Origin of the sequence: Spiroplasma endosymbiont of Dilophus febrilis (assembly GCF_964030685.1) — a bacterium.
In the GTDB taxonomy this organism is placed as follows: domain Bacteria; phylum Bacillota_I; class Bacilli_A; order Mycoplasmatales; family Nriv7; genus Nriv7.
Genome location: NZ_OZ034912.1, coordinates 230,686 through 288,356, shown reverse-complemented (window position 1 = coordinate 288,356; position 57,671 = coordinate 230,686). Strand labels below are relative to the sequence as shown.

At 25.9% G+C, this 57,671-nt stretch carries 58 protein-coding genes, 1 tRNA gene and 1 pseudogene (2 of these 60 only partly in view); 12 read left to right on the top strand and 48 right to left on the bottom strand.

Annotated elements, in window-relative coordinates; translation table 4 throughout:
* The 5 genes from AAHF53_RS01365 to AAHF53_RS01345 form a co-directional block, all read right to left on the bottom strand.
* Positions 1-61 carry the 5' portion of a hypothetical protein gene (locus AAHF53_RS01365; protein ID WP_342189981.1) on the bottom strand. Its footprint begins 167 nt before the window's first position, so only the first 61 of its 228 coding nucleotides appear in the window; the start codon lies at positions 59-61; its stop codon lies beyond the left edge, outside the window.
* A gap of 160 nt (positions 62-221) precedes the next feature.
* Positions 222-1,376 carry an EamA family transporter gene (locus AAHF53_RS01360; RefSeq protein WP_342189980.1) on the bottom strand — a complete coding sequence of 385 codons (1,155 nt, stop codon included), beginning with the start codon at positions 1,374-1,376 and terminating at the stop codon, positions 222-224.
* 15 nt (positions 1,377-1,391) lie between these two features.
* The gene (locus AAHF53_RS01355; protein WP_338967424.1) at positions 1,392-3,269 is read right to left on the bottom strand and encodes a hypothetical protein; all 1,878 of its coding nucleotides are present in this window, start codon (positions 3,267-3,269) and stop codon (positions 1,392-1,394) included.
* A gap of 39 nt (positions 3,270-3,308) precedes the next feature.
* Positions 3,309-4,223 carry an RluA family pseudouridine synthase gene (locus AAHF53_RS01350; RefSeq protein WP_342189979.1) on the bottom strand — a complete coding sequence of 305 codons (915 nt, stop codon included), beginning with the start codon at positions 4,221-4,223 and terminating at the stop codon, positions 3,309-3,311.
* A 1-nt stretch (position 4,224) separates the two neighbouring features.
* Positions 4,225-5,214, bottom strand: a complete 990-nt coding sequence (locus AAHF53_RS01345; RefSeq protein ID WP_342189978.1) for a CPBP family glutamic-type intramembrane protease — start codon at positions 5,212-5,214, stop codon at positions 4,225-4,227.
* Positions 5,215-5,312: 98 nt separating this feature from the next.
* Between AAHF53_RS01345 and AAHF53_RS01340 the strand changes: the two genes are divergently transcribed.
* On the top strand, positions 5,313-5,936 hold the full coding sequence (locus tag AAHF53_RS01340; protein ID WP_342189977.1) for a superoxide dismutase: 624 nt from the start codon (positions 5,313-5,315) through the stop codon (positions 5,934-5,936).
* A gap of 56 nt (positions 5,937-5,992) precedes the next feature.
* Here the strand turns inward: AAHF53_RS01340 and AAHF53_RS01335 are convergent, their stop codons facing one another.
* The 10 genes from AAHF53_RS01335 to AAHF53_RS01290 all read right to left on the bottom strand — a co-directional run bounded on the left by AAHF53_RS01335 (position 5,993) and on the right by AAHF53_RS01290 (position 18,899).
* Positions 5,993-6,478 carry a PTS glucose transporter subunit IIA gene (locus tag AAHF53_RS01335; RefSeq protein WP_342189976.1) on the bottom strand — a complete coding sequence of 162 codons (486 nt, stop codon included), beginning with the start codon at positions 6,476-6,478 and terminating at the stop codon, positions 5,993-5,995.
* 107 nt (positions 6,479-6,585) lie between these two features.
* Positions 6,586-7,155: a hypothetical protein gene (locus tag AAHF53_RS01330; protein ID WP_342189975.1), complete on the bottom strand. Its 570-nt coding sequence runs from the start codon at positions 7,153-7,155 to the stop codon at positions 6,586-6,588.
* Between the two features lie 131 nt (positions 7,156-7,286).
* A complete protein-coding gene (locus tag AAHF53_RS01325; protein WP_342189974.1) occupies positions 7,287-9,269 on the bottom strand; it encodes a PTS transporter subunit EIIC in 1,983 nt (660 codons plus the stop codon).
* 144 nt (positions 9,270-9,413) lie between these two features.
* Complete coding sequence (locus AAHF53_RS01320) at positions 9,414-10,118, bottom strand: NTP transferase domain-containing protein (RefSeq protein WP_338967483.1); 705 nt, start codon at positions 10,116-10,118, stop codon at positions 9,414-9,416.
* Positions 10,111-12,558 (bottom strand): leucine--tRNA ligase, encoded by a 2,448-nt coding sequence (gene leuS, locus AAHF53_RS01315; protein ID WP_342189973.1) that lies wholly within the window; start codon positions 12,556-12,558, stop codon positions 10,111-10,113. The genes AAHF53_RS01320 and leuS overlap by 8 nt, the downstream gene beginning before the upstream one ends.
* A gap of 281 nt (positions 12,559-12,839) precedes the next feature.
* The gene (gene ptsP / locus AAHF53_RS01310) at positions 12,840-14,564 is read right to left on the bottom strand and encodes a phosphoenolpyruvate--protein phosphotransferase (protein ID WP_342189972.1); all 1,725 of its coding nucleotides are present in this window, start codon (positions 14,562-14,564) and stop codon (positions 12,840-12,842) included.
* A 130-nt stretch (positions 14,565-14,694) separates the two neighbouring features.
* Positions 14,695-14,958, bottom strand: a complete 264-nt coding sequence (locus AAHF53_RS01305) for an HPr family phosphocarrier protein (protein ID WP_338968560.1) — start codon at positions 14,956-14,958, stop codon at positions 14,695-14,697.
* Between the two features lie 91 nt (positions 14,959-15,049).
* Positions 15,050-17,191 (bottom strand): ATP-dependent helicase, encoded by a 2,142-nt coding sequence (locus AAHF53_RS01300; RefSeq protein ID WP_342189971.1) that lies wholly within the window; start codon positions 17,189-17,191, stop codon positions 15,050-15,052.
* Between the two features lie 32 nt (positions 17,192-17,223).
* On the bottom strand, positions 17,224-17,955 hold the full coding sequence (locus AAHF53_RS01295; protein WP_342189970.1) for an RDD family protein: 732 nt from the start codon (positions 17,953-17,955) through the stop codon (positions 17,224-17,226).
* Positions 17,955-18,899 (bottom strand): glycosyltransferase family 2 protein, encoded by a 945-nt coding sequence (locus AAHF53_RS01290; RefSeq protein WP_342189969.1) that lies wholly within the window; start codon positions 18,897-18,899, stop codon positions 17,955-17,957. The genes AAHF53_RS01295 and AAHF53_RS01290 overlap by 1 nt, the downstream gene beginning before the upstream one ends.
* Before the next feature lie 263 nt (positions 18,900-19,162).
* Between AAHF53_RS01290 and AAHF53_RS01285 the strand changes: the two genes are divergently transcribed.
* Together AAHF53_RS01285 and AAHF53_RS01280 are read left to right on the top strand one after the other, a co-directional pair.
* Positions 19,163-19,969 carry an alpha/beta hydrolase gene (locus AAHF53_RS01285; RefSeq protein ID WP_342189968.1) on the top strand — a complete coding sequence of 269 codons (807 nt, stop codon included), beginning with the start codon at positions 19,163-19,165 and terminating at the stop codon, positions 19,967-19,969.
* Positions 19,970-20,232: 263 nt separating this feature from the next.
* Complete coding sequence (locus tag AAHF53_RS01280; RefSeq protein ID WP_342189967.1) at positions 20,233-20,424, top strand: hypothetical protein; 192 nt, start codon at positions 20,233-20,235, stop codon at positions 20,422-20,424.
* Between the two features lie 32 nt (positions 20,425-20,456).
* Here the strand turns inward: AAHF53_RS01280 and asnS are convergent, their stop codons facing one another.
* From asnS to AAHF53_RS01220, 12 genes are all read right to left on the bottom strand, one after another.
* Positions 20,457-21,812 carry an asparagine--tRNA ligase gene (asnS, locus tag AAHF53_RS01275; protein WP_342189966.1) on the bottom strand — a complete coding sequence of 452 codons (1,356 nt, stop codon included), beginning with the start codon at positions 21,810-21,812 and terminating at the stop codon, positions 20,457-20,459.
* Positions 21,813-22,417: 605 nt separating this feature from the next.
* Positions 22,418-22,927, bottom strand: coding sequence for a hypothetical protein (locus AAHF53_RS01270; protein ID WP_342189516.1), 510 nt, complete (start codon positions 22,925-22,927; stop codon positions 22,418-22,420).
* A gap of 51 nt (positions 22,928-22,978) precedes the next feature.
* On the bottom strand, positions 22,979-24,862 hold the full coding sequence (locus AAHF53_RS01265; protein WP_342189965.1) for a hypothetical protein: 1,884 nt from the start codon (positions 24,860-24,862) through the stop codon (positions 22,979-22,981).
* 265 nt (positions 24,863-25,127) lie between these two features.
* Complete coding sequence (locus AAHF53_RS01260) at positions 25,128-25,520, bottom strand: hypothetical protein (protein WP_342189964.1); 393 nt, start codon at positions 25,518-25,520, stop codon at positions 25,128-25,130.
* A gap of 21 nt (positions 25,521-25,541) precedes the next feature.
* On the bottom strand, positions 25,542-25,790 hold the full coding sequence (locus AAHF53_RS01255; protein ID WP_215826579.1) for a hypothetical protein: 249 nt from the start codon (positions 25,788-25,790) through the stop codon (positions 25,542-25,544).
* A gap of 2 nt (positions 25,791-25,792) precedes the next feature.
* The gene (locus AAHF53_RS01250; RefSeq protein ID WP_342189513.1) at positions 25,793-26,077 is read right to left on the bottom strand and encodes a hypothetical protein; all 285 of its coding nucleotides are present in this window, start codon (positions 26,075-26,077) and stop codon (positions 25,793-25,795) included.
* 6 nt (positions 26,078-26,083) lie between these two features.
* The gene (locus AAHF53_RS01245; protein ID WP_342189963.1) at positions 26,084-27,067 is read right to left on the bottom strand and encodes a hypothetical protein; all 984 of its coding nucleotides are present in this window, start codon (positions 27,065-27,067) and stop codon (positions 26,084-26,086) included.
* Positions 27,068-27,090: 23 nt separating this feature from the next.
* The gene (locus tag AAHF53_RS01240) at positions 27,091-27,327 is read right to left on the bottom strand and encodes a hypothetical protein (protein ID WP_342189962.1); all 237 of its coding nucleotides are present in this window, start codon (positions 27,325-27,327) and stop codon (positions 27,091-27,093) included.
* A 48-nt stretch (positions 27,328-27,375) separates the two neighbouring features.
* A complete protein-coding gene (locus AAHF53_RS01235) occupies positions 27,376-27,606 on the bottom strand; it encodes a hypothetical protein (RefSeq protein WP_342189961.1) in 231 nt (76 codons plus the stop codon).
* A gap of 3 nt (positions 27,607-27,609) precedes the next feature.
* Complete coding sequence (locus AAHF53_RS01230) at positions 27,610-27,771, bottom strand: hypothetical protein (protein ID WP_342189960.1); 162 nt, start codon at positions 27,769-27,771, stop codon at positions 27,610-27,612.
* Positions 27,771-27,992, bottom strand: a complete 222-nt coding sequence (locus AAHF53_RS01225; RefSeq protein ID WP_342189959.1) for a hypothetical protein — start codon at positions 27,990-27,992, stop codon at positions 27,771-27,773. Before AAHF53_RS01225 ends, AAHF53_RS01230 begins: the two co-directional genes overlap by 1 nt.
* A gap of 2 nt (positions 27,993-27,994) precedes the next feature.
* A complete protein-coding gene (locus AAHF53_RS01220; RefSeq protein ID WP_342189958.1) occupies positions 27,995-28,321 on the bottom strand; it encodes a hypothetical protein in 327 nt (108 codons plus the stop codon).
* Between the two features lie 257 nt (positions 28,322-28,578).
* Between AAHF53_RS01220 and AAHF53_RS01215 the strand changes: the two genes are divergently transcribed.
* Both AAHF53_RS01215 and tsaD read left to right on the top strand, forming a co-directional pair.
* A complete protein-coding gene (locus AAHF53_RS01215) occupies positions 28,579-29,136 on the top strand; it encodes a hypothetical protein (protein WP_342189957.1) in 558 nt (185 codons plus the stop codon).
* A gap of 10 nt (positions 29,137-29,146) precedes the next feature.
* Positions 29,147-30,115: a tRNA (adenosine(37)-N6)-threonylcarbamoyltransferase complex transferase subunit TsaD gene (gene tsaD, locus AAHF53_RS01210; RefSeq protein WP_342189956.1), complete on the top strand. Its 969-nt coding sequence runs from the start codon at positions 29,147-29,149 to the stop codon at positions 30,113-30,115.
* Positions 30,116-30,151: 36 nt separating this feature from the next.
* Here tsaD and AAHF53_RS01205 read toward each other — a convergent pair whose 3' ends face one another.
* Entirely contained in the window at positions 30,152-30,976 is an 825-nt protein-coding gene (locus AAHF53_RS01205; RefSeq protein WP_338968843.1) for a hypothetical protein, read from the bottom strand.
* A 41-nt stretch (positions 30,977-31,017) separates the two neighbouring features.
* On the bottom strand, positions 31,018-31,743 hold the full coding sequence (deoD, locus tag AAHF53_RS01200) for a purine-nucleoside phosphorylase (protein WP_342189955.1): 726 nt from the start codon (positions 31,741-31,743) through the stop codon (positions 31,018-31,020).
* Between the two features lie 311 nt (positions 31,744-32,054).
* Between deoD and AAHF53_RS01195 the strand changes: the two genes are divergently transcribed.
* The 7 genes and pseudogenes from AAHF53_RS01195 to AAHF53_RS01170 all read left to right on the top strand — a co-directional run bounded on the left by AAHF53_RS01195 (position 32,055) and on the right by AAHF53_RS01170 (position 39,683).
* Positions 32,055-32,444, top strand: a complete 390-nt coding sequence (locus AAHF53_RS01195; protein ID WP_342189954.1) for a helix-turn-helix transcriptional regulator — start codon at positions 32,055-32,057, stop codon at positions 32,442-32,444.
* Between the two features lie 128 nt (positions 32,445-32,572).
* Entirely contained in the window at positions 32,573-33,856 is a 1,284-nt protein-coding gene (locus tag AAHF53_RS01190; protein WP_342189953.1) for a hypothetical protein, read from the top strand.
* Positions 33,857-33,874: 18 nt separating this feature from the next.
* A pseudogene (locus AAHF53_RS05645) lies at positions 33,875-34,234 on the top strand (ATP-binding cassette domain-containing protein); the annotation flags it as partial.
* Positions 34,235-34,519: 285 nt separating this feature from the next.
* Positions 34,520-36,016 carry an ABC transporter ATP-binding protein gene (locus tag AAHF53_RS01185; protein ID WP_425289524.1) on the top strand — a complete coding sequence of 499 codons (1,497 nt, stop codon included), beginning with the start codon at positions 34,520-34,522 and terminating at the stop codon, positions 36,014-36,016.
* The gene (locus AAHF53_RS01180; protein ID WP_342189951.1) at positions 36,009-37,694 is read left to right on the top strand and encodes an ABC transporter permease; all 1,686 of its coding nucleotides are present in this window, start codon (positions 36,009-36,011) and stop codon (positions 37,692-37,694) included. Before AAHF53_RS01185 ends, AAHF53_RS01180 begins: the two co-directional genes overlap by 8 nt.
* Positions 37,687-38,619 carry an ABC transporter permease gene (locus AAHF53_RS01175; RefSeq protein ID WP_342189950.1) on the top strand — a complete coding sequence of 311 codons (933 nt, stop codon included), beginning with the start codon at positions 37,687-37,689 and terminating at the stop codon, positions 38,617-38,619. The genes AAHF53_RS01180 and AAHF53_RS01175 overlap by 8 nt, the downstream gene beginning before the upstream one ends.
* 530 nt (positions 38,620-39,149) lie before the next feature.
* Positions 39,150-39,683 carry a DUF402 domain-containing protein gene (locus tag AAHF53_RS01170; protein WP_338966767.1) on the top strand — a complete coding sequence of 178 codons (534 nt, stop codon included), beginning with the start codon at positions 39,150-39,152 and terminating at the stop codon, positions 39,681-39,683.
* A gap of 475 nt (positions 39,684-40,158) precedes the next feature.
* Here AAHF53_RS01170 and AAHF53_RS01165 read toward each other — a convergent pair whose 3' ends face one another.
* The 19 genes from AAHF53_RS01165 to AAHF53_RS01075 form a co-directional block, all read right to left on the bottom strand.
* Positions 40,159-42,135 (bottom strand): hypothetical protein, encoded by a 1,977-nt coding sequence (locus tag AAHF53_RS01165; protein WP_342189949.1) that lies wholly within the window; start codon positions 42,133-42,135, stop codon positions 40,159-40,161.
* 76 nt (positions 42,136-42,211) lie between these two features.
* Positions 42,212-42,466 carry a hypothetical protein gene (locus AAHF53_RS01160; protein WP_342189948.1) on the bottom strand — a complete coding sequence of 85 codons (255 nt, stop codon included), beginning with the start codon at positions 42,464-42,466 and terminating at the stop codon, positions 42,212-42,214.
* Positions 42,467-42,730: 264 nt separating this feature from the next.
* A complete protein-coding gene (locus AAHF53_RS01155) occupies positions 42,731-43,012 on the bottom strand; it encodes a hypothetical protein (RefSeq protein ID WP_342189947.1) in 282 nt (93 codons plus the stop codon).
* Entirely contained in the window at positions 42,960-43,952 is a 993-nt protein-coding gene (locus tag AAHF53_RS01150) for a hypothetical protein (protein WP_342189946.1), read from the bottom strand. The genes AAHF53_RS01155 and AAHF53_RS01150 overlap by 53 nt, the downstream gene beginning before the upstream one ends.
* Before the next feature lie 12 nt (positions 43,953-43,964).
* On the bottom strand, positions 43,965-44,597 hold the full coding sequence (locus AAHF53_RS01145; RefSeq protein ID WP_342189945.1) for a PTS transporter subunit EIIC: 633 nt from the start codon (positions 44,595-44,597) through the stop codon (positions 43,965-43,967).
* A gap of 72 nt (positions 44,598-44,669) precedes the next feature.
* Complete coding sequence (locus AAHF53_RS01140; RefSeq protein WP_342189944.1) at positions 44,670-47,345, bottom strand: Mbov_0397 family ICE element conjugal transfer ATPase; 2,676 nt, start codon at positions 47,343-47,345, stop codon at positions 44,670-44,672.
* A 112-nt stretch (positions 47,346-47,457) separates the two neighbouring features.
* Positions 47,458-49,641: a P-loop NTPase fold protein gene (locus AAHF53_RS01135; protein ID WP_342189943.1), complete on the bottom strand. Its 2,184-nt coding sequence runs from the start codon at positions 49,639-49,641 to the stop codon at positions 47,458-47,460.
* A gap of 234 nt (positions 49,642-49,875) precedes the next feature.
* A complete protein-coding gene (locus AAHF53_RS01130) occupies positions 49,876-50,289 on the bottom strand; it encodes a P-loop NTPase fold protein (RefSeq protein ID WP_342189942.1) in 414 nt (137 codons plus the stop codon).
* 116 nt (positions 50,290-50,405) lie between these two features.
* Positions 50,406-50,843 (bottom strand): hypothetical protein, encoded by a 438-nt coding sequence (locus AAHF53_RS01125; RefSeq protein WP_342189941.1) that lies wholly within the window; start codon positions 50,841-50,843, stop codon positions 50,406-50,408.
* Positions 50,844-50,889: 46 nt separating this feature from the next.
* Complete coding sequence (locus AAHF53_RS01120; protein WP_342189940.1) at positions 50,890-51,984, bottom strand: P-loop NTPase fold protein; 1,095 nt, start codon at positions 51,982-51,984, stop codon at positions 50,890-50,892.
* 122 nt (positions 51,985-52,106) lie between these two features.
* Complete coding sequence (locus AAHF53_RS01115) at positions 52,107-52,346, bottom strand: hypothetical protein (RefSeq protein ID WP_342189939.1); 240 nt, start codon at positions 52,344-52,346, stop codon at positions 52,107-52,109.
* A gap of 25 nt (positions 52,347-52,371) precedes the next feature.
* Positions 52,372-52,587: a hypothetical protein gene (locus AAHF53_RS01110; protein ID WP_342189938.1), complete on the bottom strand. Its 216-nt coding sequence runs from the start codon at positions 52,585-52,587 to the stop codon at positions 52,372-52,374.
* Between the two features lie 175 nt (positions 52,588-52,762).
* Entirely contained in the window at positions 52,763-53,134 is a 372-nt protein-coding gene (locus AAHF53_RS01105; RefSeq protein ID WP_342189937.1) for a hypothetical protein, read from the bottom strand.
* A 66-nt stretch (positions 53,135-53,200) separates the two neighbouring features.
* Positions 53,201-53,785 (bottom strand): hypothetical protein, encoded by a 585-nt coding sequence (locus AAHF53_RS01100; protein ID WP_342189936.1) that lies wholly within the window; start codon positions 53,783-53,785, stop codon positions 53,201-53,203.
* Between the two features lie 24 nt (positions 53,786-53,809).
* Entirely contained in the window at positions 53,810-54,943 is a 1,134-nt protein-coding gene (locus AAHF53_RS01095) for an Mbov_0396 family ICE element transmembrane protein (RefSeq protein WP_342189935.1), read from the bottom strand.
* A 356-nt stretch (positions 54,944-55,299) separates the two neighbouring features.
* Entirely contained in the window at positions 55,300-55,641 is a 342-nt protein-coding gene (locus tag AAHF53_RS01090) for an Mbov_0395 family pilin-like conjugal transfer protein (RefSeq protein ID WP_342189934.1), read from the bottom strand.
* A 35-nt stretch (positions 55,642-55,676) separates the two neighbouring features.
* A complete protein-coding gene (locus AAHF53_RS01085) occupies positions 55,677-55,982 on the bottom strand; it encodes a hypothetical protein (RefSeq protein ID WP_342189933.1) in 306 nt (101 codons plus the stop codon).
* 327 nt (positions 55,983-56,309) lie between these two features.
* Positions 56,310-56,385: transfer RNA gene (locus tag AAHF53_RS01080), tRNA-His, on the bottom strand.
* A 711-nt stretch (positions 56,386-57,096) separates the two neighbouring features.
* Positions 57,097-57,671 carry the 3' portion of a 2-oxo acid dehydrogenase subunit E2 gene (locus AAHF53_RS01075; RefSeq protein ID WP_342189932.1) on the bottom strand. It continues 1,489 nt past the right edge of the window, so only the last 575 of its 2,064 coding nucleotides appear in the window; its start codon lies off the right edge, out of view; its stop codon occupies positions 57,097-57,099.

The window sequence follows — 57,671 nt, the reverse complement described above, 5'->3', positions numbered from 1 at the left end:
CTTTAACTGCTTTTTTACGCTTTACAAGTAAACGATCAAGACTTCATATCACCACAAACACTAATTCTATTCCTAAGAAAATCATCGCAATAAAACCGATAATACCTCAAGCACCTAATAAATCCATATTATATATCTCCCTTTTTATATAAGTAAATACGCAACAATATTTAATAACAACAAAAACATATAAAAAAGTAAAACTTTGAACTAATTATATATTATTTCAACTCCATAGGAGGTGTTCAAACATCCTTATCTTTTTTTAAAAATTTTTCATTAAACAGCAACAATATTAACCCAATAAGCACTGGAACTAAAAAGAGATAATATTCTCATTGCGTCGCGCCCAAATACAAATCTTTAATTTGCATATCTAAAATATTAGATTGAATAATACCAAAATCACAATTAGTAACTTTATATAAACCAAAAATTGCTAAAGAAAGCAATGGCGTTCATAACAACATCGCCAATTGAGCAGCAATTCCATAAGAACCATTTAAAATTTTAATACTGCGAAAAAATAAAATTCGCCCAATTGCAATCGCAAAACTAGAAATGATAATAAATAAAAATGTTAACCCCTTCAATTCACCAAAAATTCTAAATTGAACTCAGCCTTCATAACCATAACCGCCACCTATTACCGAAACTATTGGTAAAACAAAAATTAACATTATCCACGATGAACTAAACGCTTTTAAAATTAATGCATCCTTCTCATTAATTTTATTTTTAGACTTACTCATTGCAAAATGAAGAATCGTTGATTCAATAGCATATAAAATCGCCGTTAACAATGACAAAATTATTGCCCAAGTAGCTTTTACTCACGGTTGAATATCACTAGGGTCAGGACTTAATATTGTTTTATTAAACTCAGTAATAATTTGTCAAATAACCAAACCAATAACCGCTAAAGATGTTAAAAGTAACCCAGCCCAAGCAATAAAAGATAATCTTTCTTCTAATAATAACCTTGATAATAAAGCCGTAAAAATTGGAGCAATATTTACTAACACTGTTGCCGTAGCACTCATTTGCGCTGCCAATTGAATTGATAAAATATACAATACTTGCGCAATCGGACCACCAAAAATACCAGCAATAATTACAATCATTCCTAACATACTTTTAGTATTTTTCCAAATTTGTTTTAAAAACTTTAATGGTTTATTAGTAAGACAAACAACTAAAATTCAAGAAACAAATTCTTGCACTGTTGCTAAAATAAAACTATTTAATGCTCGCGTATCTAAAAAAATAATTAATAATGGTGCTAATGAATACATAAAAGCTGAAATAACACCAATTCCTGTACCCGTGAGTAACTCTTGCTTCGTAAAATGAACATTAAGTTTTTGTAAACTCATTTTTTTCTCCTTAAATTAATTTTTACCTGTTAATGTATAAACTGCTTGTTGCTCATTTTTACTATTTGTTCGCTGATTATCTTTTCATTTATCTTCGGCTTCAATACTATGAACTTTAATTTTATTGGGATCATTAAAAGCGATCAATTCATCTTTTGTATAAAAATCATCTTTATTTTTCAATTGTTTTTTTAAACGAACAATAATCCAATTAGTTAATGAACTTCGTGATAATATCGCCATTAACTGCAAAGGTTCAGTAATCGCTGCTAATAACATAATCCCCGGAACAGAAATAACAAGAATTAACATAAATAATTTTATGATTCCTTTAATTCCCAATTGTGACGATAATTGTTCATAGTTAGCAAATTGATAATAAGGATTAGAAAAAATTAATTTATAAGCAATAACAATTGAAAAAATCATTGGAATAACAATAATTGCCAAATTCTTTCATCAAAACCGAGCATTACTATTATATGTTAAATACTTCCAAGTATAACTACTACTATAAATTCAACGATAAAATAACCCAAAAGTTGTTGATAATACTAAAGCATAAATTGTTAACTGTGCATCTTTTAAATAATATGTAAAAACTGACCCTAAAATTAAACTAATAATCAAACTAATAACCACTTGTATATAAGCATGCTTCGTAGTTTCACGATGTCTTCCCGCACCATAAATTAAAATACTCGCCGGTTCACTTATCATTAATAATGCTGAATTAATAGCAAAAATTAACGATAAATGTGGGGTATCAAAAATCGTCTTAATCGCAATATTCTCAAACTCTGGATTACTAGAACTTCTAACAGTTGCTAGCATTTGAACCTTCAATTCACCATATAAGCCATTAACAAAATATGGTGACATAATAAATTGCACAACAAACATAAAAGCAGCCACCATATAAGCAAACAATTCAAATTTAACAAATGTATTCCAACGAATTCTTCCTTGATAAGAAATTCATGTACCAAAAAAGTCTTTAAACGAAGTAATAAATAATAACATAATTACTCTCATATTTATCGCCACCGTCATATATATGGAATACGCCGACGCTGTACGAAAACCAATAAATAAAGCAATTAAAACAAAATCAATATTATTAAAAATTGCTACCGCATAACTTTTAACCGCAACATAGTTACTCTCTTGCAATAATTTATCATTTTTAGTTCACTCTTTAGTTTGCAATCATGGATATTTTAATTTCACATAAATATAAATTAAAATTGACTTAATAATTCCATGAAAAATATAAACTAAAAATGGTAAATAAGCATTGGGATTACCATTTCTAGCACTAATCCACATTCACAAAATAACACCTGTAAAAACTAATAAATCACAAGTTAAATGCACAATCCGATTAAAATAATTACCATTATCAGCTTGAATTAAATTTTCATAAGCACCAACAATGAAAAATGAAATTAAATTTTTTAATGATAACGATATGATAATAATTCATAATTGTCAAAATGGCATCACTTGAATAACATCATCAGTAATAGTTTCACTAACATTATTTCAATAAGCATATAAAGAAAACCCTAAACCTAAAAAAATAACTAATGATAAATAAATTATCCCCGTTTTAATATAATTATTTTTAATCGTACCCACAATATCATTAACAGTAATTCAATCTTTCTTTGCTAAGGGATGATACAAATAAAAAATTCCCATAATTCCTAAACTACTCTCAGCCAAACCAATAGTAAATGAAATTGCCATAATAGTTCGTACTAATCCATTCATTTTCGCCCCATAATATTTAATTATTAAATAAATAAGAACAAACTGAAAAACTGAACCTAAAAATGTTCCAATAATTCCTAACAGTGTATTAAAAAAACTTTTGCTTGTTGAATACATTGGCCATTCCCCTTCAATTTAAATCATTTTATCACAAACTTAATTAATTTTTCTGCTATTTATTTCTAATATCTTATCAATATCTGATAAAACAAATTGTTTATTATTTAAATAATCCAAAGGAACCGGTAAATTTTTAAACTCTAACTTATAAGCAAAAAGCATAATGCGATCATTTAAATTATATTTAGAACCATATTTAATGTCACCCACAATCGGTGTTTTTAAATACTCACAAGATGCTCTAATTTGATGTTTTCTTCCCGTAATCAGTTGGATCTCGTATCAACTAAACTTTAATACTTTTTTAAACATTTTAAACTTCGTTACTGCTACTTTACAATTTGGCAATTCTAATTTAGGACTAAATACCATTTTTCCTTGCATAATATCTTGAAATATATAACCTTTAACAACTAATGGTAATTCCTTATTAGTAGCTAATAATGCTAAATATTTTTTAGTAATATTATTTTGATTTCAAAATTGATGAAAAATATTTAAAGCAATTTTCTTTTTCGCATAAATTACTAAGCCTCTTGTTAACTTATCTAAACGATGTACATGACTAATAGTAAAAGAATAACTGTTATTAATTTGCAAATACTTACGAACTGCTAAATCTAAACAATCACCCACGGGATGATGAATTAAAACATTATGGGGTTTATCAACAATTAAAATATATTCGTCTTCATAAATAATTGTCAAAACAATTTGACTAGCAAATTGTTTTTCTACTTCATCTTTAAAAGTTAAATTATCTAAAACAATAATCGTATCATTAGGTTTTAAATAATACTTTAAATCACTAATAACTTCACCATTTAATTTTATCTTTTTTAAACGAAATAACTTATAAATTAGTCGTAAAGGAACAGTATTAAAAGTTTTACGCATAAATTTAATAATTGTTTGATGAGCATCATTTTCTTCAATAACAAATTGTACCATCCTAAGTCGCAACCAAAACTGTATAACTAATCAAGTTATTTATTAAATGAATTACAAATGAATATGTTACATTCTCACGACTAAAAATAAATAGTAATGACAACAACAAAGAAAAACCTAAATAACTAAAAATATTTTGAATATCGCCAGCCAAGCGGACATGCATTCAAGCAAAGTAAAAAGAAGAAATAAAAAATCCCAATCAACGATATCTTGATAGCATAAAAATACTATGCCTAGTTGCTAATTCTTCCAATAATGGTGCTGTAATAACAACCATAATAAATAAACCAATCTTGCCACTAATAGTACTTAAAGATTTTTCAATTTCAGTTTGATTAGCAGATTTCTTAGTACCAATAGCATCATTAATAAACTTAAAAACAGTAGTAACTTGAAAAATAATTAACAAAGAAATAATAATCACAATAGCAACTAATAGCACATTATAAAGTAATGTATTACCAATCTTACTTGCTAACTGCTTACTAAAAAACAAAATTATAAAAATTGTTACTAATCCAGTAATGCTTTGTATAAAAGAACTAAGAGCATAACCAGCATTCGTAAGTTCAATTTTATTACCAACTTGCTCATAAAATAATGGCGATGTTTTAATAAAAATAGCAAATAAAATCGTACTAACTGTTTGGGAAGCTACAAATAAATAAATTGCTCAAGCACCACTATTAATAAATTTTTTTGCATCTTCAACCATTAATCATCCAAAACTAAAACCATACGAAACTAAATTAAGAATTAAAAATAAAAAAATATAGTTATTATTATTTAAAACATAAATCCGAAGTAAATCAAAAATTATTGGAAGAGCAAAAACTGTTATGAGAAATAAACAAGTACTAACTTTAGAAAACAGTTTATAATTATAAACCTGTAAATCATCAACAAAAGTTTTTGGAATTTGATACTGTGGACGATATCATTTGCACGACTTTAATTGTTGGGAATGCGAAAAACTTTCAGAACTCATCTTTAAACCTTACTCCATTTTTACTTTCTTATACAATTATTATACATTTATATAGTATATGTGTATATAATTAATTTATTAAAAGGAGGAAATTATAAATGTTTCAAAGAAAAGAACTAAATTATTCGTTAGGTGCTCTAGAACCAATTATATCTAAAGAAACCATGGATTATCATTACAACAAACATCACAAAGCATATGAAGATGGTTTAAATAATACTCTTGCAAAATTAGAAAATAACAATCAACCTACCGATCTAAATCAATTAATGCGCGACTATTTAACCTTACCAAATGAATGCCATGTTGGTATTCGCCAATTTGGTGGCGGATTAATTAACCACAATTTCTTTTTTAGTATCCTAGCCAAAGACAAACCAATTAGTAATGGTAAATTAAAAACTCTTATTGAAGAAACCTACGGGTCAATGGAAAAATGACAAGAAAAAATGCGTGACGCCGCCTTACAAGTCTTTGGTAGTGGTTGAACATGATTATTAATTGATCGTAATGGCAAATTAAAAATTTTTAACACCTTTAACCAAGATAATCCTTGATTTTTAAAATCCTATCCTTTAATCGGTATTGATGTTTGAGAACATGCCTATTATATTGACTATCGTAACGACCGTAAAACTTATGTAACTAAATTTTTTGACATTATTAACTGAGAAGAAGTTGAAAAACTATATGACACTTATTTAAAAAATAATTCTAAATAATACTAATTTTAATAAAAAAGATGAATTCATTGAATTCATCTTTTTTATTAAATAATTTATTGAATTATTGCAATAACTTCACCAGCTTTAACAGCACCTAATTTAATATTAGTAATTTTTTTACCTTTTAAACTATCAGGTAAAAAAATTAACGGCGATTGATTTGATTTAATCTCACCAGCAATTTCACTTCAATTAACAACTGCTAATAATTCATTAGCCTTTACTTTTTGACCTTGTTTAACTTTTGGTTCAAACCCCCTACCTTTTAAATTAACCGTATCTAAACCAATGTGTAGTAAACATTCTACTTTTGTTCGATGTTGAATTCCATAAGCATGATTCGTAGGAAATATTGAAGTTATCGTACCTGCAAACGGTGCATAAAACTCATTAGCAGCAGGAATTAATGCGACACCATCACCTAACATCTTTTCATTAAACACCTCATCATCAACATCAGTAATATTAATTGCTTCACCATCTACTGGTGATAAAATTTCAATTTGCTTTTTTTTAAAAAAATTACCAAAACTAAACATTTAATTATTTTCCTTTCATATATTATATATATCTTTAATTATATGTGAAAAAATCACTTTTGTCATTAAAACAAAAGTGATATATCCCATCATCTTACCTTAATAATTTATTTTATAATATTAAATCCAACATTATAACTAAGACCTGTTGCTAAATAATGCTTCTGCATTTTATTACTTCACAAATACACATCTAAATAACTAGTTAAGGGCCGATCAACATATAAATCAAATGAACTAATTAAAACTGCTGTTAAATCCACATTACTAGCTCTTCATTTAATTTTCTTAACTTCAAGATCAACCCTTCACCGAATATCTAACTGATTATCAATAAATCTTCTAACATCATTAAGAATTTTGTAATAATAATATTTAGCATCCGTTAAAGAAAAATTATATGGTTGTTTTTGTTGTTCAGAAATATTAAAATCTTTTTTAAAAGTATTAACAGTTCAATTAAAAATCAACGATTTTGAAAAAATAAAATCTTCTAAGATAAATTTAATATTCTGTTCTCATTGTTCTTCATCAACTGTTTTATTGGTAATAAGATTTAAAGCATCAACAGATTTTTCTTCTTTACTTTTAATATTATTAATAGTACCTAAATTGCTTGTAGCTCCTATTGATAAACTCGAAATAATTAATAACTTAGTTAACTTATCATTCATCATTTAATAATCAATCCTTTCAGCTTCTTTCTCTTATTAAAACATATTAATTTTTAAATTCAACTGAAAAAAGAGTGAATTTAATTTTTTTTAAATTCACTCTTAATTAATTACTATTTACTACTAAATATTTATTACTTTTTACTATTTTCTGCGGAAGAAGAGCGATACAAAATTTCCTTAATTTTATTTTTTCAAATATCTGATTGACCACCAAAAACTACAGCCACTTGCTTCTTACCACTCTTTTTAATAGGCTTAGTACTTAAAATTTCTAATTCGCCAGCAGCAACTTTATTCATATCAACGACTTGCACTCGCAATCTTGAAGCACAAGCATCAATATTTTCAATATTTTCTGCTCCGCCCAAAGCAGCTAATATTTTTTCTGCTGTAACAATTCCTTTTCCAGATTTCTTATCTTTAAGTTTTTCTTTTTCATCATTAATAATATTATCTTCTATTGGCGACATATTCTTAGATTGACTTTTTGCTGCTTGATAATCTTTTTTTGTAAATAAATGAATCTGCCCATCAACAGCTTCTCTTCCCGGAATTTTAATATTAAATCGTAAAATCAAGAAATAAAATAAGAAGAAATAAATCGCTGCATAGGCTGCACCAACAATTGGTACAACTCATCAATTAGTTGTTTGACCACTAAAACTTGGAACAATTCCATAAATAATTCAGTCTAATACTCCACCAGAGAAAGTCATTCCAATTTTTACTTGTAAAACATTCATTAACATAAATGATATTCCCGCTAATGGCACATGAATCCCATAAAATAACCACGGGGCCACAAATAAGAAACTAAATTCTAACGGTTCAGTAATTCCTGTTAAGAAACTGGTTAATCCAGCAGAAACATATACTCCTAATGCTGTATTTCGATTTTCCTTAGGTACCGTCAATGCCATTGCTGCTGCTGCTGCTGGCAATCCAAACATCATAAAGGGAAACTTACCTGCTTGGAATCGTCCTAGTCGTAATCCCCGACCTCACATATCTTGCAATGTTAATTTTCCATCAGCAATAACTGCCATAAATCCTGTTTGGTCACCAACAGCTGTTAAAGTTAATGGATTAGCTACATCCCCAGTACTAGCAAAGTCACTAATCGCTCCACCAGCACCAGATCATCACAATGGTGCATAAAACACATGATGCAATCCAAAAGGAATTAATGACCGTTCAATTAATCCAAAAAATAATGAATCTAATCCCACAGGTAATGTTCCCGATGAACGCCCAAATCAATTAAATGCTGCCCCAACTGGCGGTCATATTAAAATAAAAATAAACGCCAAGGGAATAACAGCAAAGAATACCACAATTGGGACAAATTTTACGCCACTAAAAAAACTAATGTAAGAAGCTGTTAGATAAAAGCGATTGTAAAGAAAAGCAACTAACGCCCCAACAATAATTCCTCCAAATACTCCTGAATTTAGTGTTGGTCCAATACCTAAAATTGATGTCGTTAATTTATTATCAACTGCTAAATCACCTTTTCAAAATCATAAATTATAGTTAATCGGCGTTTCACTTGATGATATTACTTGATAAAAAGTATCATCAATTGGTTTTCCGCCCAATGTTCCTCCTAATAATTTACTAAATTCAGCAGTTAATTTTGGTATTAAATCTTTTCCCGTATATAATTCCTTTAATGAAACTACAATCTTCTGATCTTTACCCGCATCATCAACATATGCTAAAACATAGTTATAGTTTATTACCCCTTGATTCATAAAGACAGCAATTACAACAACAAAAATTAGAAAACCAATTAATGCGGTTAAACCTGCAACTCCCGCATCATTAGTAAAAGCAATTGCAACTGAAATTGCAAATAATACTGGTAAATTAGCAAATGGGACATCACCCATCATTTTTAAAAATGTACCAAAAGTTTCTCAGGCTTCTGCATCAGCATTTTTAGCAAGTGTTTCAATTGTTGCTCCAATTCCTAAAAATAATCCCGCAATTGGTAACAACGCAATCGGCAACATAAATGCTTTAGATAATTTTTGAAGAACACCTTGACTTTTTTCTTTAAAGTTACTCCAAAAACTGCCTAAAGACTGTTTAAATCCAAGCTTTGACGACATATAAACCGTTCCTTTTCTAAAAAATTTTTTTATTTTAAAATTCAAGCAATAACCTCCACTCTATTTTTAATAACTAAATTAAATATTATTTAGTTAATTTAAGAAATTATTACAATCTCTTTAAACTAAATATATCAATAATAACTATGAAATTTTTATCGTTTTAGCAACTGAAATTTCTAAATCTTCTGGTGTATCAATATCTCATTGGTCATCTTCACTTAATATATAAGGAGCAATAACAATTTTATTTTTTAAAGCACTAGCAATAAGAATATCCACCATTTGATATTGAGAAATCTCATTTTTAGCAAACTTAATTTGCAATTGTTCTCTAATCGCCTTTGCTCATCGTTCATCTAACAATGACCATTCACCTAATAATAGCTTATGCATATTATTACTTTTTTCATAACCAATAATATTATTGTCATTACCTATATTATACACTCAATCAATCTTTTTAGTTACTCGTTTAACGGCACACATAATTGGTTTTGCTGTTAAATTCATAAAAAAATTTCGCCCCATTACCATATCACCACTAATAATAATTGTATTATCTTGTAAGTAATCTTTAACTAAATAACCAGCATAGGCACTAGAACCATTTTCATATTGCGCATTATGAACAAGCTTAACTTGCACATACTTATCAACTAAATATAAAAAATCTTGATGACGATAACCAGTAATAACAATAATTTCATTAACTTTAGCCACTAATAAATTAGTTATTATTTTTTCAATTAAAATTTCACCATTAATATTTAATAATGATTTATGTTGATGATTTAATTTTAATCTTCTGCCAACTCCGGCCGCAAAAATAATCGCTCGCTTAATCATCGTGTTTATCCACTACTTTAGTAACAAAGTTAATAATTTTATTCATTACAAATATTGTTTGTTTAATTTCATATTGATATAAAATTTTTTGTAAATAGTCATCATTTTGAATAATTTTTAAAATTTCTTCTTGTGATAAATTCGGCACAACATTTAATTTTCCTCGTAATTTACCATTAACCTGAATAATAACAACAACTTCATCTTTCACTAAATACTTAGCATCATATTCAGGTCATTTTTGAACAGCAACACTACTTTCTTGGGCTAATATTAATCATAATTCTTCTGCTAAATGCACAGCAAATAAACTTAACATTTTGATAAATCCTAAAAAATAAGGTAAATAAATTTGCTTTGTTTTATAACAAGCATTAACAAAAACCATTAATGATGATAACGCCGTATTAAAAGCTAAATTTTCCAAATCAGTAGTTACTTTAAACACTGTTTGATGATAAATTTTATCCATTTGACCATCATTATTTTTAATAATTCAAGCAAGATGTTCAGTTACTAAACGATAAATCCGATCTAATCATCTCCTTGTACCATCAATACCTTGAATATTTCATGGCATTGATGCTGTTAATGGTCCCATAAACATCTCATAAACGCGTAAAGCATCAGCACCATGCGTCATAATGATATCATCGGGATTGACACCATTATCTTTTGATTTTGACATCTTTTCACCATCAACACCTAAAATCATTCCTTGATTAACAAGTTTCATAAAAGGTTCAGGTGTCGGAACAACTTTTAAATCATACAATACTTGATGTCAAAATCGAGCATATAGTAAATGCAACACCGCATGTTCTTGACCACCAACATACAAATCAACTGGTAATCATTGTTCCAATAATTTAAACGCGGTTTTACTATTTAAGGGAATAAAACTACCATCATCTTGTTTCAAAATATATGCTAAATAATATCAACAACTACCTGCTCATTGTGGCATTGTATTTGTATCTCTTTTGCCTTTAACACCATCATTTCTAGTAACATTAACAAAATCAACCATATTTGCCAACGGCGACTGACCATTAACTGTTGAAACAATATTATCTGTTAATGGTAACATTACCGGTAAATCTAACTCATCAACTAAACCAGCGGTACCATCATCTCAAAAAATAATTGGAAACGGTTCACCTCAATATCTTTGGCGCGAAAACAATCAATCGCGTAATTTATAAGTTGTATGTTTTTTAGCGATTGCTTTTGCTTCCAAAACATTAATAATTTTACTAATGGCTTGTTCATTATTTAGTCCATTCAAAAACTGAGAATTAATATGAATACCATCACCAGTTATTGGCATTTTCATATTATCATTTTCAATAACAATCTTTATTGGTAAATTATATTTTAATGCTAAATGATAATCTTCAGCACTATGTGCGGGAACACACATTATTGCTCCTGTTCCATAATGATATAACACATAATCAGCAACTCAAATCGGAACTAATTCATTTGTTAACGGATGCAACGCATAACTACCCGTAAATACCCCTTGTTTATCATTATTTAACTCTTGGCGTTCTAAATCAGTTTTCATTTTAACTTCTGATAAATACTCATTCATTTGTTGCTCATTATTCTTAATAGTAAGCGAAACTACTAATGGATGCTCTGGTGCTAAAATAATAGCACTAACACCAAAAATCGTATCCAACCTTGTAGTAAAAACTGAAATTTTTTCTAATGAATTTTGAATTTTAAAATCCACTAATGCCCCTAATCGTTCACCAATTCAATTTCTTTGTAATTCTTTAACGGAATTAGGTCAATCTAAATCATCTAATCCTTTTAATAGTCTTGAAGCGTAATTAGTTATTTTTAAAACTCATTGCTGCATTGGTTTTTTAATAACCGGATAATGACCTCTTTCAGAAACCATTTTTCCTTCAATAACTAAAACCTCTTCATTAGCTAAAACTGTTCCTAATTTTTCACATCAATTAACATCACTTCATTTTAATTGAACTAAACCTTTTTTATAAATTTGTGAAAATATTCATTGTGTTCATTGATAATAATTAGGGTCAGTAGTATTTATTTCTTTATTATAATCATAAGAAAAACCTAAGCGTTGCAATTGATGACGAAAATTATTAATATTTTCCAAAGTAAAACTTACAGGATTATTTTTTGTTTTTAAAGCATACTGTTCAGCTGGTAAACCAAACGCATCTCAACCAATAGGATGCAAAACAGCATAACCTTGCATCTTACGAAATCGTGCCATTACATCAGTAGCAATATAACCTTTTAAATGACCAACATGTAATCCAGCACCAGATGGATATGGAAACATATCAAGAATATAAGTTTTTTTAGTTGCCATATTACTAGGCGTCTTAAATATTTGCTGATTTTTTCAATACTCTTGTCACTTTTTTTCTAAAGCACGATGTGAATAAATCATAATGTATCCTTTCTTATCATATATGTTTTAACTAAATATTCTCAATACAGAAATTAAGGAAGCGATAAACCCAAGAGTAAACATACATCCACATAAAAAGAAAATATTTTTCTTAATAAAAAATCACAATGTATCCTTATAAACAACTTTTGAAAAATATTTTGTTACTAACAGTCAATGAATAACAAAACATAAAATTGTCAAAATAAGACAACTAACAGTTAAAGCAATACCCATATTCTTATTTATTGTTGTCGTTGCCAATATCATATTTAAAAACATTAAATTAATTTCTTTTCTTGTAAAAATTTAGTAACAAGAGTAATTACTTCATTTTCATTATGACATTTTAAAGCCTCATTCACAAGAATAACTGTCTCTTTTTTAGTTAAACTATTAATAATTTTTCTTGCTTCTAATATTGATGTTGATGACATTGAAAAGTAATCTAATCCCATTCCTAATAATAATGGTAATGCCAAAATTTCTCCTGCCATTTCGCCACACATTCCAACTCATTTCTTATTTAAATGAGCACCATCAATTGTCATTTTAATTAGTCTTAATATTCCTGGATTATAAGGTTGATATAAATATGATACCTTCGGTGACATTCGATCAACAGCAATTCCATATTGAATTAAATCATTAGTTCCAATCGAAACAAAATCAGCATATTGAGAAAAAATATCACTCATTACCGCAGCAACAGGAATTTCAACCATCATTCCAATTTGAATGTCATCACTAACAGCAATATTTTCTTGCTTTAATTCTTCTTTACATTGCAAAGTTATGGCTTTAGCTTCTTTAAACTCATTCACAGTAGCAATCATAGGAAACATAATTGCTAATTTACCATAAACCGATGCTCTTAGTAATGCTCGCAATTGCGTTTTAAAAACATCAATCTGATCTAAACACAAACGAATTGCACGATAACCTAAAAAAGGATTCATTTCCGATTCAAACTGATAATACGATAAATGCTTATCACCACCAATATCAAGTGTCCGAATAACAACCATATCATTAGGTATTTTCTCTAAGACAGCTTTATATGCTTGGAATTGTTCTTCCTCTGTTGGCCATTGATTACTATTCATATATAAAAATTCCGAACGAAATAATCCCACTCCGTTGCCACCATTATCAATAACACTATCAACATCGTGAAAAGAACCAATATTTCCTTCTAAAGTAACTTTATGCCCATCTAAAGTTATCGTTGGTTCATCCTTATATTTTTGCAATTGTTGTTGCTTAATTTTTCATTGCGTTTGCAATTCTTTTCATTCAACTTGTTGAGCACTACTAGGATTAGTTATGACAACACCAGTTTTTCCATCCATAATAATTAGTTCATCATTTTCTACTTTACTAGTAATATCTTTTAATCCTACAATCGCTGGAATTTCTAAACTACGCGCCATAATCGCCGCATGCGAAGTTCTACCACCAATATCACAAAGAAATCCTTTCACAAATTCCGGATTTAATTGTGCTGTTTGCGATGGTGTTAAATCAGAACTAACAATAATTACTTCTTCATCAATAATTGCTAAATCTTGAATTTTTATTCCCAATAAATGCTTAATTAAACGATTAGTAACATCTTCAATATCGCTTGCTCTTTCACGCATATAAGCGTCATCCATCGCTTTAAACATCGCAATATATTTACTAGCAATAACGAAACTCGCATACGAACTAGTAACTTGTTCACTAGTAATCATCTGTTTTATTTCATCAATAATAGTGGGATCACTAATAATTTGCTCATGAGCCATAAAAATTTTAGTTTTATCTTCACCAAGCTTTTTAAGAGTTTCGGTATATAATTTCCGAATTTCAGTAAGCGATATATCCAACGCTTGCTCTAAATTTCGTAATTGCTCTTCAATATTAGTAACTTGTTCTTTTTCAACTTCAATTCGTTGTTCAATTAACTTATATACTTTAGCAATGGCAATTCCGTTTGAAACACCAATAGCTTTCAACTCCATAATATGTCCTCGTTTCTATATATGTTTACTAGTAATTATATATAAAAAAGTTCAGTTTTTCCAATAACAATTGCAATCTTAAAAAAAACAAAATAAAAATACGAAATTATTCGTATTTTTAAATTTTATATTAAACCAATTTATTATCCTTCATTGCTTTTTTAATGCCAGCAATTGCAACATCAGCATCTTTACCAATTGCTTCAATTTCTACTTCTGTTCCGGTTTTAACTCCTAAAGCCATAATATTCATAATTGACTTTAAATTTCCTTCACGACCATTAACTTTAATTTTAATAGTAGAACTATATTTTGAAGCCTCTTTAACAACAATCGCAGCCGGTCGCGCATGCATTCCAATTGGATCAGTAATTTTAGCTTTAAATGATGACATTTTTATTTCTCCTTTAATTTTTTACATCAATAAATAATAATTAATAAATGTAAGTTAATACTAACATAAACAGCAATTAAAAACTAGATATTTAATCTTCACTCAAAACCTTCTTTAATAACGGGTGATTAGATCGTAAAACTTTAATCCCACTATTAAAAGCAACTTCAACATTAGAATTTAAAATATTAGTTACAATCCCTTTACCAAAAGTAGAATGTTGAATAACATCACCAGTTTTTCATTGCGATTTTTTTGCTGGTGTTAAAGAAATATTTTTCGGTATTGTTCAACTTAATGACCGCTTAGTATCTTCTAATTGTTCATCGCTTTTAAGTTCTAATAAACTAGGATTAATTTCAATAACAAATCTTGAAGGTAAGCGGTAATTATTAGTTACATAAGAAAACCCTTCACTATAACTTAAAAATAATCCTTTTCTTGCTCTTGTAATCGCAACATATAAAACTCTTCGTTCTTCTTCAATAGCAGAAATTCCTTCTTCAATACTTAAAGTATTAGGAAAAATGCCTTCATTTAAACCAATAATAAATACAAAATCATATTCCAAACCTTTAGCATTATGAATCGTCATCAAACTAACTCTATCTTGATTAGCAGAATTTTCATCTTGATCAACATATAAACTAACTTCTTGTAAATAATGTTGTAATAATTCCATTCCTTGTAATGAATCCACATTTTGCAAATCATAATTTTCCATATGATTAAATAATTCTTTAACATTTTCTAAGCGTTCTTCCTCAAAACCATCTGCTAATTGCTGTAAGTAATTACCGTTATTTAAAAAATCTTGACTGAATAAAGTCATCTTTTCATATGATTTTAGTTTCTCTTTTCAAACTTTTAAATATGTAACTAATTCAATTATTGATGGTTTTAAACTAGCAACATTTACCATTAAATATTCTAAAAGCGATTGATGATTATTTTGTGATTGTTCAATTAAATTATTAATTGTTGTCATCCCCACACCTTTAATCAAATTCAAAACTCTTACTGTTGATAATTGATCACCATAAACTAAAGTTTTTAAGTAAGCTAAAACATCCTTAATTTCTTTTCTTTCAAAAAACTTAAAACCACCATAAATACGATAATTAATATGATTATTAATTAATGCTTCTTCTAAATCACGAGAAAGATAATTAGCACGATAAAGAATTAAAATATTATTTAATAAAATTTTTTTCTCAACTAACTTTTTAATTTCTTTTGCCACCCAGTTAGTTTCACGAATACTAGTATTGCCATGATATAATTTTGTCTTACTACCATAGTCATTCATCGTAAATAAATCTTTAGCAATTCGTGAATGATTATAACTAATAAGAATATTTGCCACATCTAAAATATTTTGTGTTGAACGATAATTTTGATTAAGAATAAAAGTCTTCCCATTAGGAAAATAATTATCAAAATCTAAAATTAATCTTGCTTTTGCCCCGCGAAAAGAATAAATTGTTTGATCTGGATCACCAACAACAGTAATATTTTGATGGATTTTTACTAAATAATTAATTAATTCAAACTGTAATTCATTAGTATCTTGAAATTCATCAACTAAAACATACGAAAATCGTTTTTGTCACTTTTGTAATACTTCTGCATGATGTGAAAATAATTCTAAAGTTAAAGTTAATAAATCATCAAAATCAACCATATTATTCTTAGGCAAATTTTGTAAATAAATCTTATAAATTTCTAATCATTGTTGCTTATGTTCATGATAAAAATCACTATTAATAATATCACTATATGATAATTGATGATTTTTTCAATAAGAAATCATACTACTAACTTTCTTAATTTCATTACTATCAAAATTATATTGCTTATTTTTAATAATATCTTTTAAAATATTAATTTTATCAACAGTATCAATAATAATAAAATCTTTTGTATATCCCAAAACCACAATATCATTTCTTAAAACTCGAACACAAAAGGCATGATATGTATGAACTCATGTATATTTAGATTGATCACCAACCAATTCATTTAATCGACTTTTCATTTCATTAGCTGCCTTATTAGTAAAAGTTACGGCTAAAATTTGATTACTACTAATGGCCAAATTATGAATCAAATGAGCAATTTTATAAATAATAACTCTTGTTTTGCCACTTCCCGCACCAGCTATAATTCTATTAGCACCTTCACTACTTAAAACTGCTAATTTTTGTTCTTCATTTAAATGGTTTATATTCATCTTCTACTCCTTTTATAACTCTTCAATTGCTTTTAATTCTTTACTATCAATAGTTCCCGGTAAAGACTCTTGTAAATGAATATGAATTTTATTATCTTGTAATTTTTCTTTTTTTTTTGCTTTTTCTCTTGATGATACCGAACATTAACAATATAAATGTGTAAATAGCGATCAAAGAATAATTGATTTTTAACATCAAACTTATAAAGTAACATTAATGAACCATATCATAATAAATAAAATAATCCCATTAATCTTAATGTAATTGTTACAGCTAACGGTAAAGAATGTTGTGGTTTAGTAATTACAAAAATGTTTTGATAATTAAAAATAAAAATTGGATATTTAAAAACTAAGCTAACAAATAAATTACTAATAATCAAAATTACTCACGGAATAATTGTAATAAACAATTCCCGATATAATAAATCTCAAATCCGAATCTTATTTTGACCTTCTTTGATTAATTTAAAACAAAAAATAAATTTTGCTATTGTTCTACCTTGACAAAAATATGGCATCATAACAAAATAAGACATTAATAATGAAAATGCACTAAAATGATTAATAATTGCTTTTTGTCAGTCATTAAGATATTGATTTTGATAAATTCCCCAAGTAATAATAAAAATAATCATACTGATAATTATATAATCAATCACTCTAGCAAAAATTACTTTTCAAAGTTTTACTAAAAAATATGGCGTTTTTTTTCTTATAGTGTCATTATCACTACTAATAGTTTTAATTTTCATAATATCCATTAAACAAAATTCTTTAAATATTTTTTTCAATCTTTGGCAACATCTTTATTGAACAAATCGTTTGGTACTAAATTGAGATATTGATTTTTTTCTCAGTGAGGAAATCTTTTCGTAACTTTATTTGTAACTTCTTGAATAGCTTTTTTAACTAATACTTTATTTCCTGTTGGAGCAATAACTTTTAAAAATGTATAGTAATGAAAGCGAACAAATGCATATTCTAATTCTTCAATTAACTCTCTTGCTAAGTTTATTTGCTTATAATAGTTATAAATATGAACTCATTGCTTTAAAAAATCAAAACTATTAAAATTCAAGAATGGCTCAATTTCAATATCTACTAATATTTTAGTGCTCGTATATAAAGTTTCAATTCACGGTAATATTTTATAAATAAATAGTAAATCAAAACGATTAGAACGCCGAAAAGTAATTTTATGACTAGTAATAATCTTTTTTTTAAATAACTTATTAAATAGTGAATGATGAATTAAAGCAAAGACTTCCCGATTTAAAAGAGGATGATACAAATTATTATTTTTTAATCTTCGTGAAGAAATATGATGATAAACATTAGAATATTGAACCATAAATTCAATTAAATCAGGTTCATCATTATTATTAATTTCTTGGATAATATTTTCCATAAAATTATTTATTAATTTATATCCTGGTTGTAAAAATAAAACATAACTTCCTTTAGCATTACTTAATGCTAAATTTCAAGCATTAGCGGTTTCAATTTCCTTTCAGCTACTAATAACTTTAATAGCATCACTATGTTCTTGAAAAAATTTAGTAATATATTCTAGAGTATCATCTTTTGCTTTATCATCCACAATAATAATTTCATAATCTTTACCCTTTTGTTTTAAAATACTATTTAATGTTACTTCTAACTTATTATTATCATTAGAACTAGTTAAAATAAAACTGATTGTCACCATTACCACTCCCTCAATATAGTAATTATAACATTTGCCTTTATATATTACCTAATTAATTTATTATCATATAATATTAATAAAATGATAAAATAAATATATTACTAAAACATGAGGTTAAAATTATGGAAATTACGCAAATTAAAAATCCCCTACCAAGAAAGTTTAAACGACTATCATTTTTTAGTTTAATTATCATTATTTTAACTTTCCCTATTTTAATATGATATCTATTATATATATGTTGTAAAAATTTTTATGTTATGCCTCGTTTCACCAATACATTTCATCGATTTGGTAAATATGACCCCTTATATCATGGCATTGAAAAATATAGTTTAGCTGTTTTAACTACTGATAGTATTATTAAAAACAATTCTTTAATTGCTTTCAGCACAAAAGAAAAAAATAATCTCAAATTTCAAGAACATGAAATTATTAATGGTAATACTATTCTTAGCAGTTTAATTTTAATTAATCCTAATAATAAAAATAACAAATGAATTATTGCCATGCACGGATGAACAGAAAACAAATTTTTAGCTTTAAGAATGACAAGACATTTTTATAATGAAGGATACAATATTGTATCATTTGATGCACGCAACCACGGTAAATCTAGTACTAAAACTATTGGATTTGGTTTTTTTGAAAAACATGATCTAGCAATGGTAATAAAATATTTACATAAGAACTTTATTGTCCAATCAATTGGTTTAATTGGTAATTCAATGGGTGGAAGTACTATTATTGAATTCATTAAAGAATACAGTGAAAAAATTAAAGAATTAAAAGTATCTTGAGCAATTAGTGATTGTGCTTATAGTAGTTTTATTGAACAACTACGATGGATGAGTATGACAATTTTTAAAAAACATTGATTTTGAACAATATCAGTAATGCGATTATCATTACGATTAGTTAATGAACTAAAAGTTAAAAAATTAGTTCCTAAAAATAATTTAAAAAAATGTGCTACTATCCCATTACTAATTATTCATGGTGAAAAAGATAATTTTGTTCCATTATATATGGCTTATGATATTGGCTTATGATATTTATCATCATAAAATTCGTGATGAAGAAAGGTCGCGTTTAGTTTTCTTAGGTATTTTTTAAAAAAGAAAAAATAGTCATTTACTATAAATTATTTCAATATGCAAATTAAGTATATATTTCTTATGTATGATTTTTGTTGTAAAAAATTATTTTAATGTTGTTTTTATAAGCATTTTACTTAGTTTTTATAACCTTTTATTAAGAATATGTTTGTTAATATTAAATATTTTGTTTTATTAATTATTTTTCAAGTAAAAAGGTAATAAATTTTTAGTTGCTTTTCTTTCAAAATTATTCAAATCTTTACCCACCTAACAAAACTTTATGCGCCCATGAAGAAAAACAAATTAGTGAACTATTAATTATAAAAGATGCTGGGCATGTACAATCAATTACAACTGATTATGACCTTTATACAAGTAAAACTTTATTATTTGCTAAAACACATGAAGAAATTACTAATTAAAAAGATAAAGTTTGTTAAAACTTTATCTTTTTTTAAAATTCTAAACTATTAGGTACTCGTGGGAATGGTAAAACATCACGAATATTTGTCACTCCTGTCAAATACATAATTAATCGTTCTAATCCTAAACCAAAACCACCACTTGGAGCATACCCATACTGTCTTAAATTTAAATATCATTGAAAATCCTTAATATCTAAATTAGCCATTTGCATTTTTGATAATAATTTTTCATAATTATCTTCCCTTTGACTACCACCAATTAATTCGCCAATTCCAGGGACTAATAAATCCATTGCTTGAACAGTTTTATTATCCTCATTAGTTTTCATATAAAATGCTTTAATAATTTGTGGATAATTAATAATAAATGTTGGCTTATTAGTTAATTGTTCACATAAATATCTTTCATGTTCAGTTTGTAAATCCATTCCTCAATGAATATCTTGATTTTCAAAACGGTCTTTAACTTTAATTAATTCCATAATCGCATCATCATAAGTCATAACTACAAATTTAACAGTTACTACTGTCTTTAGTTTATCTAATAAATTATTATCAACATTATCATTTAGAAACTTTAATTCTTTTTTATTATTTTCTAAAATATAATTAATAATATATTTAATTAATTCTTCTCCTAATTTGATATTTTCTTCTAACGAACTATATGCCACCTCTGGTTCTACCATTCAAAATTCAGCTACATGCCGAGAAGTATGAGACTTCTCGGCTCGAAAAGTTGGTCCAAAAGTATAAACACGATTAAATGCTTGTGTATATGCTTCAGCATTTAACTGTCCAGAAACAGTTAAATTAGCCTTTTTAGAAAAGAAATCTTGTTGATAATTATTATCTTCACGAGTTGTCACAATAAATGCTTCACCTGCACCTTCAGCATCATTACTAGTAATAATTGGTGAATGCAAATATAAAAAGTCATTTCTTTGAAAAAAGCAATGAATCGCATAACTAACACTACTTCTAATCTTAAAAATAGCTCAAAACTTATTAGTTCGAACTCGTAAATGAGCAATTTCTCGTAAATATTCATTAGAATGTTCTTTTTTTTGTAATGGATATTGTTCCACAGCATTATTATATATTTTTATATTTGTTGCTTTAATTTCAAACAATTCCTTACCTTTATCTGGCAAAACTAATACTCCTGTTACTGCAATTGAAGAACCTGTTCGCAAACTTTTAATTTCATTAAAAGTTTTAATTTCTTGATTATAAACAACTTGAATACTATCCAAATAACTACCATCATTTAAACTAATAAAACCTACTTTACCAGAATCACGATTAGTTCGTACTCAACCTTTTAAAGTAATTTCTTGACCAACAATGGCTTTATATGTTTCATAAAGTTTTTTAATTAACATTAATATTTTCCCTCTTTTCAAAATGAATAAGATTTTTTTAATTATAACACATATAATTTTATATAATATATGTTGATAATTAAAACATAAAATCTACAAAGGTCGCGTTTAGTTTTCTTAGGTATTTTTTAAAAAAGAAAAAATAGTCATTTACTATAAATTATTTCAATATGCAAATTAAGTATATATTTCTTATGTATGATTTTTGTTGTAAAAAATTATTTTAATGTTGTTTTTATAAGCATTTTACTTAGTTTTTATAACCTTTTATTAAGAATATGTTTGTTAATATTAAATATTTTGTTTTATTAATTATTTTTCAAGTAAAAAGGTAATAAATTTTTAGTTGCTTTTCTTTCAAAATTATTCAAATCTTTACCCACCTAACAAAACTTTATGCGCCCTAACAAGTGTAATAATTTTAAGTTTCTTGTGATAAAAACAGGAAAAGTATTCAAACCAGTAATTAAAATTACTGGTTTTTATTTTGTCAAAATAAAAAGAAGAAAAAATTTAAAAGTTGCTTAGTTATTTAAGATTATTATTATCATAGAAAAATGCATTTCTGTGGTGGTTGCTTGAGTAGTTATTAAAAAGTGTTTATTTTAATTGGTTTCTGATTTTGCATCAAATTCTAGTATTTTTCATCAGTTTCATCTTGCACCGGCAAAGGTATCTTTTTGGTATTCAAATTTTACTTTAATATTTTTTATTTTAATATTTTGTTTTTGTTCTTTTTCAACTTCTGTTCATTTTGTATTTATTTGTAATTCGTTAAGTTTTTTAATAATATTAATTTGATTTTGGTTTATATAACTTTGAATTCGTCCTTTATTGTTTCATAATTCTTCCACAGGATTTATCGGTTTTATTCCTGATTGCTTTTCTATGTCATTTAATAAAAATTGTAATTCTGTTTTTCACGTTGATGCAGGTTTATAAGGATTTTCATTTTTTCATATTACAAATTCTGCTTTTTCTAAGTTAATTTCAGAAACTTGATTACTTTTTTTACTGTCTAAGTCTAACGGTGTTGGTCTATTTGTTTTATTGGAGCAAGAAGTTACGGATAATATCGTTAATCCTGAAATAACTATTGTACTTAAAATTTTCATTATTTTAATTCCTTTATTATTTTATTTTTTCAATATATATATATATATATATTACAGGAAAACCCTTAATATCATTAGAAAAATGGCAAAACCGATTAAAAATTGAAAGTTATAATAAAAGGCTGGGACTGTTTTAAAAACTGGAAAAATGGCGGTCGAAAAGTTAACTGTTGCTTTTGCAATAATCGCTAACGGGCGTAAAATGGTAATGATTTGTGACGCTGTCAATATTCAGTTAATCATTTTAATACCAGCATTCTGAATGGCACAACCAATATCATTAAATGTGGGTATCCACCGTCCGGAATATTTGCAATTTGCTGGCGGAATTAGGTCATCTCATTCTGAATTGGTGGAACCATCAGGGATAAATGCTGTGGAATTAAGGACATTAAAATCATAAATTTTAAAATTATAGTTAGAGGTATTACTTTTGTGATAAAGAGGAAAGGTTAAGGTAAAAATATTAATACCGTAACGAATATCAATATCGGTGTTGAGATAGTTAATACTGTTAACAGTCTTGTTGGCTGGCAAGGCGATGAGTTTATTATCATAAGATTTAAGGACATTAAAATGAATTTGATAAATGCTATTTTTATTTTTAATAGCATTAAAATCTTCTTGGTGCGTTTTTTTATCAAAAGTAAAAAAATAACTTCTTAGTAATAATTCCGAGTTACCAGTAACATTGATTAAGTATTTTTTGGGATAAAAGGTAATTAATGAGCGATAAAAGAAACCAATTTGAATAAAGTAATCCTTCTTATAGTTGTCTATACCCTTAAAATCAACTTCGGTATGAGTTTTTTCGTCCATATCAAAAGTCGCATAAAATAAACTGGCAAAGAAGTTGCCAAGAATTTCATAGATTTCGTCAAAAACATTTTTGTAATCGTTATTATTAATACTAGAAATGTTGTTTTTAAAATAAAGGTAAATGTCATTTCGTAAGTCGGGGTCATAGCGTAGAAAACTAAATTTAACATTGAGGTAATTTAAAGTACCAAAAAGATACTTAATTAAGTAATAATCATTAGTCTTTTCGGTGTCATATTTTCAGATTTCATTTTCACCATGTAATAATTGTAAATAATTATTTCCTGCGATTAAAGTTTTATTAAATGCTTTAATTTTCAAAACATTTTCATTTATTTTATCTTCACTGCTAGGAGTTTTATGATAAAAATAGCTTTCGTTTTTAAAACCGTGGTTTTTAATGGTAAATTCTTTGTAATAGCCTTTTTCTAAGGTGTCAACAAAATTAAATATTGGTGTTCAATAAAGATAAGAATAATTAAATTTGTCAAAATCACCGCGATGAATCATTAAATAATCAATGCTATCAATAACATCGTTATAGTTATGGTTGCCATCAAATTTGGTGTTTGTTGTTGGTAATTCAATATCAGTCGAAGGTTTGGTTTCTGATTTTGCATCAAATTCTAGTATTTTTCATCAGTTTCATCTTGCACCGGCAAAGGTATCTTTTTGGTATTCAAATTTTACTTTAATATTTTTTATTTTAATATTTTGTTTTTGTTCTTTTTCAACTTCTGTTCATTTTGTATTTATTTGTAATTCGTTAAGTTTTTTAATAATATTAATTTGATTTTGGTTTATATAACTTTGAATTCGCCCTTTATTGTTTCATAATTCTTCCACAGGATTTATCGGTTTTATTCCTGATTGCTTTTCTATGTCATTTAATAAAAATTGTAATTCTGTTTTTCACGTTGATGCAGGTTTATAAGGATTTTCATTTTTTCATATTAGAAATTCTGCTTTTTCTAAGTTAATTTCAGAAACTTGACTGTTTTCTCTTTTGTTTCTAATTAGTGATTGTGTTGTTATTCCGTCATTGTTAATGTTTTGGGGAATGGTAAAAATGTTATTAAAACTAATAATTATCACCGTAAATATTTTCATAAACATTTTTATCACTCCTTTTTAAAATATTTTATTTTTTATTGTTCTTTTAATTTTTATTTTTTTAATAAGTCACTCAATACCACAATTTATAATTACAGCTATTGTAATGCATATATCTAAATATCCCAGTATCATAAGTGAAATCAATGCTTCAAATTTTTCATATAACAATTTCAAATCATTAATTTCCAATTTTAAAAATGCAATGAAAAAGATAGTAATCATAAAAATGTAAGGTAAAATTCTCCATCAATATTTTTTTAAAGAACTAATGATTTTGTTTCATTTCATTTTTCAAGGCTCTTTTTGTTTTAATTTTCTGAATAATCAAGCGAATTAATTTTTCAAATTTAATTGCAAAATATATTGCTCCACCCCATCAAAAAACAAATATTCCCGCTAGCATAATACCACTATTAAATTTGCCAAAGAAATCAACCATTTGTTTATTCATAAAATTATTAAATTCATTACTTGTTCCAGTTATTCATTTAGTATCGCTTGCTGTTAATGCACAAATTAATAAGCTTGTAAAAATGAAAATGATACTTAATACTACTTTTAACCACTGCTTTTTAAAAGCATTTTTAATTCTTAATTTTAATGACATTTTTTCTTTTAAATTATCTTTTTTAAATAATTTTGCTAAAAATTTTTTCATTTTAATTCTCCTTTCATATTTTTATCGTCCTTTAATCACAATAAATAAAGCAATAAGTACACAAGTAACGCCAAGAATGGTAAAGATTGGATGTTGTGAAAATGTTCGTGCCATTGGTTTAAATAGTTCTAAAATTGTTAAATTACTAGTAATAAACTTTTGGAAATTGGCAAGACCTTCGCTAATGTAGTTTGTTAAAGTTTCAAAATGACTACCAGCTAATAATCCAAGAACAGTTATTAAGATAAAAATAATAATTAGTTTAAACATTGTTAGTTACCTTGTTTTGTTTTTATTGGTTTTATTTGTTTTTTGACTTTTCCTCATGCACTTAAACGGCCACTATTTTTAACCGCATATTGGCGTTGTTTTTCTAAATTAACTTGTTGACTACCAAATCCAAGAATAATTGCCATAAGAAATTCTACAGCCAGCGTTAAGAATAAAGGAAATATTAGTTGAATATTTGTTCCTGGTACTTCTAAACTTCAAATTAAGTCAAAAACTTTATAAAGCATTTGAGCGAGAAAGTCGGCCATTTTTGCGAGATTTTCCATTTTTCATTATTCCTTTTCTTTCATTTTTCTTAAAAATTTGCTAAATTTATCCATTTTTAAGTATTCTAAGTCTTCTAAATCAATTGCTGTGTCAGTATAGTATTTATCTTCATAGTCAGGATTTACTTTTGAATTTAAGTAATCTCTTAAAAATGCTAGATAAAAAGAATTGTAAGTGTTCAATATTGGTAGAGGAATTTTTAGTTTAAAAAAATAAATATCAAGTTCAGGAATATCGCGATATTTAATGCGACGACCCTTTTTATTATTTTTAGCATCAATTAAGGTGTTTCGTCAGCGTTCATATTCTTCAATGCTCGTAAAGGTGCCATAAATGACTTTTAAGTAGGGGCGAAAAATATTAACTGGTTTTTTGCGAATTCCCACAATCACATTGTTGGCAATATCACGAACTTTAACTCAAATATGTTTATCTCTTTGACCACTAGCGAGAACAATATGACCGAAATGGCGTGCAAGAGCGAAATACTCTTGAATACCAGTTTCTTCGTTTTTGGTATTATTTTTTTCTCAATCGGTTCCTTCTAAAAATAAATTGGTTTCATCTCACAACAGTAAGGTTTTGTCTGGCAATACCGGATAATCAAAGTCTAATAATCCCATATGCCCTAAGCTTAATTTTTGGGTTTCTAGTAATGGGAAAGTTGATGCGATGTGATATTTCTTCTTTTTTAGTAATTTTGCTGCATATACTAGAAAGGCGGTTTTTCCAGTTCCTAACGAACCAATCACAATATTTAATGGTGAGTTTTTTAAGAAGTTAATCACTTTGTTAATTTGTGTGAAATTACCGATTTTAAAAAGGAAAACTAAAATACAACCGGCTAAAAATAAATAGCTCACAATGTTTTTGAAATAACCGTTGTAAATGTATCAAATTGCTCCTCAATGTCATAAAATTAAAAATGAGGTGCGATTCAATTCAATAAAATGGTTATTTTTTTCTATTATTCATTTGCAAAATTTCATCTTGCACCTCACTTTATTTTTTGTTAGCGGACTGCGCCAAGTAATTTTTCAAACATTTTAAAACAAATAAAGAATATTGCCAAAATAAATGGAAAAATGAAGATTCAGTAGTCAGCAAAGAAGTTACCGACTTGTGGCATATTAACGGCAATAATTTCTCACATTTTAGTAAATGCTGTTATAATTGCATTTCACAATTTAGTCATCGCATCGCTAGCTGTTATTTTTGCTGGTGCCTCAGCTAAGAAAGTTGTAAACATATAATCACCCCCTTTCTTTAATGTAACTTCTTGACATTAATTTCGCTTTTATCTAAATACTGATATGGTTTTTCAAAGTAGCATCAGAATAAATCAGACCATAATCGCTGTTAAGAATCAAAAAGCAATGTTTGCTATTAAAAGCCAAAGTGGCGCTTCGATTAAATTAATTTCTTTACCACCAGTAATATGAGCCGGAATGGTTGTAATTTGAATAAATAAATCTCAGAAAGTTTGTTTAATTTGTTCTCAATTAAATTCTTTTAAATTTATTGTCATTTTTTATCTCCCAAAAATCATTTTTATTGGTAAATACATAATTGAAATTAAGGCAAAAAGAAAAGTAATGATAATAATTAATCCGGCAATAAACGCAATTTGTGCAGGCATTTTTTCTATCGGAACAAACAATTTTAAGAACTCCATAATAATTTCTCAAAACATTATTTTTTACCCTCGTTATTTTCTTTTGAATTAGGAGCTTTAACTCATTCTTCAAAGCGAGCAATAAACACTTTTTCGTCTTTTGTGAAATTACCAGTATTATTTTTAATGACATTTTTATATTTAATTCTAATTTTTATTTTGGCATAAATTTTATAAGCAAAATATGCCGATAACATTATGCTGATAATAATAAACATTAGTCCAATTGCGATATTCATTTTTAAGCTCCTTTAAAATAGTTATAATTTGTATCTTTTTTGTTGTTTTCTTTTTCGGCAATGAAGAAACTTAATAATTCTTGGCCTTTAATTAACTTGGTTTCTTGCTCTTGTTGATTAATTGAAATTACTTGATATTCACTATTTTTGATTATTCCAATACAAATTGAATTTTCGTATTTTCCTTTATAAACAAATCGCTTTGGAAACCAAATGCCGATTTGTTCATTAAATCACGGAATTTTTGGTGCTTTAATTAAAATTGCATTCTGGGTTTCTTTTAAGAGATATTTTTTAGTATTTAAGAAAATGTTTTCAATGTTTTTCATAGTAAATTACCTTTCTTATTTGTTATAAACTAAGTTATTTAACTAAGTTTTTTAAACATTTATATATCGCAGATTTGAATGTTTAACAATTTTTGTTAGTAAACTTCGTTTACTAATTAACTTAGTTTGATTTCATTGGTGCAAAAAATATAAGGCATAATTAAAAATAATAAGTGTTAATTTAACCTTATATTTCTTGCAATAAATAAATGAGCTCATATTTATTTATTGATTTTGTGTAAAACTAACATAAGTGTGTGCTTTACACACAAATTAAATTATTAGATATTGACAATAATAAAATATTTCTAGCAACAAAAACTAATGAACTAATTAATAATAATGACATTTTGTTTATTAATTCAGGAATTACCAATGAATATTTAATCAGTTTAATAAATAAACCAGTTTATTTATTTACAAACAGTATTGAAATTTTTAAACAAGCAATTAATAATAAAAATATTTTAGATACTATTTTAATTGGTGGTCGCTATTTAGCTGAAAGTAAAGTTTTAGTAGGAAGCCATAGCTTAGCAAATTTAGAAAATGTCAAATTCAGTAAATGCATTCTTAATATTAAGAATATTTCTAATACTTATGATTTATATGCTAAAAATGAAGAAGAAGCACAACTGAAACAAAAAGTATTAAGTGCTTCTAATACTAAAATTATTATTGCTGAAAATGATAGTATTAACACAATTGGTTTTATTAAATACGCCAATTTAAAGGAATGTGATATATTTATTACAAACAATAAATCATTACCCAATATTAACGAAATAGGTAACTCAATTATTGTTATTAATTAAGGAGAAAAATATGACCATCTTAGCTATTGAAACAAGTTGTGATGAAACAGCAATAGCAATATATAAAGATAAAAAAGTTAAAAGCAATATTATTTTTTCACAAATAGCTAATCATCAACAATATGGTGGGGTTGTTCCTGAAATTGCTTCAAGACTTCATATTTCTAAAATTAGTTATGTTTTAAAAGAAGCCATTAAACAAGCACAAATCCAATATCATGATATTGACTACATCGGTTATACTGACCATCCGGGATTAAGTGGTTCACTTCATATCGGTAAAGTTTGCGCTCAAACAATATCATTAATGTTAAAAAAACCACTTATTGCTTGTAATCATATTGAAGGTCATATTTATAGCGCTGCCATTAATAATGAATTTAAGTTTCCCTTAATAACCTTAGTAGTATCCGGTGGCCACACGCAATTAGTTTTAATGAAAAAACATCTTGATTTTCATATTTTAGGAGAAACTTATGATGATGCTGTCGGTGAAGCTTATGATAAAGTAGCAAGATTATTAGAACTTGAATATCCAGGTGGACCAATAATTGATAAAATAGCAAAAAAAGGACAAAATATTTTTGAACTGCCATTAGGAAAAAATGATAACAGTTTTGACTTTTCATTTAGTGGTTTAAAATCTGCAGTAGCAAATTTAATTAAAAAATTAAATGTTCGCCAATTAGAATTTAGAAAAGAAGATATTGCTTGTTCTTTTCAAGAACAAGCAACTAATATTTTAATTAAAAAATTAACAATGGCAATGAAAAAATATCATCCAAAAATGATAACAGTAGTCGGTGGCGTTGCTGCTAACAGTGTTTTACGAACTAAGGTTGAAAACTTAGCAACAAAAAATACCACAGTTATTATTCCTAATAATGAATACTGTACTGATAATGCTGCGATGATTGCAAGATTAACTTGACAAATAATTAATAATCGCTTAAAAGAAACTTCTAAAAAGAAAAAATAAAAATCATTCTCATATGAGAATGATTTTTATTATCTATTAACCTGAACTTACATACAACGAACACGGATTATCACGAATAATCTTTTTCATTATTTGATAAAGCGCTTCCATATCATGATTTATAAAAAGACTTGTAAGATTTTTAGCGCTAGTTTTTGTTTTTTTAACAATTTCTAATTCATTTAATACTTTTTGATTAATAATTTCATTATCTTTCAAAGCAAAATTAATACTACCATCCTCAATATAAAAATCAATAATATTTTTTAATCGCCCTAAGCAAGCAATAATATCTTGCCCAATTCGTAATAACTGATAATGTTTCTTATAACTATTAGCCTGTTCACAAACTTGATTAGCAATTTCCTTTTCTGTTGTACTACTAAAAATATCATTTAAAATTAAAAAATCTATTTTTCTTTTTTTTCGTAAAGCAATTAAAAATTCAAGCAAAATTTGTTGCTTTTTTTCACTTAATACTTTTCATAAATTACTATCAATTGAAGTTTGTTCATCAATACGATGACAATGATATACCGTATTAATTAATTTATATTTATAAAATCCCATTTCACAACTAACAACCTTATAATTTTCATTATGAAATTTATCTTTTAAAATATATTTATGAACTAAAATTCAATCACACTTTTTTAACTTTTTAATAATATTAAAAGTAAACTCATTTAAAGCAATAGTTAAATAAGATTCATCATTAATTTTATGTTCTGAAATATAAAGTCATTTAATTTTATGCAAAGTTTGTTTATCTATTGTTTTAACAAAAGGCTTAACAACTTGATCAATAGAAACATTGGTTTTAACTAAAATTAAAAAACTATCAATACTATTTTTATCCATTAGTTTGAGAAACCCCTCTTTATAAAAATTTCCCTTTTTCTTTAAACATCTTGTTTATAAAAATTAACTGCTGTTTTTAAAGCTAACATCATCATCTTATCAAATGATTGTTCGCGCTCTTCACTCGTAGTAGCCTCTTTTGTTACTAACGAATCAGATACAGTTAAAATACATCCTGCTTGCTTATTTAACACTTTTGCATTAGCAAATAACGCAAAAGTTTCCATTTCTACAGCAATAGTTTGTTTTTCACTTAAAAATCTTTTATATTCTTCAAAATTTTTACGATAAAAAACATCAGAACAATGTACCCTTCCAGATATGATGTTAATATTTTTATCACTTGCTGTTTTTTTAATTAATTCATAAATATTAGGATTGGCTTCAATAATATCACCATTTGTTGCACCAACAATTTTAGCATAATTATTTTCACCATACACCGAACTTACATTAATAGCATCATACAGTTTTAACTTTTCGTCATATGCACCTGCACTTCCAATTCTAATAATTACATCAACATCATAAAATTTAAATAATTCATATGAGTAAATGCCAATTGAAGGACAACCCATACCACTACCAGCAATAGTTATTCTTTTCCCTTGATATATTCCTGTATACATTAACATATTACGAACACTATTTACTAATTGCACATCTTGCAAATAATTTGTTGCAATATATTTTGCTCTAATTGGATCTCCGGGCATTAAAACTATTGGGGCAATGTCCTCTTTTTTAGCACTAATATGTGGTGTCATTCTTTTACTCCTCTTTATATTTTAATATCGTTATTATACCACTTTTTAATATTAATAATTACTTAGGTCGCGTTTAGTTTTCTTAGGTATTTTTTAAAAAAGAAAAAATAGTCATTTACTATAAATTATTTCAATATGCAAATTAAGTATATATTTCTTATGTATGATTTTTGTTGTAAAAAATTATTTTAATGTTGTTTTTATAAGCATTTTACTTAGTTTTTATAACCTTTTATTAAGAATATGTTTGTTAATATTAAATATTTTGTTTTATTAATTATTTTTCAAGTAAAAAGGTAATAAATTTTTAGTTGCTTTTCTTTCAAAATTATTCAAATCTTTACCCACCTAACAAAACTTTATGCGCCCGTTTAAGAAATGGTTTAACACAAACCCAATTGGCAAAAATGGTTGGGGTAAAACAGCCAACTATTAGTAGACTAGAGGCTGATGCTAGTCATATATCATGAGGTCTTATTTCTAAAGTTTTAATATATTTTAGTATTAAAAATGATGAAATTACTAGTCATTTAAAAATTAGTGAGGGTGATAATATGGAATCATTTGTTAAATTAATTTATCGCAATCCTAAATTAAGAACAATGATTAATTATGATCCAGTAAAAACTGCTAATGATTTAATTAAAATTGTTAATCGGGTTGATAGTTATGATTTAACTAATTTTATTTGAAATAATTAATAAGTTTTTTATTATTAAGTTGAATTAATTTTCAATAATTTAAATAAATCTTGCTAAATTTTTATAAAGAAAGTAAAATGAAAAAAGGAGTTTAAGATAAGAAATATAGAAATGAGAGGAAAAAACAAGTGATAAATAATTTAGGAAGGATTAAAGGACTGCGTTGATTATTGACAATGGTTTTGCCAGTTGTCTTTATTACTAGTTGTAGTAGTCGTTATAGTATGTCATCCTTTAAAATGATTGCTAATAATCCTTTAAAGGCTCAAGATGGTGGTTTTAATCAAGCGGCTTGAGAAGGAATGTTAAAAGTAGATTCTAATTTAAATGAAGCATTAGATGTCTTATACCCTGATACACAAGATGATCCTAATATGATTACGCCTGCAATTACAAAAACTATTGATGATGGTTATCTAGCTGTCGTGCTTCCGGGGTTTACATATGTTAAAACTGTTCTTCAACCTAATTTTTTTGATGTATACAATAACACATATTTTCTAACGGTTGATCTTACTGTTTATGAAATGATTAAATCATTAAATACTAAAGCGGTTGATAAATATTATGAAATTTCAGTTGATGAATCAAAACCAGGGTTTGCGGCGGCAATTGATGTAGCGGGACAAATTTTACAGCGGTTTAAAGTTGATAAAGATAATATGGGATTACCCGTTATTAAAAATGGTGATAATATTACTGTGAAAATGACTGGTATTGGAGGATTAAATATTCCAGCGATTAAAAACTATATGATTGGTTTTAATAAAGGTTTACGATGGTTTAGTGATAATATTTTGGCTAATGATATTGATGCTAAGGGTGACAAGTTACGATTTGAGTGATTTGCTGGAACTTTTAATGGTGGTTTTGGAACAAATGATGCGATTAAGGCTGCTCAAACTAATACTAATAATGCTATTAACAATAATGTTGGTGTTATTTTTAATATTTCTGTTCCTGAAGGAAATACAATTTTAAAACAAATAGCAGCGGCTAATGCTAATACTTGATTTGTTGGTGTTGATGTTGACCAAGCGAATGATAAGAATTTGGCAGGATATAAACATTTAATTAAGTCATCAGCTTTAAAAGATGTGTCTTTTGCTGTTAAAACTGTATTGGATGCGATTAATTATCGTATTAAAAATAATAATGCTATTGATGATAAAAATGAGTATTCCACTCCGGGAACTAAATCATTTATTTGAGAAGAAACTAAGCAGGTTTCTTTAGTACCAATGAATGGTAAAGATTTTGACAATTTTTATGGTGAAAGAGTTGGCAATGATAAATTAGTTGCTTTAAAAAAAGCATTGGCCATTAGTATTGAAGATTTAAGGAAATGTAATGGAACAAATATGCTAGGAGATATTGCTAATGAAAGTGTTTGTGAAGAAACAAAGTGATAAGGTAGGATATATTAAATGATGCATAGTGAAATAAAGAGCAAAAAAGCTGTGGAATTAATTAAAGTTTCAAAGATTTATTCTAATGCTATTGTTGCTAACAAAAATATCAATTTAGATCTTAAGTATGGTGAAATTCATGCGATTTTAGGTGAAAATGGTGCTGGTAAGTCTACTTTGATGAAAACACTTTTTGGGTTGCATCAACCAACTTCTGGAGTTATTAAAATTGATGGTGAAGTAATGCAAATTACTTCCCCTAATATTGCTACTGATTTAGGTATTGGGATGGTACATCAACATTTTCAATTAATTAATAATTTTTCGGTTTTAGATAATATTATTCTTGGTTATGAGTTAAAAGATAAAGCAAAAATTAATCAATTAAATTATTTCTTTTCCATTTATATAAGTTATATTGATAAAATTGAATTAGCAAAAATTGCAAAAATTAAAGGTGATTTTTTTAATTATAAGAAACATAAATGTGAAGCAAAAATTTTCCATAAAGCTAAAAAAATAGATTTTAAAGTTGCAAAAAAAATAAAAAAAATTAATGATTGACATCATAAAGAACAAAATAAGAAACTTAATGCTCAGCAAGTTAAAGATTTAGAACATAAATATCAAGAACTTCTTGAAAAATTTAATTTATTTAATAAAACGATGGCTTATAAATTAGAAAAATTGGAATATAAATTAACTGATATTATTATTGCTTTAAAAAATAAATATAATAATCGTGTTGAAAATAATGCTGATACAGAAACAATTATCTGTAGTAAAATTAATCAACTTAAAAAAAGAATGAATTTTTATCGTAGCTTTTTACATCGGATGAAAAGAAAATGACAAACAAGATTTTGATTAAATTCTCGTGAAGCTAATAAAAGAATTGAACAAATTTGTGAGAAAATGAATTTTAAAATTAATTTAAAAGAAAAAGTTAATAATATTTCTATTTATGACCAACAAAAAGTAGAAATTTTAAAAGTGTTATATCGTGATGCCAAAATATTAATTTTAGATGAACCGACAGCAGTTTTAACACCTCAGGAAATAGATGATTTGATGAAAATGCTTTTAGAATTTAAATCGCAAGGTAAAGCGATTCTTATTATTACTCATAAATTAAATGAAATTAAAGCAATTGCTGATCGTTGTACAATAATTAGACAAGGTGAGTATATTGATACGGTTAATGTTAAAAAAACATCAGTTGATAAATTAGCTGAGAAAATGGTCGGAAGAAAAATAAGTTTTTCTTTAAAGAAAAAACCTCTTAAATTAGGCGAAAAGTTATTAGTTCTTAAAAATATTAATACTTTAAGTAAAGCTAAGGTTAATATATTAAAAAATTTTAGTTTAACAATTAATCGTGGTGAAATTTTGGGTATTGCTGGGATTGAAGGCAATGGTCAAGAAGATATTGTTAATATTATTTGTCGTCATTTAAATCCGGTTAGTGGTGAAGTAATGTTATTTGATGAATTAGATGTTGTTAATAAGGTTACTAATAAGTTAAAACAAATTAAAGAAAAAGAAGCAATATTAAAAGATAGTAATATTAAAGTTGGTCAGAAAATACCATGAGAGTATAATTTATTACGATTAGATACTAAAGATACATATAATTTAGGAATTCATCATATTCCTGCTGATCGTCAAAAGCAAGGTTTAGTTTTAGATATGAGTTTATGAGAAAATATTTCGTTGCGTGATCAATTTAATCGTAAATATACTAATTATGGATTATTAAATCTTGCTAAAATTAAAGAGAAAACGCAAGAAATAATTAATAACTTTGATGTTCGTGGCGCTAAAAGTGTTCAAAATACGGCTAAAAAGTTATCTGGTGGTAATCAACAAAAAGTAATTATTGGGCGAGAACTATCAGAAAGTCCGAAGTTAATTATTGCTGAACAACCAACACGAGGATTAGATGTGGGTGCTATTGAATATATTTATGAATCGTTATTAAAACAAAGAGATCAAGGTAATGCTGTGCTTTTAATTTCATATGAATTAGATGAAGTAATAAATTTATCTGATCGGATTATTACTATTAATAATGGTAAAAATATGGGTGAAGTTAAAGCGAATAATGTTACTAAAGAGAAATTAGGTTTAATGATGGCGGGGGTGAATTTTAAAGATGAGTAAATATAAAAAAATATTTTTTCCCATATTATCAATTGTAGTAGCTTTTATTATTGGATTATTTCTTTTATTAATTAGTAATGATCCATTAGCAAAATATAAAATTGGTGATTTACTATGAGGTAATTTTCGTAGTAAAAATGCATTTTTAGATTTTTTAGGATATTTTTCTGTTTATGGCTTAGTAGGAATTGCTGTTGCAATTGGATTTAGAGGTGGAATATTTAATATTGGTGTTTCAGGACAAATGATGTTTGCTGGGGTGATGTCTTATATTGCTTTGAGTTGAGGGAATGCTGATGCTTTAAATCCTTTCTTTGTCTTTATAATTTGTATATTATCAGCAATGGCACTAGGATTACTTACGGCAGTATTAAAAGTTTATGCTAATATTCATGAAGTTGTTGCAACGATAATGCTAAATTGAGCGGCCTTATATTTTTATCAATTTGTTTTAGAAAGTGGGCCTGCTCTTGAAACTAATGGTGCATCAATTGGTTTTCCTAATCATTTATTAATAAATTTAAATTTAAAGGAAATTGTTACTTCGCCTTTTAATATAGGGATTTTTATTACAATAATTTTAATTGCTGGTTTTTGATTTATTTTTAAATTTACTAGTTTAGGATATAAAATTAAAATTAGTGGTAGTAATCCTTTGGCTACAAAGTATGCTGGCGTTAAATATAATAAAATTGTAATTTATACAATGTTAATTTCTTCGTGTGTTGCTGGAATTGCTGGTTTTGTTTATTATTATGGGATGGTACGGTTTTTACCGGTACAATCTATTCCATTAAATATTGGTTTTGATGGTATTACTGTGGCATTATTAGCAAATAATAGTTTTATTGGTATTATTTTCTCAGCATTATTTGTTAGTGCTGTGTATGCTCAAAAAGTTGTTATGTCAGGTAATAAAGAAATTGTTGAGACGATTATTGCTATTGCCTTATTATCAATTGCTTTAGGAACATATTTTTTAGTTAAACCAAAATCAAAAATAACAAAGTGATATTTACAATTAATGGCTACAAGACAACTGAGATTGCCGTATAGTTATCATGGAATTAATAGGTGGTATTTAAAGTTTTTACGATTTAAAGATTTTATTCAACTTAAAATTTATTATCTTTTAAATAAAATTGATATTTATTATGAATATTTTGAAGCTCATACTAGAAATTGATTAAAACTTATTTTTATGAGAAATCATGCATTATATTTATCGCAAAAGTTATTAATTAATGTTAATAAAGAAATGAATATTATTGAATATTGAAAAGAATATGAAGAAATATCAGAACAAAAAATTAATTTTGCAAAGCAATTTTTTAAAGAAGACAAAATAAAAATTAAAAAGTTGAATAGTAAAGAAAATAAAATTATCGGTTTAACAAAAAAAATTATTTTAATTAAACAAAAACTAATTTTAAAATTGCATAATAATAATATGACATTAGTAATTGATGAATATGAAAACAGTTATGAAGCAAAAGAAAAAAAGATCTTAGACTTAAATAAAATAATTAATGATTCTAATCTTTCATTGTTTCAAAGATGATATTATAAATTACAATTGCAAAAACTGACAAAATCACAATTAAGAAATGCATCGCAATTTATTAGTAAGAAGACTTTAATTGAAGAAATAACGAAGGAGGTAAAGAAAGATGCTTAATTCAGTTTTTGGAACTTCTTTAATAAGTGGACTACCTTTAATTAGTATTTTTATGATTACTGCTATTGCTGCTTTAATTTCTGAGCGAGCAGGTGTAATTAATATTGGTTTGGAAGGACAGATGGTATTTGCTGGTTTTGGTTATTCATTAGTTACTTATCGTCATTATGATGTTAATAATTTAAATAATCATCATTTAGCAGTAATAGCAATTATTGTTGGCATTCTTTTTGGAATGATAATATCGTTGCTTCATTCACTAATGGTATTAAAATTTAAAATTAATCATATTATTTCTGGGACAGTTGTTAATGTTGCTGGCTCTGCCATTGCCGCGATGGGAGCAACATTATTAAATAATCGTGCTAATATTTCAAGTAATATTCAATATATTCCTTGAAAAATAGATAGTTTAATTTTTTATCCGTTTATTATTTTAATTATTGTAATTGCTATTATTTGTTTATTAGTTTTTAGTAAGTTTGGGTTGCGTTTAAAATCAGTTGGCGAAAATCCTTGAGCTAGTGAATCTGTTGGGATTAATGTTATTCGTTATAAATTTGTTGCGATTACAATTTCGGGAGCTTTAGCTGGATTAAGTGGTTCATTATATGTGATAACCCAAAATATTTTTATGCCAATAGCAGGGGGCTATGGTTTTATTGCTATTGCGATTATGATTCTGGCCCGCTGAAATGGATGGTTTATTATATTAAGTTCATTTATTTTAGGATATGTAATTCAGTTAACATATGAGGCTGCTGCTGTTCCTGATATTACTAAACATATTAATCCCCAATTGTTAAAATCATTAATTTACTTGTCACCATTAGTATCATTATTAATTTTTCGGTTTATTTATAATAAAAAAATTACGGGTGCACCAAGTGCTTTGGGAATAAATTATTCAGTGGATAGTTGTTAGGGTCTTGGGCGCATAAAGTTTTGTTAGGTGGGTAAAGATTTGAATAATTTTGAAAGAAAAGCAACTAAAAATTTATTACCTTTTTACTTGAAAAATAATTAATAAAACAAAATATTTAATATTAACAAACATATTCTTAATAAAAGGTTATAAAAACTAAGTAAAATGCTTATAAAAACAACATTAAAATAATTTTTTACAACAAAAATCATACATAAGAAATATATACTTAATTTGCATATTGAAATAATTTATAGTAAATGACTATTTTTTCTTTTTTAAAAAATACCTAAGAAAACTAAACGCGACCCAATAAAACATTTTAGTTTGAAAAAAATATTTTTATGTTATAATTAAACTAGTTAAGAAATAAGATAGTATATATTGTATTAGTATTTATAACCCCTAAAAATTTTAATCGTATTGAGTTAATCTCATTAATGACCTTGTATTAATTAGGTTATTTTTTTATGTTATAATTACTTTGTACTTTTGTATTAATTATAAGAACGACTTTGGAGGTGTAATAGATGAAAAACACACTTATAAAAGGTCAAAAAGTTTTAATTCATGCTTATAAACATAATGGTGAAATATATCGTTCTTGGGATCACGCTATTGTTTTAGAAGAAACTAAAAATTATTTAATTTTAGTAAATGAAGCTGTTATTGTTACTGAAGTTAATGGGCGTAAGTGGAAAACTCATGAACCAGCTATTTGGTTTTTTTCTAAGAACAGATGATATAATATTATTTCAATGTTAAAAGATAATGGGATTCATTATTATTGTAATATTGCTAGTCCTTTTACTTATGATGGTAAGGCAATAAAGTTTATTGATTATGATATTGATATTAAAGTATTTCCTGATGGATATACAAAAATATTAGATTTAAAAGAGTTTAGTCGTAACAAGATAAATTGAAATTATCCTGAAAATTTGCAAAATATTATTTGGAATGAAATTGAAAGATTAAAAGTCCAAATTAAAGATAAAGATGATTTATTTCATGAAAAAATAGTATTAAATCATTGAAACAATTATCAAATTAATTTTAAATAATTATTAAACTTAATTTTTTGTAGCAGCTAATAATCTAGCTGTTTTTTTTGATTTTTTAAAATATGTCAAGGGTATATGCAATAAAAGAATAGATTTTCATATTTAGAAAGTTATGACATTATAATGTTGCTTAAAAGAAGGGAGATAATAATAAATTAATGGAAACTTTAATTAAAAAAATGCGTTTAAGAAGGTCGCGTTTAGTTTTCTTAGGTATTTTTTAAAAAAGAAAAAATAGTCATTTACTATAAATTATTTCAATATGCAAATTAAGTATATATTTCTTATGTATGATTTTTGTTGTAAAAAATTATTTTAATGTTGTTTTTATAAGCATTTTACTTAGTTTTTATAACCTTTTATTAAGAATATGTTTGTTAATATTAAATATTTTGTTTTATTAATTATTTTTCAAGTAAAAAGGTAATAAATTTTTAGTTGCTTTTCTTTCAAAATTATTCAAATCTTTACCCACCTAACAAAACTTTATGCGCCCAGAATTTCGATGTTCATCAGTTATAAAGTTAGCATCTCTAGAAATTCCCAAATTAAGATGATAATAAGTAGCAATTGCTCCTAATTTATTAGGAACTTTAAACCGAAAAATACCTTTATCAGAAAAATATTCTCTTTCATTTTCATTTATAAGCAAACCATTTTTATCAGATTTAAAATTTAATTTAAATTTATCCTTTTGTTTTTCATTAAAATCTTTTTTCATAAATTCTCATGTAGTTTGCTCAGTATCAATAAAGTCATCTTCTTTATTAACAGTTGGTGGTTCAATCGCCATTAAACTACCTGACAATCCATTAACACCTTGCAATAATTTGAACTCATTATCTTTTAATCACTTTTGTTCCAAAGAAAAATTATCATCAATTGCTGGTTCATAAATAACTATTCCTTGCATTTCATTAGGATTTTGCTCATCTTTTTTAGCTCATAAATCCATATTTAATTTAGGGGCTTTCTTAATAATCATAATATTTTCCGTATATGTAACATTTTGTAAGTTACCCTTAGCATCTTTAAGACCACCTTTAGATATCTCTACCTTATAAATATTTAATTCTTCTTTAATTTCATTATTATTTGTAAAATTATCAAAATTTAATTTTAATGTTTTATCAGGATTATCATCATTATTTTTCGGATCAAGACGACCATCTTTTAGGACATAATTAAATATTCTATCACTAACCCCAACTGCATTACCATTCACATACAAGGCTTCTGTTTCTTGTTCATTAGCAAGAAATTTTATATACACATCGTCCCCATAAACCTTATACTTTGTGTTGCCAACCCAATAGTCTATTGGTTTACTTGTCGATTCAAGTGATAACCGGTCTTGCATATTTTTTTGATAATAATCTGCATCTAATTTGTATTTAATTTGAAATGTTTTTTTAGACATATACTTTTCAGCATAACACTCTGAATTTGAAAAGCAAAATTTATTTAATAACCGTAATTCAAAATAAACATCAACAGTATCATTGGTACTACTTGAATTAGAAGGAATAAAATTAAACGATTTAGTTAAATTTGATGGGATGACTTTATTTTGATACAAATTATTAATTGCTGTTACGATTTTTTGTTCATTTGCTTTTAACGAATAATTAGTAGTGCTAATTTCTAAGATATTATTAACATTTTTAATGTTAGCTTCTAATTGTTCATAACTATTTCATAATTTATATTCAAAATAAAAATTAATTTTTTTATTAACAGTATAACCATCTAATGAATCCTGAAAAATTAATTCCACATATTTTTCATTAAATCTAGATGTTACTAGTTTTTTATATTTATCTTTACCAATTTCTTGCTCAATATATTGCAAAGTTCGTTTTTGATTACTTTCATTATTACCAGATAAAGGATCAGGAGTAATAATAGTTTTTAATGGCTTATTATGTAGTGCGTTAGAAACATGATTCCAATGCTTTTCTAATTCATTACTAACACTAAATTTTATTTTTAATTCTACGCCTCCTAGTTTATTTCATTTATATCAAGTTCCTCAATTAGGTCAAAAATGTTGCTTTTTATTGTTTATTGAAATATAAAAATAAAATTTATTAGCAAGAAAATAAAACTCAGTATCAACACCAAAATAAACAGTTACTGGCCGATTACTGTTAGAATAGTTAATTGCTTTATTAATATCATCAACTAAATATTTCTCTAACTCAAATTTATGATTTCATCAACCATAACCATCACTTATTTGAGCAGAAAACATTAATTCAGCTTTATTAATAAAATTATAACGATTAATAATTGGCATAAAGTTTGCTGATAATCCCCGATGTCACCCAGTTGGACTATAATTATGCTCAACTATTAACGAATCTAACTTATCAGTTTCAAACATAGTATTGCCACTTAATGGGGACATTAAATTTTGATATAAAATAACCCCAAGCAAAAATTTATTCAAAGTTATCTCTCCTTTTATAAAAATATATAAGGGTACTATTTTCAAGCACCCTTATCAAATATCATTACTAATTTATTTAGACTTTTGTTTCCTTAACTTCAACTTCTAGTAAAGGTTTTTGCGTACCATTCACTGTTGGTTGTGTTTCTTCTTCACTGCTTAGTGATATACTGTCATATGATGGTATACTCACCCCCACCTCACTACTATCCGATGAAGTTTCTGTTTTCGCAATTATTTCATAATAATTTTTCAAGTGTTGTGGTTTTAAATCATAAAATCTAATTCAATATGAATTATCCTTTAATTCAAATTCACCTACTGGGCGCATAAAGTTTTGTTAGGTGGGTAAAGATTTGAATAATTTTGAAAGAAAAGCAACTAAAAATTTATTACCTTTTTACTTGAAAAATAATTAATAAAACAAAATATTTAATATTAACAAACATATTCTTAATAAAAGGTTATAAAAACTAAGTAAAATGCTTATAAAAACAACATTAAAATAATTTTTTACAACAAAAATCATACATAAGAAATATATACTTAATTTGCATATTGAAATAATTTATAGTAAATGACTATTTTTTCTTTTTTAAAAAATACCTAAGAAAACTAAACGCGACCCACCTACTTTTTCCATTTTTTTAAGATTATATAAATTATTATCTTTAAGAACAATCTTCGCGATTAACTGATAATTATCAATTTTAGTAATATTTTTATAACCACCAAGATTCTCAAGTACTTTACTACATAAATTACGATTTTTTTCTAATTGTAATTCATCTTCTGATTTTGCAACAATATTTACATATTTTCTTTTAATACCAATATAAAATAATCCAAAAAATATTGCTCCAAAATATTGCTCCAAAAGGAAGACCAATAGCTACTGCAACTCAAGATTTTGTACCCATTCCAAAGGCATCAGGAATAATACCATACATTAAAAAGTCAACAAAACCACCTGAAAAGGTTGAACCTAAATTAGCACCTAAAAGGTTAGTTGCCAATCAAACAAGAGCTGTTAGTGGTACATAAATAATAAAATATAATCCTGGAGCAGCAAAGAAAATTGGTAACTCAATCGCTTCGGTTACACCAGTAGTCGCTGCGATGATTGCTGGAATGCCAAACTTATAAAAACTCCCTAAACGATTACCTCTTTTAGTTGCTAAGATAATTGCACCAGCAATAGCTGGTAAACAAAACATCATAATGGGAAATCTACCAAACATATATTTTCCAGCATTAATTCCCAAATTACTAAAAACATTAAACGGTAATTTTAATTTTTGAATTGCTAATCAAATATTTTGATCTCCAAAAACAGATTCACCATCTTTAAAAACACTATTAAAAAGTCCCATATTTGCAGTCTTTTTAAAATATTCTTTTAAAGTTCCCGTAAATGTTTCTCCCGAAATGGTAAATGTAGCCTTTAAATGAGAACTCAAAATTTCATTATTAATATACTTATTTGTTATATTCTCAGCAAGGTTTAATTTTTGGAGCGCTATTGCAATATTACTGTCACCAGTTATTGTTTCAATACCTTTAAAAATAGTATTAAAAAAATCCATATTACCACCAGTTGCTATAAAATATTCCTTTAAAGTTCCCGTAAATTGTTGATCTTTAAAAATATAAGTAATTACTGAATCAGGACTTAAAGTACCCCCAACTGGTGTTCAAAAAAATAAAGCATTAAGTAAATTATGGAATCCAAATGGCATTGTTGCTTTTTCAACAAAACCATAACTAAAAGAATCCAATCCAGAAGGAGCATTACCAATGCCATTACCCAATGCCATTACCCAATGCCATTACCCAATGCCACTACCCAATGCCATTAATCCTTTATAAACATACGGTCATAATAATAGAAATCCTAACGATAATAAGATGATTAGCGGAATAATTATTACATTTACTAAACGAGTTTCATTAAATAATTTAAATTTACTACTTATCTCGATTTCACCTAATTTATTGTGAATAACAGCAACAATGGCACCAATAATAAGACTAGAAATAATACTTGTATTTAATTGCTTAAATCCTAAATTGGAAACTACTAAACCAGCATCCAAAATATCATGAAATCAAAGAGCATGTTGTTTACTATTAGTTTCTTTAATAATTAATCCTTGTAAGACAATAAAAGTAAAATAAGCAATAAAGACAGTTATTGATGTTTCAACTTTATTTTTTCTTTTAGTAAAAATAATCGCTACTGAAAAAGCAAATAAAAGTGACAAATTATCAAATACTACTTTACCCAAACCATCAAAAATATTACTAACTTCTAAGTTACCACCCGCATTAGAAATAATGGCTCCCAGAGCCCGAAGCAATCCTGCTACCGGTAAAAGTGCTATTGGTAAAAGAAAACATTTAGAAGTTTTGTTTAAAGAATTTTTAATTACTCCTCAACCTGTCTTTAACTTGATAAACATTTTTTCTGACCACTATTATTTAATTTTTTATTATATTTTTGCATACAAAATTCCTTTCCTTTTAATAAATTATTAAGATTTCTTAATACCAACAATCGCCTCCTTTTCTACTTCTGAGACATTAATTGTTAATTCCATACGGTGATGTCCACCTAAAGAAAACAATAATTCACCAACATTAAAACGAGAAATACTATTTTTCTCAATTTCAGAAATCCCACCATACGAACTATACAATTGTTCTAATGCTGTTAAATCATGCGGTGATAACTGCAAACATTTTAAATATTGAACCCCATTGATAATAGCTGTAGTTTCTCTTTTAATTTCATCATCACCAACAAAATCATTAATATTTTGCGTAATAATATTCATCATGCCATTATATTTACGAATTCGCTTTATCATTGAAAACATAAAGTATAAAGCACTAGGATATTTTTTATCAATTAGTAAATGAGCTTCATCAACAGTAACTGAAATTCATCGCGGACTTTCATTAGGATGCGCTTCATTTCAGTTTTTATTTTTTCGCACTTGTGACTCAATATATTTTAAAATTAAAAATATTTGGGCATTAATAATCCGTTTATTACCAGTTTCTGTTAAAGTATATAAATCAAATACTAGTAAAAAATTATTATTATGTTCAATCGTTGAATAACCATTCCATAATTTAGCATCAATTCCTCCTGTTGCAAAACGAGATAAGATTAATGATAAATCCTTAAATATTAATTGTTGCGTTTTCTCATATTCCTTTTGTGCTAAATTATATAAGTCATTCATTATTGGAAACATATTTGCTTTTAAACTATTAAAATCAGTTCTTCTTGTAATACAAGCATTCTCATATAGTTGAAAAATAAGTTTCATTAATTGAACTTTTTCATTACGATTTAAACCTCCACAAGCTAACTCTAAAAATTCTTCTAAAAATTGCAAGTGAGCCGTTAAAGGATCTTCATTATCATCTTCAAGATTATTAAATATTCGCAGGGGATTAATTTTTCCCTTTGTTGATTTACCAACATCAATTCATACACCATCATGATATTTAGCTAATTGTTGATATTCGCGTTCGGGATCAATAATAATAACTTTTTTACCAGTTGAAATTTGTCAATTTAATTCTTTTTTAGCTAAAAATGATTTTCCACTACCACTTGTCCCAATAATTAACTGATTAGAATTTTTCCGTTTTTTATCACGAACTGATTGGTCAAAAAATATGGGATTATCATATCCCCCTGTTCCTAAAAACAATCCTGTACTATCATTCAAATTATTAGTTACAAAAGGATATGATGCTCCTAATGTTGATATTGGCATTTCCACACCATTAGTTTTAAATAATGGGTCTTGTTGTTTTAAAACAATTGCTCCTAAACCATCAAACTGCTGATATATTAAACTATCAAGTTTAAAATCTAAAACTTTACACAAGTCTCGCAAATTATAGTCAACCGAAATTAATTGCTCATAACTATTGCCATAAGTCATAATTAATAGATTAGTATCAATTAACTCTTCCACACCACTAGCAACAGCATCCATCAAATTATTAATTTGATCAATATTAATTAAAATTTCTTTTTGGGAAATTTGCTTACTAGTTCCTAATAAATTAGTTTCTAAAATATTTCGGGCCTTTTCTAATTGTTTCTTTTGTTTATACTTACCAATACGATTAATATTTAAAACAATAGTACTATTCTTTAACATTGATAACTGTTCTAACCAGCGATTACTAACTACTAAAGGATATTCAAAAATATTATGAATATGCAAAAAGACATTATCATTAACTTGTAAATTATTACGATTAAACTTTGCTTTATGATAAGCAAATAATTTTGATAAAATTTGTTGATGTTCTTTAATATTAGCAACATCTAAATCCACTTGTGGATAGTAAATGTTATAAAGTACTTTAGTTGATTCAATACCTGTAAGAATTTCACAATTAATATTGGCAATATTAATTTGATTAATAAACAATTTTGCTTGATTAATCAAATTCTCATCATCATAACCATAAATAAGTAAATATCAGTTAGATTCACTTAATTCTGGCAATGTTTCTAATAAATTATTAGTTTGATAATAATCTGCTAACTGTTGTACCCGAGCATTATATGCCTTAAAAGTCATTAGTTTTTTTTCATATAATTGTTTAGCATTCTCGCCATAATTTAAAAGTGCTACTTGTTGATTTTTTAAATTAAGTGATTTTTCTAACTTAACTAATGAACAATCTTTTTCTAATGTTCTTAAAGCATTAGCGAATGCCTCCATATGTTTTGATTGGATGTGGTCCTCTAATAAAGAAATATTAAAACCTTCAAGTTTAATCCCTAAAACTACTTGATTTACAACTTTTTTATCTCTTTTAAAACTATTAGAAACAGTTACATACCGCCCCTTAATTTTTTGATACGGAACTAATAATTTAGGATTATTTTTTCCTTTACTATTATAGGATTTATTAGAAAACCAATATTTAAAAATTAGTCATAAAAATTGATAACCCTTACGCCGATATTTAACTTCAAGTACTAGCAATAAACCAAAAATTCCTAAAATAATAATAACAATAATCTTTACTCACAATGGTAACGAATTCATTGTATAGTAAACCAAAGTAATAAAACCACAATAAAATAATAATACTACGAAATCAATTAATGTTACTCATTTATAAATTACTAATTTAATTCGTTTTAAATTTTTTAAAACTAAATTCATTATCTTCTCCTTTCTAAACTGCACTGCATTAATAAGGAGTTGTAGTGAATTGCTAACTTTAAAAGTATTAATAAATTAATACTTTTTGTTAATAAATCTTTATATCATTCATCTAAAGTTTTGTATTATTATTTGTGTCTGTTTTGCTACCAGTTGAAAAAATAAATTTATTTTGCTGTTGTTCTTCTGTTTCACTATTGGTAAACTCCACAGGACTAGTAGGTACTGTATATATGCCACTATCAATACTAGTAGTTGATAAACAAGGATTTTTACTAAATTCTAATAAATTATTTTCCACACCTTTATCAGTATCTAAGTGTTTTTTTATAGTAGTTGTAACCAAAGTCTCTAAAAAATTGCGAAATCTTTTAAGATTATGATATTTTTTAGGATCATTATTAATAAGAACGAATAACTCACTAATTTTTTCTTTTTCATCTTTTTCAATAATCAAGTTACTACTATCATTAAGCGTTTGTAATTTCTCCATTGTTAAAATCAAAACTTTCCGATACTCATCATAATTATCATTTTTAGCAAAAAATATTGCTCAGTCAATAAGTCTAACTTTATGTTCTTGAGATAAAAAATTTAATCCTAAATTTTTTAAAATAAACTCTAAATCATTTGCTGAAATAATTGAATCATTAATTGAATAATCACTTAAGATTTTTCCCATTCAATTAGTTATTAACCGTTCAGAAAATGATTCTTTTAAATAAATAATTTTATTTGTTTGACAATAAGTTTTAATTTTAGTTAACAATTCTAATGGCGTAACTGAACAATTAGGTTCTTTATAATTAATAACATCTTTAATAAATCCAAGAGTTTTAGAGTCTTCATTTTGACAATGAAAATATGCTTTTTTAATAATAACAAGATATTTCTTAATATGAAATAAAAACTTAATAAACTGAACATTATTAAAAACACCAATTTTAATTTGTGAAAGTTTAAACTGATTAATTATCAATTTCTTTTGCTTATCATTATCTTCTTCAATTTTATTTTTAGCCTGAGCCATAACTTCTGTTATCGTTTCTATTCTTGTTGCAGTTTTTTTAACATTAGCACTATTAGCAGTATTATCCTCAATTTTATTCTCAATTTTATTCTCAGTTTTAATTTCCGTTTTACTACTACTTTTAATATCTGAACTAACATTATAACTTTCAATAATTCAATTAGTATCATTACTACTAGCATTCTTTTCAATATCATCAATTAATTTTAAAATTGCATATTCAGATTTATTTTTTACTAATTGTAATATTTTTGTACGAATAAAGCTATCACGGTCTTTAACTAACTCAATAAAAATATCTGAAAAATTATATTCAATACAACTAATAATTAAAATTCGTATTAATTGCTCATAATATGTTAAAGAATTTCGCCGCGTTCTAAAATTTGCAATAAAGATATTTAATCCTTTTACTATTTCACGAAACGATAAATCATTTTTTCATAATATAAAATCTTTGATTACTCGTTTTTTAGTTTCATTACTAACAAGAATATTTTTAGATCTTCCTAATACAGTTTGTCATTTTTCACTAACAAAATCAGCAATTTTTTCATAATATTCATCAAAAGCAATATTTAATTGTAAAGAAGTTAACGGTCGTAATCGCAATGTATAATTGAAGTATTCACTAATATAACTTGCCGAGTTATCACTACTAATCTTATTATTTTCTATTGCATCGCCAACACTAGATAACAACTTTCTTTCATCAATTAGAATAATATATTTAATATTTTTCTTATTTAAAAATACTCTAATAGAGTTTAATACATCATAAAGCTCACTAGATATTAATTGATCTAAACCATGAAAAACAAAAATTATTCTTTTAACTTTGTCACTTTTTTCTAATTTTTGTAATAGCAACAACATATGATTTTCATAATCATAATTTGTATCTAAAACACTCATCTTCATTATTTTAGCACTTCTTTGTTCATTATAATATTGCCCTCAAATTGAAGTAAAAGCAATTGTAAATAATCCTAGTCCGGAAACAATACTATATTCTTTAAAAACAAGAATTAATGATAGCATTGTAACTAAGATAAAAGCTCAGAAAACAGTAAACAAGAATAAACCTATTCTTACGTTTTTAAGACGCTTCTTCTGTTTATACTCAATATCATCAGATGTAAAATCAATTCTCTTACCATGTGCCAATCTTTCATTAGCCTTTTCAAAAAGAAAATTATGCATTTCTTGGGCGCTTAAAGTTTTGTTAGGTGGGTAAAGATTTGAATAATTTTGAAAGAAAAGCAACTAAAAATTTATTACCTTTTTACTTGAAAAATAATTAATAAAACAAAATATTTAATATTAACAAACATATTCTTAATAAAAGGTTATAAAAACTAAGTAAAATGCTTATAAAAACAACATTAAAATAATTTTTTACAACAAAAATCATACATAAGAAATATATACTTAATTTGCATATTGAAATAATTTATAGTAAATGACTATTTTTTCTTTTTTAAAAAATACCTAAGAAAACTAAACGCGACCCATTTCTTTAATAACTTTCTTTTTCAAAGATATTTGTTTATTATCACTTTTATCACTAAGATTTCAAACATTAATCCAAATAAATAAACTTTTTCTATTTTGAATATCACTACTAGTAATCTTTTTTTCTTCATTATTCTGTACTAATTTTACTAAAGAACTTTTACCAATTCCTCATTTGCCAAAAATTCCTAAAACTGAACTATCATATTCATTATTATTAATATATTGCTTTAAAAAAATAAATTCTTCTAAATAAATTTTATCTTTAATTTTATTAAATTCTTCAGCATTCTCTTTACTCTTTATAAAATGAGGCAAATCGCAATCATTTAATATTTTGGGTTTTTTCCTACTACTATCGTCTAGTAGTAATGAAGTACTATTATTATTTTTATTCATATTTCTTATTTGTTACTTTCTAATTTTATGTAATTTTTATTATTTTTTTGTTTTATAATTATTTTATAATTATAAGTTCAGCAAGATTTCAATTTATACATTTGAACGCTCATTATTTATAGATTTCCTGAGTCAATTAGTAAATTTTTAGCTTTTTGTTGTTTTAAAGACAATAAATTTTCACTAACTATTGGAAAACTATTATTACCAAATATTATTTTTGTTAATTGTTCCATACACTTTTGATTATTAAAATATTCTTCAAAATAAATGAGAAAAGTTTCAAATTCCACTTTATTAGTTATTAAATTTTGACCATTTATAGAGTTATCATAATTTTGTTTTATTTTTAAAAAAATATTTTTAAAATTTAAAGATTTATATTTACATATTTCTAAATAGATATTTGCAAAACTATTTTTAAAAACAGTTAAAATTAATAAAGCAATTAAATCTTCATAATTATTTAAATATTCTATTTCATCATTAACATTCATAATGAATGTATTTAAAAAATCAATAATATCAGAATAAACAAAGTTATCGTTTCACAAACAAAATTTCTTAATTAATGCTTTCTTAAATTCAAAATTCTTAAATCTAATAGTTTTCTTCTTCACTTTGAATTTGTAATATTTCATTCCAGTGCTGGTTCGTTAATGCTACTAAATGAATATTATTTTTATAATATTTATTAAAAGCATTACTCAAATCTATCTTATTAATAGGTCTTAATCTTAAAAAATATTGAAAATATTCTTTAACACATTTTATTAATTGATCATCTGATTGATTTTTTTCTAAAATAAAGTTTTTAAAACCCGATAACATTTTTTGCTCATCTAATAATATTAGATATTTAACATTATTTTTATTTAAAAATATCCGAATTGTTCTTAAAACTTCATAAATTTCATTAGCCGCAATTTGATCTAAACCATCAAAAATAAAAACAATTTTTTTATCTATTTTAGCTTTATTTAAAAAAAAGATTTTAATCTTATTTAATAAAGTTATTTTATTCATTCTATTTAATAAGGCTTCTAAATGTTCTTCATAATCATAATTTGATGTTAATAAATCTTGATCAGATTTTTTAGTTGTTATTTTTCCAGAAAAATATTGACTTCACATAAATGGAAATACTGAAGCAAAAATCCAAGCAACAGGAAGAAATGAACTATCAGAAACAAGTAACCATTTATAATGTAAATTTAAAATAAATAATATCGCAAAACTTATTAAAATTGCTAATGTTCCAAAAACCATTCAAGTTCTTTTTTTAAAAAAATGTTTTTTGTGAACATCACTAGGTTCATTATTAATACTATAATCTATTCTTCTACCATAATTAATTTTTTCTTTAAAATTATTAAAAGTTAAGCGATGCATTTCTTTAATAATTTTTTTCCTTAAAGAAAATTGCTTATTATCCTCATCTTCAATAATATTTCAGACATTCACATTAATAAAATAAGGTTGATTAACTTTATCTTCAATAAAACTTTCTTGAACAGATTTTAGTAAAGAAGTTTTGCCGGTTCCCATTGGGGAAAAAACTCCTAAAACTGAGCCATCATATTTTGAATCACTAATATATTTTCTTAAAAATACTTTATATTGACTTTTTTGATAATATTCTGAGTTTTCTCTCTTCGCTATAAAAGAAATATTATTATTTATATTCACATCCATATTTTAAAAAATTCCTCTCAATCTCATTATCTTAATATTTTTACTAAAAAAATTTAAAAATTAGTACAAATAAAATCATTTCTAATTCAGTATTAACTTAATAAAATACTTAACTATTAATCTTAATTACGAAGATTTAAAACAATTAATGGTGCTAATATGGAACTAAAAACTACTACTAATATTAAACTAGACACAAATACTATTTTATATCGTTCATATTTTCCAATTAAACTGTCATCAGTTATTAATAATTTTTTTATTTTTCCTGTTTTCGCACCATATGCAAACATTAAAAATGTAAATACCACTATTAAGGTACTACTATATGTAGCAAATATTATAAATAAACTTGTTGTCATATCATTACCTCCTTTTCTAACTTTATTACTGCGTTTTTAAAATTGTTACTATTGCTAGCGTTACTATAAATGAAATTTGTAATACTACTAATGCAAATCAGCATTTTTTTAATTTCAAATAATTTTCATTGTTAGTACTTTTTAATTTTCGTAATTTTATTCACAATCAATTAACAAAAAAAGTACCAAATATTGATAATAAAATGAATATTCCAATAACAATAAAAATAGTTTTTGACATTTTATATCTCCTTTTTCTATTTTCTAAAAAATAAGCAAAACTGACTAAATATTAAATTAATTTTGGAATATTTGCTTATTATTTAATAACTAATTTCAATTTTTTTAGTTTACAATTCAATATTGACATCATAATCTTCATACTCACTACTAAATCCAGAACTATCATCACTAACCTAATTTTCATAAATTGATTCAGAATTATCAGTTTCATCAATCGGTGATGCTTTTATCGCTTCAAAAGCAGACTTTCTTCATTGGTCTTCTTCTCAACGGCGTTTATTTTCAATTTCTCTTCTAATATTTTCTTCTTGAATTCTTGCAATTTCTTGATTTCGGCGTTGATCCTCTCTAACTCAACGATTAGAAACTTCTTGTCATCATTGATATTCTTTACTTCGTAACTCATCTTCTTGAATTTTTCGTTCATATTCTTGTAATCTTCGTTTATCTTCTTCTAATCGGATTGTATCTTCTTCTAATCGGATTGTATCTTCTTCTAATCTAATTTTATCTTCTTCAACAATTCTCTGTTGCTCATTAGTCATCATATATCCTCATTTTCTCTTAATTATTAAATTTTAATTTGTTAATTTTTTCGTTAAATTGTTAGTTTACGGCATTCTTAAATAACTATTAATTAATTTTTCAATAGCTTGATAACTATCATTATCATAAATGTATTCCCGTTCAATTTTTTCTCTTTTAACTGGTCATTGCTCACCCTCAATACCAGTTACAATAAAATCACCTTTTTTAAATATTACTTCGCCCTCTTTGGTAATAACAGTCCCATCTTCACTAGCAACAATAGCATCACTAATAATAAACTTTTTTATACCAATTAAGCAACCATTAGGATACTCCATTTTACAATTATCTTTCATTGCTAAAAATAGTTGTTTTGCAATTAATTGATCAATTTTTAACTCTTCAATTTCATTTGCTAAATTATGGATGAATTTGCAACCAATAATATCAAAGTTGCTACCATCAATATATGTCTTGTCATAAACAGTACGAGAAACTGGTCATATTTCTCCTGTTACATCACTAATAATTAAATCATTTACTTGATATTGTAAATCAGATCCGTAACTAGTTTGTAAATTTCCTGATTGTTTAGCAACAATAACTTTAACAAACGCCGGTTTCTTTATTAGCTTTACTTTGCTTCCTAAAAATTCCTGAGATAGCATCCTATTTTTCCTCCTTATAATTTTTTATTCATTTTTTTTAATATTTTTATTTATTTGTAATTTCTTATTTTTTTCTAGTTTCCGTTTTTTTTCTAACTTCATAGCAATATCAATGGCCATTTTCGGATGATTAGCAGGATTACTAGCTTTGACAACAAACATAGCTTTTTTAAACATCGTATCAACAACAACATCGTTTCGTAAAACTTTTACTTTATTACGGAAATTTTTTATGACACTACCAATATCACTTGATTTTGTTCCCTTAGTAATAATATTAATTAACTTTTGTGATGATAACATAAATGATAATCCCGCAATAATAATAATTAATTTAATTACCGCCTTAGCAATATAAATACCCTCTTCATCACCAAACTTCATCTTGCCACCATCAACAAAATCAATTAAAAGAAATATTCCTGACCTTGTAATTGTTATTGCTAAAAACATTCCTAAAACAAGAATAAAATTATTAATTACTTCTTCTTTTCAAAGATGAAAAGTTCTACCACCATCAGTTGTCATTTTAGAAGCAGCAAATGGTGCTAACATATAAAGAAAAACTAGTCTAAAAACACGAGTAATTAATAATAAGCCTAATTTTCCCATACAAACAGCAAAACCAACAAAACCAACAATTGGCAAAATAACATTATAATTACCACCAACATCCAAAATCCCTGGTTCACCAGTTATCTTATTTTTGATTCATCCCATATCATGAATTATATTTATCATTGTGTTTTGATATAAACTATCCTCTTGAATATTTTTAAAACCAAAATTTAATATTTCTTGAAACATATTAACAATAAATTTAAAGATAAAAAATAAAATCGGAATCGCTACAATTACCGCTGCTGCTTTTGCTGAATTTTTAATACTATCAACTACTTTTTGTTTCATTGTAATTGGTTCAACAGATAATTGAGCAGTAATAAAGTTACTAATTAATGAAACAATAATAACAACACCAGCAACAATAGCAAAAAATAATAATAGCGGTGCCATTTTAAAACTAGCAGTTTCTTTTGCTACACCAACAGAAAAAACATGATCCAATAAACTTTGATCGACAAAACTCATTACTAATTTTTCTAAAGCTCCCATAATAACTTTAGGTCATTGAACAAAGACAATATAAATAAGATACATTAAAGCTTTATTTATTGATTCACCGATATTTTCCAGAAGAAACTTAGTTACTTCTTTAAAGGCATCAGTAATTGGTTTTAGTAATTCTGATATATTAATTATTTTTCTCTCCTTTCAAATTGATAATTATTTATATTCAATCTTAAAACTACTTTTTAAGATTAATAATGATAACAACCATTCACATTAAGGAAACAGTAAAAGAAAGAAACGAAGTAATACAAATTCAAAATCAGTGATTTTGATAATATAGTTTTTTATTTTTCTTATTATGATTTTTATTTTTTATTAATTTATACAGCGAAAACATTATCATATAACAGTTAATTGATAGAATTAATGTTAAAACAGAAATACTATCCATAATATATTAAGTGACTATTTCAAAGAATATATTTCCATCTAGTGAGTACTAAATCCACAACTTGAGTTTTTGGTTTAAAATCCTCATTATTTTTACTAAATTCAATAATTACATTAATTAAACCAACAGAAGCATATGCCACAACTACACCAATAAACACTCATAATAGACCTTTTAATCAAGTACGCCGTTTCTCTGGTTTATCCTTAGCCCAAGCAATCATAATACCACAAATTATAGCAGCGATTATTGCTGTAATACCTAACAATGTATATAAAATATTAAAAACTTGTTGCGATTGTTTAGTGATAAATTCACTAACTTTATCACCCATACTTGCTCCTCTTTTTCTTTCAAATTTTTTATTTCTTAATTTTTAATATTAATCACATTCCAATATTTATATTCTTTCCAAATTTTTCTAATAACTAAATGATTATGAACACAACCACCTTTTAAAAATATTTGTTGATCTTTAAAATTAATGTTATTAATGTGAATTTTCTTATTACAAGTTTTCATATTGAATTGTGATTTTCAATTCATTTTTCTTCGTGTAGGGTCAGTCTCTTCAACCAAAACACTATATTGGCAAGTTTGACCAACACGAGGAATTTGAATTAGTTTATTTTGTTTAGTATTTAATATTATTTTAATTCTCTCTTTTAAACTCATATTTTATTCCTCTTTCATAAGAAAAAATTTATTGCAAGCCTATTCTTAAAATATTATATTTCTAAAAATAGTCTTAAAACTAACTGTTATTTAATGCATTATTTTATAAATTTACTTTATACATCCTCCTCTACTAGCTATGCTCCTTTCTAATAACAAGACTGCTATTTAATTAAATTTCATTAAGAATTTCTAATGAAAGATACTTTTAGAAACATATTTTTAGTTAAAGAAAAAAGAGATCTAGATTATATCTAGACCCCTGAAAACTTTATACGACCTATAAAGGAAAGTACATTTATGAGAATATTTTAATTTAAATAAAAATGGGGCGACTGATGGGAATTGAACCCACGAATGTTGGTTCCACAAACCAATGCGATAACCATTACGCCACAGTCGCCATATATAATGGTTTTTATTAACCGATAAAATTATATAACTATTTTAAAAGAATGTAAACTTATTCGTAAAAAAAGGTCGCGTTTAGTTTTCTTAGGTATTTTTTAAAAAAGAAAAAATAGTCATTTACTATAAATTATTTCAATATGCAAATTAAGTATATATTTCTTATGTATGATTTTTGTTGTAAAAAATTATTTTAATGTTGTTTTTATAAGCATTTTACTTAGTTTTTATAACCTTTTATTAAGAATATGTTTGTTAATATTAAATATTTTGTTTTATTAATTATTTTTCAAGTAAAAAGGTAATAAATTTTTAGTTGCTTTTCTTTCAAAATTATTCAAATCTTTACCCACCTAACAAAACTTTATGCGCCCGTAAAAAAAGGTCGCGTTTAGTTTTCTTAGGTATTTTTTAAAAAAGAAAAAATAGTCATTTACTATAAATTATTTCAATATGCAAATTAAGTATATATTTCTTATGTATGATTTTTGTTGTAAAAAATTATTTTAATGTTGTTTTTATAAGCATTTTACTTAGTTTTTATAACCTTTTATTAAGAATATGTTTGTTAATATTAAATATTTTGTTTTATTAATTATTTTTCAAGTAAAAAGGTAATAAATTTTTAGTTGCTTTTCTTTCAAAATTATTCAAATCTTTACCCACCTAACAAAACTTTATGCGCCCGTAAAAAAAATCGCTAAGATTAACTTAGTGATAAAATATATGGTTTTTCTAAATTATTTTTTAAAGTTTCTAAAAATTGTCCCGCATCATAAATATCAATAGCTCGTTGATCAACTGTTAATGTTATATTCATCATATGCCTAATAGTCACACTTTGACCATAAACAACAGGTTTTCTTAAAATCTTACCAATCCCCATAACCGCAACATTAGGATAAAAAATTGGTGAAATACCTGAATTTGCACCAACCATTCCAAAATTAGTAATAGTAATGGTACTACTACTACCAACAAGTTCAAGGTCATTTGTTTTCCTTGCCCGAATCCTTTGATCAGATTGCTCCATATCAGTTGCTAACTGTGCTATTGATAACTTATCAACTAATCTAATAACTGGAGTTTGTAAACCATCAGCATATTGTCGAGCAATAGCAATATTATGATATCTCTTAATAACTAATTCATTAGTATCAGCATCATAGCTAGCATTAAGTTTTGGATATTCTTCTAAACTTAAAGATATTGCTTTAATTATAAATACCATTGAATTCAACCGTGTCTTACTATTATTACTATGCAAAGACATCCTTTCAC